Annotated in this window: 36 protein-coding genes; 28 read left to right on the top strand and 8 right to left on the bottom strand. The window is 71.5% G+C overall.

What is annotated here, in order from left to right; genetic code table 11:
* Nucleotides 1-132: 132 nt before the first annotated feature.
* Entirely contained in the window at nt 133-1,713 is a 1,581-nt protein-coding gene (locus ACFVWW_RS19145) for a ferredoxin (RefSeq protein ID WP_386877526.1), read from the bottom strand.
* Entirely contained in the window at nt 1,710-3,233 is a 1,524-nt protein-coding gene (locus tag ACFVWW_RS19140) for a hypothetical protein (protein WP_386877723.1), read from the bottom strand. The genes ACFVWW_RS19145 and ACFVWW_RS19140 overlap by 4 nt, the downstream gene beginning before the upstream one ends.
* 521 nt (nt 3,234-3,754) lie before the next feature.
* Between ACFVWW_RS19140 and leuS the strand changes: the two genes are divergently transcribed.
* The 7 genes from leuS to holA all read left to right on the top strand — a co-directional run bounded on the left by leuS (nt 3,755) and on the right by holA (nt 13,539).
* A complete protein-coding gene (gene leuS, locus ACFVWW_RS19135) occupies nt 3,755-6,631 on the top strand; it encodes a leucine--tRNA ligase (RefSeq protein WP_386877525.1) in 2,877 nt (958 codons plus the stop codon).
* 201 nt (nt 6,632-6,832) lie between these two features.
* A complete protein-coding gene (locus ACFVWW_RS19130) occupies nt 6,833-7,594 on the top strand; it encodes a hypothetical protein (protein WP_384191516.1) in 762 nt (253 codons plus the stop codon).
* A 198-nt stretch (nt 7,595-7,792) separates the two neighbouring features.
* Nucleotides 7,793-8,638, top strand: a complete 846-nt coding sequence (locus ACFVWW_RS19125; RefSeq protein WP_384191506.1) for a DegV family protein — start codon at nt 7,793-7,795, stop codon at nt 8,636-8,638.
* A gap of 438 nt (nt 8,639-9,076) precedes the next feature.
* Complete coding sequence (locus ACFVWW_RS19120) at nt 9,077-9,736, top strand: helix-hairpin-helix domain-containing protein (protein ID WP_386877524.1); 660 nt, start codon at nt 9,077-9,079, stop codon at nt 9,734-9,736.
* Nucleotides 9,733-12,210 carry a ComEC/Rec2 family competence protein gene (locus tag ACFVWW_RS19115; protein WP_386877523.1) on the top strand — a complete coding sequence of 826 codons (2,478 nt, stop codon included), beginning with the start codon at nt 9,733-9,735 and terminating at the stop codon, nt 12,208-12,210. Before ACFVWW_RS19120 ends, ACFVWW_RS19115 begins: the two co-directional genes overlap by 4 nt.
* A gap of 44 nt (nt 12,211-12,254) precedes the next feature.
* The gene (locus ACFVWW_RS19110) at nt 12,255-12,500 is read left to right on the top strand and encodes a hypothetical protein (protein WP_384191497.1); all 246 of its coding nucleotides are present in this window, start codon (nt 12,255-12,257) and stop codon (nt 12,498-12,500) included.
* Between the two features lie 52 nt (nt 12,501-12,552).
* Complete coding sequence (holA, locus tag ACFVWW_RS19105) at nt 12,553-13,539, top strand: DNA polymerase III subunit delta (protein WP_384191494.1); 987 nt, start codon at nt 12,553-12,555, stop codon at nt 13,537-13,539.
* A 216-nt stretch (nt 13,540-13,755) separates the two neighbouring features.
* Here holA and rpsT read toward each other — a convergent pair whose 3' ends face one another.
* The gene (rpsT, locus tag ACFVWW_RS19100; protein WP_384191491.1) at nt 13,756-14,022 is read right to left on the bottom strand and encodes a 30S ribosomal protein S20; all 267 of its coding nucleotides are present in this window, start codon (nt 14,020-14,022) and stop codon (nt 13,756-13,758) included.
* A 204-nt stretch (nt 14,023-14,226) separates the two neighbouring features.
* Here rpsT and lepA point away from each other — a divergent pair, with 204 nt between their 5' ends.
* Nucleotides 14,227-16,098, top strand: a complete 1,872-nt coding sequence (gene lepA, locus ACFVWW_RS19095; RefSeq protein ID WP_386877522.1) for a translation elongation factor 4 — start codon at nt 14,227-14,229, stop codon at nt 16,096-16,098.
* 226 nt (nt 16,099-16,324) lie between these two features.
* Entirely contained in the window at nt 16,325-18,214 is a 1,890-nt protein-coding gene (locus ACFVWW_RS19090) for an AMP-dependent synthetase/ligase (protein ID WP_384191485.1), read from the top strand.
* A gap of 56 nt (nt 18,215-18,270) precedes the next feature.
* Here ACFVWW_RS19090 and ACFVWW_RS19085 read toward each other — a convergent pair whose 3' ends face one another.
* Nucleotides 18,271-18,855, bottom strand: a complete 585-nt coding sequence (locus tag ACFVWW_RS19085) for a two-component system response regulator (protein ID WP_384191482.1) — start codon at nt 18,853-18,855, stop codon at nt 18,271-18,273.
* Between the two features lie 300 nt (nt 18,856-19,155).
* On the opposite strand from ACFVWW_RS19085, the gene ACFVWW_RS19080 reads away from it, so the two are divergent.
* Nucleotides 19,156-21,090 carry a SpoIIE family protein phosphatase gene (locus ACFVWW_RS19080; protein WP_386877521.1) on the top strand — a complete coding sequence of 645 codons (1,935 nt, stop codon included), beginning with the start codon at nt 19,156-19,158 and terminating at the stop codon, nt 21,088-21,090.
* A gap of 42 nt (nt 21,091-21,132) precedes the next feature.
* The gene (hemW, locus tag ACFVWW_RS19075) at nt 21,133-22,365 is read left to right on the top strand and encodes a radical SAM family heme chaperone HemW (RefSeq protein ID WP_386877520.1); all 1,233 of its coding nucleotides are present in this window, start codon (nt 21,133-21,135) and stop codon (nt 22,363-22,365) included.
* A gap of 14 nt (nt 22,366-22,379) precedes the next feature.
* On the opposite strand, the gene ACFVWW_RS19070 is transcribed toward hemW, so the two are convergent.
* Complete coding sequence (locus ACFVWW_RS19070) at nt 22,380-23,204, bottom strand: DUF3097 domain-containing protein (RefSeq protein ID WP_386877519.1); 825 nt, start codon at nt 23,202-23,204, stop codon at nt 22,380-22,382.
* Between the two features lie 33 nt (nt 23,205-23,237).
* Nucleotides 23,238-23,960, bottom strand: coding sequence for an MBL fold metallo-hydrolase (locus tag ACFVWW_RS19065; RefSeq protein WP_386877518.1), 723 nt, complete (start codon nt 23,958-23,960; stop codon nt 23,238-23,240).
* Nucleotides 23,961-24,117: 157 nt separating this feature from the next.
* On the opposite strand from ACFVWW_RS19065, the gene hrcA reads away from it, so the two are divergent.
* From hrcA to era, 13 genes are all read left to right on the top strand, one after another.
* Nucleotides 24,118-25,134, top strand: coding sequence for a heat-inducible transcriptional repressor HrcA (gene hrcA / locus ACFVWW_RS19060; protein WP_384329494.1), 1,017 nt, complete (start codon nt 24,118-24,120; stop codon nt 25,132-25,134).
* Nucleotides 25,135-26,271 carry a molecular chaperone DnaJ gene (gene dnaJ, locus ACFVWW_RS19055; protein WP_384191466.1) on the top strand — a complete coding sequence of 379 codons (1,137 nt, stop codon included), beginning with the start codon at nt 25,135-25,137 and terminating at the stop codon, nt 26,269-26,271.
* 232 nt (nt 26,272-26,503) lie between these two features.
* Nucleotides 26,504-27,577 (top strand): nitronate monooxygenase, encoded by a 1,074-nt coding sequence (locus ACFVWW_RS19050; RefSeq protein ID WP_384191465.1) that lies wholly within the window; start codon nt 26,504-26,506, stop codon nt 27,575-27,577.
* Nucleotides 27,574-28,311: a 16S rRNA (uracil(1498)-N(3))-methyltransferase gene (locus ACFVWW_RS19045; protein WP_384191462.1), complete on the top strand. Its 738-nt coding sequence runs from the start codon at nt 27,574-27,576 to the stop codon at nt 28,309-28,311. The genes ACFVWW_RS19050 and ACFVWW_RS19045 overlap by 4 nt, the downstream gene beginning before the upstream one ends.
* Before the next feature lie 139 nt (nt 28,312-28,450).
* Nucleotides 28,451-28,810, top strand: coding sequence for a histidine triad nucleotide-binding protein (locus ACFVWW_RS19040; RefSeq protein WP_384191460.1), 360 nt, complete (start codon nt 28,451-28,453; stop codon nt 28,808-28,810).
* A 5-nt stretch (nt 28,811-28,815) separates the two neighbouring features.
* Nucleotides 28,816-29,724, top strand: a complete 909-nt coding sequence (locus tag ACFVWW_RS19035; RefSeq protein ID WP_386877517.1) for a ribonuclease Z — start codon at nt 28,816-28,818, stop codon at nt 29,722-29,724.
* 157 nt (nt 29,725-29,881) lie between these two features.
* Entirely contained in the window at nt 29,882-30,994 is a 1,113-nt protein-coding gene (locus ACFVWW_RS19030) for a carbohydrate kinase family protein (protein ID WP_384191455.1), read from the top strand.
* A gap of 140 nt (nt 30,995-31,134) precedes the next feature.
* Nucleotides 31,135-32,154 carry a PhoH family protein gene (locus ACFVWW_RS19025; protein ID WP_384191452.1) on the top strand — a complete coding sequence of 340 codons (1,020 nt, stop codon included), beginning with the start codon at nt 31,135-31,137 and terminating at the stop codon, nt 32,152-32,154.
* 25 nt (nt 32,155-32,179) lie between these two features.
* A complete protein-coding gene (ybeY, locus tag ACFVWW_RS19020) occupies nt 32,180-32,677 on the top strand; it encodes an rRNA maturation RNase YbeY (RefSeq protein ID WP_384191449.1) in 498 nt (165 codons plus the stop codon).
* Nucleotides 32,674-33,960, top strand: a complete 1,287-nt coding sequence (locus ACFVWW_RS19015; protein WP_384191446.1) for a hemolysin family protein — start codon at nt 32,674-32,676, stop codon at nt 33,958-33,960. Before ybeY ends, ACFVWW_RS19015 begins: the two co-directional genes overlap by 4 nt.
* Nucleotides 33,960-34,319 carry an MmcQ/YjbR family DNA-binding protein gene (locus ACFVWW_RS19010; protein WP_384191443.1) on the top strand — a complete coding sequence of 120 codons (360 nt, stop codon included), beginning with the start codon at nt 33,960-33,962 and terminating at the stop codon, nt 34,317-34,319. The genes ACFVWW_RS19015 and ACFVWW_RS19010 overlap by 1 nt, the downstream gene beginning before the upstream one ends.
* Before the next feature lie 68 nt (nt 34,320-34,387).
* Entirely contained in the window at nt 34,388-34,741 is a 354-nt protein-coding gene (locus ACFVWW_RS19005) for a cytidine deaminase (protein WP_384191441.1), read from the top strand.
* Between the two features lie 50 nt (nt 34,742-34,791).
* Nucleotides 34,792-35,751 (top strand): GTPase Era, encoded by a 960-nt coding sequence (gene era, locus ACFVWW_RS19000; RefSeq protein WP_384191438.1) that lies wholly within the window; start codon nt 34,792-34,794, stop codon nt 35,749-35,751.
* 76 nt (nt 35,752-35,827) lie between these two features.
* On the opposite strand, the gene ACFVWW_RS18995 is transcribed toward era, so the two are convergent.
* Both ACFVWW_RS18995 and ACFVWW_RS18990 read right to left on the bottom strand, forming a co-directional pair.
* Nucleotides 35,828-36,094 (bottom strand): protealysin inhibitor emfourin, encoded by a 267-nt coding sequence (locus ACFVWW_RS18995; protein WP_384191435.1) that lies wholly within the window; start codon nt 36,092-36,094, stop codon nt 35,828-35,830.
* Between the two features lie 60 nt (nt 36,095-36,154).
* A complete protein-coding gene (locus ACFVWW_RS18990) occupies nt 36,155-37,219 on the bottom strand; it encodes a M4 family metallopeptidase (RefSeq protein ID WP_386877516.1) in 1,065 nt (354 codons plus the stop codon).
* A 294-nt stretch (nt 37,220-37,513) separates the two neighbouring features.
* Between ACFVWW_RS18990 and leuA the strand changes: the two genes are divergently transcribed.
* The 4 genes from leuA to ACFVWW_RS18970 all read left to right on the top strand — a co-directional run bounded on the left by leuA (nt 37,514) and on the right by ACFVWW_RS18970 (nt 41,902).
* On the top strand, nt 37,514-39,274 hold the full coding sequence (leuA, locus tag ACFVWW_RS18985) for a 2-isopropylmalate synthase (protein WP_386877515.1): 1,761 nt from the start codon (nt 37,514-37,516) through the stop codon (nt 39,272-39,274).
* Between the two features lie 154 nt (nt 39,275-39,428).
* Nucleotides 39,429-40,124: a TerB family tellurite resistance protein gene (locus ACFVWW_RS18980; RefSeq protein WP_384191429.1), complete on the top strand. Its 696-nt coding sequence runs from the start codon at nt 39,429-39,431 to the stop codon at nt 40,122-40,124.
* Nucleotides 40,125-40,286: 162 nt separating this feature from the next.
* Nucleotides 40,287-41,036 carry a DNA repair protein RecO gene (recO, locus tag ACFVWW_RS18975; protein ID WP_384191426.1) on the top strand — a complete coding sequence of 250 codons (750 nt, stop codon included), beginning with the start codon at nt 40,287-40,289 and terminating at the stop codon, nt 41,034-41,036.
* Between the two features lie 14 nt (nt 41,037-41,050).
* Nucleotides 41,051-41,902 carry an isoprenyl transferase gene (locus tag ACFVWW_RS18970; protein ID WP_384191423.1) on the top strand — a complete coding sequence of 284 codons (852 nt, stop codon included), beginning with the start codon at nt 41,051-41,053 and terminating at the stop codon, nt 41,900-41,902.
* Nucleotides 41,903-41,968: the final 66 nt, after the last annotated feature.

Genomic DNA, 41,968 nt, shown 5'->3' with positions numbered 1-41,968 from the left:
TTTTTTGCTCGCGCGCTGCCCTGGATGTCCGGTGTTCTGCTGAAAATTCCCCTTTCCCCCCACCGTTCCCCCCCCCCGACCCGGCCCCACCCCTACGCGCCGCCCCCGCTTCTCGTCGTGTGGGGTGACCGCTCAACCGCGGCCGGGGCCCAGGGCCTTGCGGCCGACGGACGGGAGCGCCGGCGCGGGCCTCTCGGGCGCCGGCTGCTCGATACGGAGCGCGAGCGCGGGACAGCGGCGCACGGCGCGCTGGGCGCGCCCCCGCAGATGCATCGGAACGGACGCGTCCGCGAGCGCCGGATAGCCGTCGGGGCCCAGCCGGATCAGCTCGGGCACGATGTCCGCGCAGAGGCCGTGCCCCTGGCAGAGCGTCCAGTCCACGGCCAGCTTCTCGCCGCTCGGGATGGACTCCTCCGCGTCCTGGTACCCGGGGCCCGGCAGCGGCAGCACACCGGTCGTCTCGCGCCCGCAGCCCCCGTCCAGCACATGCGCGGCGAGATCGTCCGTGAACGCCGACAGGGTGGAGGCGAAGAAGCGTGCGGAGCCGTCCGGGTGCTTGCAGGCGCCCCGGCCCTTGACCGCCTGGGTCACCGCGCGCAGCGCCTCCAGGGCGGCCGGGCCGCCGCCGTTGATGACATCCGACAGACCGCCCGCGGCGGCCGGCAGACCGAGCTTGCAGGGGCCGCACTGGCCGGCCGTCTCGGCGGCGAGCCAGTTGGCGACCCGGAGCGCCTCACCCAGCGGACAGGTCTCGGGACCGATCGGCAGGATCGCGCCCGCGCCCAGCGAACCGCCCACGGCCGCGAGGGAGTCGCGTGAGATGACGGCCTCATGGGCGGCCACCGCGTCGATCCAGTTGCCGTGGTAGCCGCCGGTCAGCACGCCCTGGGGGAGCGGCGGGGCGCCGGCCATCTGTAGGACGTACCGCAGCGGCACCCCCGTCGGCACCTCGACGACCATGGGACGGGCGACCGCGCCCGAGACGGTGAGCAGGACCGTGCCGGGCTCGCTGTCGAGGCCGGTGTGGCCGTAGCGGCGGGCGCCGATCCGGGCGCCGACGGCCAGCTGGGCGTAGGTCTCGGCGTTGGACAGCAGTGTCGGGGCGCCGCCGACACCGGACTCCGCGGCGCGCTCACGGCGGCCGGGGGGCAGCGCGGGGCCGCCGCCCGCGGCGCGGATCACGGCGGACGCCTCGCCCGACACCATGCGCTCGGGGGTACGGACCACCCGCGCCCGCAGCTGCTGGCCGCGCCGGTCGGTCAGACCGCGCTCGGCGAGCGCCGCACGGATCGAGATCTCCGTGGAGTTACGGGTGACGGCGACGATCAGGGTGCGGGCGCCGAGCGCCTCGGCGGCCAGCAGCGCGCCGTCGAGGATGAGATGCGGCGCGCGGTTGAGCAGCACGGTGTCCTTGCGGCAGGCGGGCTCGCCCTCACTGCCGTTGATCACGACGACGGGCCGTACCCCGCGGCGGATCGAGGCCGTGGCGACGGCCCGCAGTTTCTTGCCGAAGGGAAAGCCGGCGCCGCCGCGGCCGCGCAGGGATATGTTCTCGGCGAGCTGCGCCAGCCGTTCGCCGGTCATCGGCTCCAGCGGTCCGTGCACCTTGAGATGCATGGCGAGGTCGAGGCGCTCGACCAGGTCGAAGCCCTGCGTCAGCTGGGGGAGGCCGACGACGCGGACTTCGGGGACATCGGGGAGAGGGGCGTTCACGGTCGGTCTCCTGCGGGTGCGTGCCAGGGTTCCCCGGCCGGGGGCGGATAGAGGGGGCCGGGCGAGGACGGAGGCGGCGAGGCCGGCCCCCGGCCGTCGGGGGCGGGGGCGGCGCCGGGGTCGTAGGCGGGGAGGGAGCCCGTGTCGTACGGGGGGAGGGGGCCGGTGTCGTAGGCGGGGGCGGAGCCCGTGTCGTACGCGGAGTCGGCCTGGTACGCCGGCAGGGCGCCGGTGCCGTACGGGGCGGCTCCGGGGCCGTACGCGGGTGTGGCGCCGGTGTCGTACGGAGGGACCGCGCCGCTGTCGTACACGGGTGTGGCACCGGTGTCGTACGGGACCGACGCGGGCGGAGCGAACGCCTGCGTGGGCACCGGCGGCGACGGCGCGGGCCAGGAACCCGGCCTGCCCGCCGGCTCGTCAGGGACGACCGGGAGTTCCTCGGTCAGGGGGATGCGCTCGGCGAGCGGTATCTCCCCGGCCGGCGACCCCGGGGACGGGGGCGGCACCGGCATCCGCACGGTCGGGTCGCCGCCCAGTGTGACCGCGCGATAGCCGGCGGAGATCCCCGTACCGGGCCCTGACAGCGGATCGGCGCCGAGACCTGACAGCGGATCGGCACCGAGACCGGCGAAGGAGTCGGTGACGCGGTCGGCCGGACGGTCATGAGGGGGCCGCGCCGCCTCGTACAGCGGCGGGGCGGGGGCGGCGAGCCGCCGTCGCGCACGCGGGGCTCCCAGCGGCTGCGCCGACATCGCCGGCTCCCGCTGGAGCCGCTGCTCGTACACGGGCGGCGGTGCGGCACCCGTGGCGCCGGGGAGCGGCTGTGCCGAGGGATCGCGGCGGGCCTGCTCGGGCTCCGGGATCTCACGGACGGCGCCGGTCAGCGCCCCGATCCGGTCGGCGATCCGGCGCTGGAGCGGGCGGGACAGGAGCCGCAGCGACACGGCCGCGGCGACCCCGGCGAGGGACAGGCAGTACAGGGTGGTCACCCAGACCGCCGGAGCGCGGCCCGCGTAGAGCCCGTGCACCAGGGCGAAGCACCAGGCCGGATAGGCCAGCATGTGCATCGCCCGCCAGCGGCCCGCGATGCGTCCCGGGGTGGCGAAGGCGCTGCGCAGCGCGCCGGTCGTGGCGGCGACGATCATCAGGAGCCCGGCGAGCGAACCGAACCCGATGAGGCCGTCCGTACCCGTGACACCGAGGCCGAACGGCACCAGCGCGCCGAGCAGCGCCACATGCCCGAGCGTGACCTTGACGGTGACGTGCAGCAGCAGAAAGCCGAGCGAGGCGACCGCCGTCGCCCGGTGGACGCCCTGGGCGAGGAGGCGGTGGCGCGGGGAGAGCAGCAGCCGGTCGGTGGCTATCAGGCCCCAGGCGACGGCCGCGGTCAGGGAGAGCAGCGACAGCACACCGGTGGTGAAGTCGAGTGCGGCGCGGAAGGCGTCGCCGCCTGCGACGGCGAGCACGGGTACCAGTACCAGCGCGGCGATGGTGACTCCGCCCTGAATCTGCCGGCTCATCCCCGGGTTCTGGTTGGACGATGAGCTGAACATGCGATGAGGGTTCATAGGGGGGCAACTCCGAATGGCTCGGGAAAGCGGTCCCGTTGCGGCATGCTAAGTCGAGCCATACCAGGCAGTGCGCGGTTTGCAGGTTTAACCGGGGGAAGGTGAGGCAACCGACTCTGGGGTTGCCCCGGATAGGGTCGATACGCGGAGTAAGGCGTACGCCCGAGCCTTCGTCCGCCCCCGCCGGCTCATGGAGTACCCCTTGCCAAGCCCCGTGCCCGCCCCCGCGCCCTGCCCCGTGCGGGCCGTCCGGGCCCTGCGGTACCCTGACGCCATGCGTGCCGTACGCCTTCTGCTTAGCGGGCCGTGCTGATCAGTCCCGACGGATGAAAGATCCGGTCGGAATCAGCGCGGCGTCCCCTCCTGTGTGAGGGGCCTTTTTCGTTCACCGACAGGCACGGTCATTCACGTCATTCACTGAATGGCAGAGCCGAATCCGCTGGCAGAGACGATCGATGGAGCCTTTGAGGATCATGAGCGAGACGAATTCCGCTGCCGCCGAGCCGGCCGCGCCGCACCGCTACACGGCTGCCATGGCCGCCGACATCGAGGCACGCTGGCAGGACTTCTGGGACGCCGAGGGCACGTACGAGGCGCCCAACCCCACGGGCGATCTGGCCGGTGACCCGGTCCTGGCCGCGAAGCCCAAAAAGTTCATCATGGACATGTTCCCGTATCCGTCCGGCGCGGGTCTGCATGTCGGGCACCCGCTGGGCTACATCGCCACCGACGTGTTCGCCCGCCACCAGCGCATGACCGGGCACAACGTCCTGCACACGCTGGGCTTCGACGCCTTCGGCCTGCCCGCCGAGCAGTACGCGGTGCAGACCGGCACGCATCCTCGGATCTCCACCGAGGCCAATATGGAGAACATGAAGGTCCAGCTGCGCCGGCTGGGCCTGGGCCACGACAAGCGCCGCTCCTTCGCGACGATCGACCCGGACTACTACAAGTGGACCCAGTGGATCTTCGTACAGATCTTCAACTCCTGGTACGACAAGGACGCGGACAAGGCCCGTCCCATCGACGAGCTGGTGGCGCTCTTCGAGAGCGGGGAGCGCGCGACGCCGGACGGGCGCCCCTGGAGTGAGCTGAGCGCGGAAGAGCGCGCCGGCGTCCTGGGCGACCACCGGCTGGCGTACGCCTCCGACGCCCCCGTCAACTGGTGTCCCGGTCTGGGCACCGTCCTGGCCAATGAGGAAGTCACCGCGGACGGCCGCTCCGAGCGCGGCAACTTCCCGGTGTTCAAGGCGAAGCTGCGCCAGTGGAACATGCGCATCACCGCCTACGCCGACCGGCTGCTGAACGATCTGGACGCGCTGGACTGGCCCGAGGCCATCAAGCTGCAGCAGCGCAACTGGATCGGGCGCAGCGAGGGCGCGCGCGTCGACTTCCCGGTCGGGGACACGGACGCCATCACCGTGTTCACCACCCGTCAGGACACCCTGTTCGGCGCCACGTACATGGTGCTGGCGCCGGAACACGACCTGGTCGAGAAGATCGTCCCGACCGCCTGGCCCGAGGGCACGCACGACGTATGGACGGGTGGTCACGCGACCCCCGCCGAGGCCGTCGGCGCGTACCGCAAGCAGGCCGTGTCGAAGTCCGACGTGGAGCGGCAGGCCGAGGCCAAGGACAAGACCGGTGTCTTCACCGGCGCGTACGCGACCAACCCGGTCAGCGGCGAGCGGGTGCCCGTCTTCATCGCCGACTATGTGCTGATGGGGTACGGCACCGGCGCGATCATGGCCGTCCCGGCGCACGACAGCCGTGACTTCGCGTTCGCACGCGCCTTCGAGCTGCCGATGCGCTGTGTCGTCGAGCCCTCGGACGGCCGCTCCACGGACCCGGCGGAGTGGGAGGACGCGTTCGCCTCGTACGACGCGCGCATCGTCAACTCGACGGGCGAGGACATCTCGCTGGACGGCCTGGGGGTCGTCGAGGCCAAGGCGAAGATCACCGACTGGCTGGCCGAGCGCGGCATCGGCGAGGGCACGGTCAACTTCCGGCTGCGCGACTGGCTGTTCAGCCGGCAGCGCTACTGGGGCGAGCCCTTCCCGATCGTGTACGACGAGGACGGCACCGCGCACGCGCTGCCCGAGTCGATGCTGCCGCTGGAGCTGCCGGAGGTTGACGACTACTCGCCCCGTACGTTCGACCCGAATGACGCGGACACCCGGCCCGAGACGCCGCTGTCGCGGAACGAGGACTGGGTCGACGTGGAACTGGACCTGGGCCTGGGCGAGGGCGTCAAGCGCTACCGCCGGGAGACCAACACCATGCCGAACTGGGCCGGTTCGTGCTGGTACGAGCTGCGCTATCTGGACCCGCACAACAGCGAGAAGCTGGTCGACCCGGCCATCGAGCAGTACTGGATGGGCCCGCGCGAGGGTCAGCCGCACGGCGGTGTCGACCTGTACGTGGGCGGCGCCGAGCACGCCGTCCTGCATCTGCTGTACGCGCGCTTCTGGTCCAAGGTGCTGTTCGACCTGGGGCACATCTCCTCGGTCGAGCCGTTCCACAAGCTGTACAACCAGGGCATGATCCAGGCCTTCGTCTACCGCGACAGCCGCGGGATCGCGGTCCCGGCCGTCGAGGTCGAGGAGCGCGACGGCGGGTACTGGTACCAGGGCGAGAAGGTCAGCCGCGTCCTGGGCAAGATGGGCAAGTCCCTGAAGAACGCGGTCACGCCGGACGAGATCTGTACCGAGTACGGCGCGGACACGCTGCGGCTGTACGAGATGGCGATGGGACCGCTGGATGTCTCGCGGCCATGGGACACGCGCGCGGTGGTGGGCCAGTACCGGCTGCTGCAGCGGCTGTGGCGCAATGTCGTCGACGAGGCGACCGGCGAGGTCACCGTCGTGGACACCGAGCCCGACGAGGACACGCTGCGTGCGCTGCACAAGGCGATCGACGGGGTCACGCAGGACATGGCGGCGATGCGCTTCAACACGGCCATCGCCAAGGTCACCGAGCTGAACAACCACCTGACCAAGGTGGGCGGACCGCTCTCGCGCCCGGTCGCCGAGCGGCTGGTGCTGCTGATCGCGCCGCTGGCCCCGCACATCGCCGAGGAGCTGTGGCGCAGGCTGGGCCACGCGGAATCCGTCGTGCACCAGGACTTCCCGGTCGCCGACCCGGCGTATGTCGTCGACGAGACCGTGACCTGCGTGGTGCAGCTCAAGGGCAAGGTCAAGGCGCGGCTGGAGGTCTCGCCGTCCATCTCGGACGAGGAGCTGGAGGCGCTGGCGCTGGGTGACGCGGCCGTGGTCGCCGCGCTGGGCGGCGCCGGGATCCGGAAGGTGATCGTGCGGGCGCCGAAGCTGGTGAACATCGTTCCGGCGTAACGGCGGACGGGCGGTTCTGCGGGCCGCGTCACGCGGTCCGGCGGACATGGCTTTTTCCCCTGCGGGCAGGTTGAGGGTTCTTGCGGAACCCTTCGCCTGCCCGTTCCGTTTACGGTGGAGGAAGCACAACCGTACGACGCACCACTGTCCGAGCCATGGCCTGAAGCACAAGCTGGACATGGCCACTACGAAGGGGCGCCCATGGAGGTCGCGATCATCATCCTGGCGCTGCTCTTCGTCACCTTCGTGGCGCTGGGGATCTATGTGAGCGTCAAGGCGGTCGGCGCGGCCAGACGCGGCGTCGACCGTACGATCTCGCAGGCACGCCGCACCGTGGAGGACACGACGCTGCGGGCCAGGAGCATCGGGCAGCTGGGCGTACCGGGACAGCTGGCCCAGCTGCGGCTGAAGCTGCGCACCTCGATGCGGGCCACCCAGGACGCGCTGCAGGCGGGCGCGGCCGAGGACGCCTCGCTGTCGGAGTCGATCGCCCTCTTCCAGCGGCTGAGCGCGCACGGCCGTGAGCTGGACGACGAGCTGCGGCAGCTGGAGCGTGACCCGGACCGGGCGAGGATCGCCGACCGCCTCCAGGAGCTGCGGGAGCGCACGGAGCGGATCACGCATTCGGCGGATTCGCTGCGCTGGGCGGCGCGGGACCGGGCGCGGAAGTTCGCGGAGGACGATCTGTCCTCGCTGAGTGCGCAGATCGATGTGGAGTCGGGAGCGCTGCGGCACTGGTCGACGGCGGAGCCCGAGCAGGACACGGCGTGGCCGGAGCCCGGGGCGGAGCCGGTGGCCGGGCACGAGCCGGCCGGCACGCCGGAGCGTACGGTCACCGACCAGACCTGGCCCGAGCCGCCGCCCGCCGAGGGACCGCAGGCGATCGAGCCGCCCGATCCCCGGCGGACCACCTACCCCTGGCAGAAGCCGACCAGGCAGGCCAGGCCCGAGACCACGAACTGACCGCTCCGACCGCTCCGACCGTTCCGACCCGCCGCTCGGCTCGCGCCGCGCGTCTGTGGAGCGAGGTGCGGGCGAGCGGGGTGAACGGAGCAGGGAATGGGCGGAACGGACCGGGATGGGCGGCGCGCCGGGACGGAATCGATCATTGAGGCGGGGCCGGGCTGCCGACCGGCGGCGCCGACGGGTAACCTCCCGGTCATGTCCCGCCATGTCGCGATCATCACCGATTCCACGGCCTACCTGCCGCCGCAGGCGATGGAGCGGCACGGCATCACCGCGGTGCCGCTGACCGTTGTGCTCGGTGACCGCGCGCTGGAAGAGGGCACCGAGATCTCGGCGCGTTCGCTGGCCGTGGCACTCCAGAAGCGACGCTCCGTGACCACCTCGCGGCCCAGCCCCGAGGTCTTCGCCGCCGCGTACCGCGCGGCGGCGGAAGCCGGTGCGACCGGGATCATCTCACTGCATCTGTCGGCCGAGTTCTCCGGGACGTACGACGCCGCCGTGCTCGCGGCGAAGGACGCGCCGGTGCCGGTACGGGTGGTGGACACCGGAATGGTGGCGATGGCGCTCGGGTTCTGCGCGCTGGCGGCCGCCGAGGCCGCGGAGGCGGACGGCACGCTGGACGAGGCGGTGGCCGCCGCCGAGAAGCGCGCCGCGGGCACCTCCGCGTACTTCTACGTCGACACGCTGGACTACCTGCGCCGGGGCGGCCGTATCGGCGCGGCCCAGGCGCTGTTCGGCTCGGCGCTCGCGGTGAAACCGCTGCTGCAACTGGACGGCGGGCGTATCGAACTGATGGAGAAGGTGCGTACGGCGTCGAAGGCCATCGCCCGGCTGGAGGAGATCGTCGCCGACCGCGCGGGCACGAGTCAGGTGGATATCGCCGTGCACCATCTGGCGGCGCCGGAGCGGGCCGCGGCGCTCGCCGAGCGGCTGCGCGAGCGGGTGCCCGGCCTCGCGGATCTGCATGTCAGCGAAGTGGGCGCGGTGATCGGGGCGCACACGGGGCCGGGGCTGCTGGGGGCCGTGATCTCACCGCGCTGACGGTCCGACAGCTGCCGAACTCCCTCGTACGGGTGGCGGAGTTGTCCACAACCGGCTCGTTGTCCACGGAAATTCGGCCTGCTCGGCGGGGTCCGGCGGATGTGCCTACCGTCTTGTGTCATGGCTCTCCGAACACGCTCCGCAACCAGCGGCCCGGGCCGCGCTCCCGACTCCGACGGCCGCGCCCGCCATGGCCGGACCCGCCGCGGCCGGACCCTTCACGGCCGGACCCTTCACGGCGGGGTACGAAGTCGCCCGCGTAGGGCGCTCTCCGCTGCCGGGGGCGTGGGCGGTACGGCCCTGACGGCTCCGCGCAGTCGCGCGGACGCCCTCTTCGTCGCCGCGCCGGCGGTGACGGCGCCGCCGGATGCGGCGGAGGTGCTCGTCGGAGATGGCGGGCGAGCCGAGCCGGGTGGGCCCGGTCCGAGGCGCGAGCGGGTGGCTTCCGTGGTGCGGGAGCGGCTGCCGATGTGGGTGCAGCTGAGATGCGGTCTGGAGCCCAGGACGCTCGCCGCGCTCGCCGTGGTCCTGGTGGTCGCCGTGGTTCTCGCCGCTCAGCACTTCTGGGCCGCGCGGCCGCAATCCGTCAGCGCACCGGAGAAGGTCCGTGCGGAGCCCGTCGTTCCGAAGCCGTCGCTGTCGCCGCCCCCGTCCGCGCAGACGCCCCGTGTCGTCGTCGATGTGGGCGGCAAGGTGCGGCAGCCGGGTGTGCTGCGGCTGCCGGCCGGATCGCGGGTCGCCGACGCGCTGCGTGCGGCCGGGGGCGTCACGCCCGGCGCTGACCTCACCGGGCTCAACCGGGCCCGGGTGCTGATGGACGGCGAACAGGTGGTGGTCGGCGGGCCGTCACCACCGGGGCCAGGCACCGGCGGTGGCGTCGGCGGCGGTGGCGGCGCTCCGGCCACGGGGCCGGTGAGTCTCAACTCCGGCACGGCCGACCAGTTCGACACGCTGCCCGGAGTCGGTCCCGTGCTCGCCCGGCACATCATCGACTACCGCACCCAGCACGGAGGCTTCCGGTCCGTCGAGGAACTCCGCGAGGTGAACGGCATCGGCGAGCGCCGGTTCGCGGACCTCCAGCCTCTCGTCGGCCCATGACGCGCGCCGCGGTCCACTCGGAAGCCGCCCACCGCCTGGGAGCCGCCGACCCCCGCCAAGAGGCGCCGGCCGACCTCCGCCTGGTCCCGCCGGCCCTGGCGGCCTGGGCCGCGGCGGCCCTGGCGCTGGGCCTGCCGGGACGCTGGACCGCCGTCGGGGCGACGGCCTGCGTTCTGACGGCCGCGCTCCTCCTGGCGCGGACCGCGCGCGCCGGGAGGCGCCGTCGGCTTCACGGGGTGGCGGTCGCCGGCGTGCTGCTGTGCGCCGCCGCCGGGGCGGCGTCCGCCGGGCTGCACGGGGCCGACACACGCCGGGGGCCCGTGCCCGGACTCGCGGAGCGGTACGCCCGGGTCACCGTGGAGGTGACAGTTACCTCCGATCCCCGGCCGACGCGCGCGAAGGTCATCGGCGACCAGGTGTCCGGCGGGAGATTCCTCCTCGACGCGGACATCATTCGGATGACGGCGCTCGACGGTGAGGTCACCACGGGCCGGACGCCCGTCCTGGTGATCGCCACGCCCGGCGAGCACACCGGCCGGTGGCGACGGCTGCTGCCCTCCACCCGGCTGCGGGTCACCGCGAGGCTCTCGCCCCCGCTGCACGAGGACGACCGCTACGCGGCGGCGTTGCGGGTGGAGGGGACCGGACCGCCGCAGGTCATCGGGGCGCCGACCGTCGTGCAGCGCACGGCAGGACATCTCCGTGCCGGGCTGCGCGAGGCGACCGACGGGCTCGATCCCGATGCCCGCGCCCTGCTGCCAGGACTGGTCGTCGGCGACATCTCGCGGATTGCACCTGAGCTGCGCGACGCGTTCACCGCGACCGACCTCACGCATCTGCTCGCGGTGTCGGGAAGCAATCTGACCGTCGTGCTCGCCCTGCTGATCGGGCCGCCCGGGCTCGCCACGAGAGCCGAGCGGCGCGGACTCGCCCCGCGCCTGGGGATCTCGCTGCGGTCGACCGCGCTGCTCGGCGGGGCGCTCACGCTGGCCTTCGTGATCGTCTGCCGGCCGGAGCCCAGTGTGCTGCGGGCCGCCGCCTGCGGGCTGATCACCCTTCTCGCCATCGGCACGGGCCGGCGCAGGACACTGATTCCGGCGCTGGCCGCCGCCGTACTGCTCCTGGTGCTCTACGACCCCTGGCTGGCCCGGAGTTACGGCTTTCTCCTCTCCGTACTGGCCACCGGCGCGCTGCTCACCATCGGGCCGCGGTGGAGCGCGGCCCTGGCGCGGCGCGGGGTGCCGCCACGGCTCGCGGAGGCGCTGGCCGCGGCGGGTGCGGCGCAGGCCGTCTGCGCTCCCGTGGTGGCCGTGTTCGCGGCCAGGGTCAGCCTGGTCGCGATCCCGTGCAATCTCTTCGCCGAACTGGCGGTGGCCCCGGCCACGGTCCTCGGCTTCGCCGCGCTCGCCACGGCGCCCCTGGCGATGCCCGTGGCCGAGGCGCTGGCCAGATGCGCGGGATGGCCGGCGGGCTGGATCGCGTCCGTCGCCCGGGCCGGCGCGGCGCTGCCCGGCGCGGAGGCCGCCTGGCCCGGCGGCTGGTCGGGCGGTCTGCTGTTCGCCGCCCTGACGGTCCTCGCCCTGCTCGCCGCGCGGCGGATCGGGCACCATCCCTGGACGGCCTCGGCGTGTGCCGTGCTTCTTCTGCTCGCGGTCCTGCGGCCCCCGCCCTTCACCCGGATCGTCACCGGCTGGCCGCCGCCGGGTTGGGCGTTCGCACTGTGCGACGTCGGCCAGGGCGACACCATGGTGCTCGCGGCGGGCGACGGTGCGGGCGTGGTCGTGGACGCAGGGCCCGACCCCGAACTCGCCGACCGCTGTCTGCGCGATCTCGGCGTCACCCGTATCCCGCTACTGCTGCTCACCCACTTCCATGCCGACCATGTCACCGGGCTGCCCGGTGTGCTGCGGGGCAGGGCGGTCGGCGCGATCGAGACGACGGCCGCCGAGGATCCGCCGGCCCAAGGCGCGTTCGTAAGGAGAACGGCGGCCGCCGCCCGGGTGCCCGTCGTCCGCGCCCGGCCGGGGGAGCGGCGGCGGACCGGGCCGCTCACCTGGCGGGTGCTGTGGCCACGGGCGGGGCCGGGAGCGGCCGCCGGGGGGCCGAACGACTCCAGCGTCACCCTGTTCGTACGCATCACCCACGGCCCCACGCTGCTGCTCCTCGGTGACCTCGAACCACCCGCCCAACAGGGCCTGTTGCACGACCATCCGGCGCTGCCCCCGGTCGACGTGCTCAAGGTCGCGCACCACGGCTCGCCCTTCCAGCATCCGGGGCTGCTCCACGGCGTCCGCCCCCGGCTCGCCCTGATCTCCGCGGGGCGGGACAACCCGTACGGACACCCCGCGCCCCGGACCGTCGACGCACTGCGCGCCGGGGGAGCGAGGGTGCTGCGTACGGACATGGACGGGTCGATCGCGGTGACGGGCACGGGCGCCGGGCTGCGAGCGGTGGCGCTCCGGCGGGCGGACTGAGTGCCCGGACGGGGTGATGGAACGCGGGCTGGGAGAATGCCGCCGTGAGCGATGTGAGACATGTGCTGGTGCTGCCCGACCGCGACGCCGCCGAGGAGGTGGCGCAAGCGCTCGGTGAGCGGTTCGGGGTGGCCGACGAACCACGGCTCGTACGGGACGCGCTGGCCGGCGAGGACGACGCCGAGGACGCCCAGTGGCTGGTGGTCGTGGAGGACCCGGAGGCGCGGATGGACGGCGCGGCGCTGGACGCGTTCGTGGCCGACTGGGACGGCTGGCGGGAAGCGCCCTGAGCGTCGCGGCCGTAGCTCCGGCTGTCGGTGGCCCGTGCGATGCTGGACCGCGATGGCCACCAGGAAGACTTCCCCCGACGATCCGCTCGCCCCTCTGACGCTCGCCGTGGGCCAGGAGGACCTGCTGCTCGACCGCGCCGTGCAGCAGGTGGTGGCGGCCGCCCGCGCCGCCGACGCCGACACGGACGTACGCGACCTCACCTCCGACCAGCTCCAGCCCGGTACCCTCGCCGAGCTGACCAGCCCGTCGCTCTTCGCCGAGCGCAAGGTCGTCGTCGTGCGGAACGCGCACGATCTCTCCGCCGACACGATCAAGGACGTCAAGGCGTATCTCGACGCGCCCGCCGAGGAGATCACGCTCGTCCTGCTGCACGCCGGAGCGGCCAAGGGCAAGGCGCTGCTGGACGCCGCCCGCAAGGCGGGGGCCCGTGAGGTCGCCTGCCCCAAGACGACCAAGCCCGCCGAGCGGCTGACGTTCGTACGCTCCGAATTCCGCGTGCTGGGCCGCTCGGCCACGCCCGAGGCATGCCAGGCCCTGGTCGACTCGATCGGCAGCGATCTGCGGGAGCTGGCGAGCGCCGTCTCCCAGCTCGCCGCGGATGTCGAGGGCACGATCGACGAGGCGGTCGTCGGCCGGTACTACACGGGCCGCGCCGAGGCCTCCAGCTTCACCGTCGCCGACCGGGCCGTGGAGGGCCGGGCGGCCGACGCCCTCGAAGCGCTGCGCTGGTCGCTGTCGACCGGGGTGGCTCCCGTGCTGATCACCAGCGCCCTGGCCCAGGGCGTCCGGGCCATCGGCAAGCTCTCCTCCGCCCGGGGCGGGCGGCCCGCCGATCTCGCCCGCGAGCTGGGGATGCCGCCGTGGAAGATCGACCGGGTGCGCCAGCAGATGCGCGGCTGGACCCCGGACGGGGTGGCGACGGCGCTGCGGGCGGTCGCCGAGGCCGACGCGGGCGTCAAGGGCGGCGGCGACGATCCGGAGTACGCCCTGGAGAAGGCAGTCGTCACGATCGCCCGCGCGGCCCGCACCGGCCGTTAGGCCCTCTCCGGCAGGCACTTGTACCCCCCATCACTCATACCCCCATGACGAAGGCCCCGGTCCCGTCCTGGGGAGGACGGGGCCGGGGCCTCGACGTGAATCAGATGAACTCGCACCCGCGTGGCGAACGCAGTCGCGTGCGAGTTCGGAGGATGCCGTTCAGGAGCGGTAGAGAGGGCCCGCTGAGTCCTGTCCGGCGATCAAATCAGGAGCGGCTCAGCCCTGGAGGGAGGCAACCTTGGCAGCCAGCGCCGACTTCTTGTTGGCGGCGGCGTTCTTGTGGATGACACCCTTCGAGGCAGCCTTGTCGAGCTTGCGGGACGCCTCACGAGCGGCCACGGAGGCCTTCTCGACGTCGCCCGCGGCAGCGGCCTCACGGGCCTTGCGGATCGCGGTCTTGAGCGACGACTTGACAGCCTTGTTGCGCAGGCGTGCCTTCTCGTTCGTCTTGTTCCGCTTGATCTGGGACTTGATGTTCGCCACGAAAGAGCCTTTTCAGGTTCGATGAATCTTTGACCGAGCCGTCCCGCGCCGAGACGGCACGAGACACAGCTGCTCAGGTTAGCAGTGACCCTCCGACCGTCCCAAACCCGGCGCAGTCCCGCGCCCGTGGGACGATGGAGGCTACGTATCGATCCGAGTCGACCCGAGACGAGACGCCGCGCGTCTCAAGAATCAGGACCCTGCGTGCCCGCGACCCCTATCCACGTGCCCGAGCCCAGTCGTACGGACCCGGCGCTGCTCCGCAACTTCTGCATCATCGCGCACATCGACCACGGCAAGTCGACGCTCGCCGACCGGATGCTCCAGCTGACCGGAGTGGTCGATGTTCGGCAGATGCGTGCTCAGTACCTCGACCGGATGGATATCGAGCGCGAGCGCGGCATCACGATCAAGTCCCAGGCGGTCCGGCTGCCCTGGGCCCCCACCACGGGTGAGGGACAGGGCACGACCCATGTCCTCAACATGATCGACACGCCGGGCCACGTGGACTTCACCTATGAGGTGTCCCGTTCGCTGGCGGCCTGCGAGGGCACGGTCCTCCTGGTGGACGCCGCCCAGGGCATCGAGGCGCAGACCCTCGCCAACCTCTATCTCGCGATGGAGAACGACCTCACCATCGTGCCGGTCCTCAACAAGATCGACCTGCCGGCCGCCCAGCCGGAGAAGTTCTCCGAGGAGCTGGCGAACCTCATCGGCTGCCAGCCGGAGGACGTCCTCAAGGTCTCGGCGAAGACCGGCGTCGGCGTGGACGTCCTGCTCGACCGGGTGGTCAAGGACGTGCCGCCGCCGGTCGGCGTCAAGGACGCGCCCGCCCGCGCGATGATCTTCGACTCCGTCTATGACTCGTACCGCGGTGTCGTCACGTACGTCCGCGTCATCGACGGCCAGCTCAACAAGCGTGAGCGGATCCGGATGATGTCCACCGGGGCCACCCACGAGCTGCTGGAGATCGGCGTCTCCTCCCCGGAGATGACCTCGGCCGACGGCCTCGGCGTCGGTGAGGTCGGCTATCTGATCACGGGTGTGAAGGACGTCCGCCAGTCCAAGGTCGGTGACACGATCACCACGCTCAACAAGGGGGCGAGCGAGGCGCTCGGCGGCTACAAGGACCCCAAGCCGATGGTGTTCTCCGGCCTCTATCCGCTGGACGGCTCGGACTACCCCGAGCTGCGCGACGCCCTCGACAAGCTCCAGCTCAACGACGCGGCCCTGGTCTACGAGCCGGAGACCTCCGCGGCCCTCGGCTTCGGCTTCCGCGTCGGCTTCCTCGGACTGCTGCACCTCGACGTCATCCGGGAGCGCCTGGAGCGCGAGTTCGGCCTCGACCTGATCGCCACCGCGCCCAACGTGGTCTACCGGGTGGAGATGGAGGACGGCCGCGAGCACACGGTCACCAACCCGAGCGAGTTCCCCGAGGGCAAGATCGACTCGGTGCACGAGCCGGTCGTACGGGCCACGATCCTCGCCCCGAGCGAGTTCATCGGCTCGATCATGGAACTGTGCCAGACCCGCCGCGGCACGCTGCTCGGCATGGACTACCTCTCCGAGGACCGGGTCGAGATCCGCTACACGCTGCCGCTCGCGGAGATCGTCTTCGACTTCTTCGACCAGCTGAAGTCCAAGACCCGGGGCTACGCCTCGCTCGACTACGAGCCCACCGGCGAGCAGAGCGCCCATCTCGTCAAGGTCGACATCCTGCTGCACGGCGACAAGGTCGACGCCTTCTCGGCGATCACCCACCGGGACCAGGCGTACGCGTACGGCGTGCGGCTCGTCGCCAAGCTGCGCGAGCTGATCCCGCGCCAGGCCTTCGAGGTGCCCATCCAGGCCGCCATCGGCTCCCGGGTCATCGCCCGCGAGACGATCCGCGCCATCCGTAAGGACGTCCTCGCCAAGTGCTACGGCGGTGACATCTCCCGGAAGCGCAAGCTGCTGGAGAAGCAGAAGGAAGGCAAGAAGCGGATGAAGATGGTCGGCAGCGTCGAGGTCCCGCAGGAAGCCTTCATCGCGGTGCTGTCCAGCGACGAATCCGGCGGCGGCAAGTCGAAGAAGTAGGAGCGGCCGGCCGGCGGCAACCACGGACGGACCCTCACGCTGTGGCGCGGGGGTCCGTCCGTGGTTGATGGGGCGGGTTCGTTATGAAGCGACATCCCACTGCCTCTTACGCACCGGCCGGGGGGCCTCTAGTCTGATCACTGATCGATAGTTACTCGCCAGTTAGTTACTCGCCAGTCACACAATCAGTCAGTCACGCAGCGCTGCCGCGGGCCCGGAGGATGTCGTGAGCGACACACAGACCTTGATCGAGAACCGGCCGCCCTCCGTGGCGACCCTCTTCATTGAGCGCGTGGCGGCCACGCCGGACGCGGAGGCCTATCGCTATCCCGTGCCGCGCACGTCGGGGCAGGGCCCCGACGAGTGGCGCTCGCTGAGCTGGGGCCAGGCCGCCGAGCGGGTGTTCGCCATCGCCGCCGGCCTGATCGAGCTGGGCGTACGGCCCGAGGAGCGCGTCGCGCTCGCCGCCGCCACCCGCGTCGAGTGGATCCTCGCCGACCTCGGGGTGATGTGCGCGGGCGCCGCGACCACCACGGTCTACCCCTCGACCAACACCGAGGAGTCCGCGTACATCCTCGCCGACTCGGACAGCCGGGTACTGATCGCTGAGGACGCCGCCCAGCTCGCCAAGGCGCGCGAGCGCCGGGCCGAGCTGCCGCACCTCGCCCATGTCGTCGTGATCGACGCCGCCGACGCGCAGCCCGCCGAGGGCGACCCGGAGGGCTGGGTGCTCTCGCTCGCCGATCTGGAGGCGCGCGGGGCGGAGTATCTGACCAAGCACCCGGAGGCGGTCACGGAGCGGGTCGGGGCCATCACGGCCACGCAGCTCGCCACCCTGATCTACACCTCGGGCACCACCGGCCGCCCCAAGGGCGTACGGCTGCCGCACGACAACTGGTCGTACATGGCCAAGGCCATCGCCTCGACCGGACTGATCACGACCGACGACGTGCAGTACCTGTGGCTGCCGCTCGCCCATGTCTTCGGCAAGGTGCTGACCTCCGGCCAGATCGAGGTCGGGCATGTCACCGCCGTGGACGGGCGCGTGGACAAGATCATCGAGAACCTTCCGGTGGTCCAGCCGACGTACATGGCGGCCGTGCCGCGGATCTTCGAGAAGGTGTACAACGGGGTCGCGGCCAAGGCGCGGGCCGGCGGCGGCGCCAAGTACAAGATCTTCCAGTGGGCGGCCGGCGTCGCCCGTGAGTACGCCAAGGTCTCCCAGGACAACTTCCGCCGTACGGGCACGGCGTCCGTGCCGTTCGCCCTCGGCGCCAAGCACAAGGTCGCCGACGCGCTCGTCTACACCAAGCTGCGCGAGGCGTTCGGCGGCCGGCTGCGCGCCGCGATCTCCGGGTCCGCCGCGCTCGCCCCGGACATCGGCTACTTCTTCTCCGGCGCCGGGATCCACATCCTGGAGGGCTACGGCCTGACCGAGTCCAGCGCCGCGAGCTTCGTCAACCCGGGCGACGCGTACCGCACCGGTACGGTCGGCAAGCCGCTGCCCGGCACCGAGGTGCGCATCGCCGACGACGGCGAGATCCTGCTGCGCGGCCCGGGGATCATGGCCGGATATCACGGGCAGCCCGAGAAGACCGCGGAAGTCCTGGAGTCCGACGGCTGGTTCCACACCGGCGACATCGGTGAGCTGTCCGTCGACGGCTATCTGCGGATCACCGACCGCAAGAAGGACCTGATCAAGACGTCGGGCGGCAAGTACATCGCACCGGCGGAGGTCGAGGGCCAGTTCAAGGCGGTGTGCCCGTTCGTCTCCAACATCCTGGTGCACGGCGCGGACCGTAACTTCTGTACGGCCCTGATCGCGCTCGACGAGCCGACGATCCTCGGCTGGGCCGAGGAGAACGGCATGGGCGGCAAGCCGTACGCCGACGTGGTCGCCTCCGCCCAGGCCCAGCAACTGATCGACGGCTATGTGAAGCGGCTCAACGACGGGCTCCAGCGCTGGCAGACCATCAAGAAGTTCCGGCTGCTGCCCCGCGACCTGGATATCGAGCACGGCGAGCTGACGCCCAGCCTCAAGCTCAAGAGGCCGGTCGTGGAGCGCGAGTACAAGGACCTGATCGAGGAGATGTACGAGGGCTCCCGGGAGTCCTGAGCCGTATCCGCCCGTACGGCGCGCGACGGGGCCCGCCGGGCCCCGTCCGCGGACGGCTACCGGCCCCGCCCGCGCCGTAGTTCGCCGAGGGCGTCCTCTATCCGGGCGAGCTGATGCCCCAGTACGGTGAGATCGTTCGGGCCGTTCCGGCGCAGCTCCTCCTCGATCGAGGACAGCCGGTCCGTGATCTGCCCCAGCTGTTCCTGATCCTGCGCCAGCATCCGTTCCAGCTGGCGGTTCTTGCGGTGCAGATCCAGGAAGACACTGACCTTGGCGCGCAGCATCCAGGGGTCGAAGGGCTTGGTCAGAAAGTCCGCCGCTCCCGTCGCGTACCCACGGAAGGCGTAACCGCTGTCGGACTCAGGGCCGTTCAGGAAGATGATCGGGGTGTCCTTGGCCCCGTCCAGCCGCTTGATCCGGGAGGCGGTCTCGAAGCCGTCCATGCCCGGCATCCGGACATCCAGCAGGACCACCGCGAACGGCTGCCGCAGCAGCGCCGTCATCGCCTCCTCGCCCGAACGGGCGCGTACGAGCGGCTCGTCGAGGGATGCCAGCACCGCTTCGAGCGCTTCGAGATTGTCCTCCATGTCATCAACGAGAAGGATGCTCGCGCGATCCGTGATGGCTGTCTTCCCGCTCATGCGGTCTCCTTGTTCCGGCCCTCACGTTTCGGCCAGGGAGGCAAGAATGCTCTGCTCGGAGCGATTTCGCACGTCGTTCGGGTGGTTTGGCCTCATGTCGCCCCAGCCGTCGCCCCAGCCCCGCGCCGCGACCGCGGCCCCGGGTCAATCTCCGTCCACTTCGATAACTCGGCGCGTACGGGCGCGTTCTGTCTGTCACGCTGTCGGGATCGTAAGCGGCACAACGCCAGAACCGGATCAGGAGCCCCAGTGAGGCCCATTCCGATCCCGCGCGAGAGCCTTCACCGTCCGGTGCCCCAGGTGCCGTTACGGAAGGACGCGCGGTCCACGTCACGTACCAGCCTGCCCGGCAACCCGCTCGCTCCGGCCGCCGCCCGCCGCTTCACCCGCGCGGCGCTGGCCGACTGGACCAGCCTCGGGCTGCTCGCCACCTGCACCTTCTGCCGCGGGGACGAGGGCTGTTCGTCCGGGAGCCACAGCACCGATCTGCTCGCGGACGACGCCGTGGTGATCGTCAACGAACTCGTCACCAACGCCGTCGTGCACGCCGGTACCACCGTGGAGCTGCTCTGCCGTCTGGAGGAGCCCTCCGAAGACCCCACCGAGGCGGCCGACGAACCCGCCGCCCTGGTCATCGAGGTGTCCGACCACCACCCCGGCCGCGCGTTACAGAGCGAGGCACGGACCCAGGCTCCGCCCGGCACGCCCGAGTACGGCCGCGGCCTCCAGCTCGTCGCCGCCCTCGCCGAACGCTGGGGCATCACCTACCGCTCCGGGCTCAAGACCGTCTGGGCCCGCCTCTCGCTCGAAGGACGGGAGGCGGGCCCCGCACAGGGCACAGAACCGGTCCTGCGCCGCGGACTGCGCGCCGCCGAGATCCTCGCCCCCGCGACCCGGCGCACCGTGCGCGACGACCCGGAGTGGGCCGGCCGGGGCGCCCTCTCCTTCCTCGCCGAGGCCTCCGAACTGCTCGCGGGACAGCTCGACGAGGACCTGGTCGCCGCGCTCGCGGGTCAGCTGCTGGTGCCGCGGCTCGCCCAGTGGTGCGCGGTCTGGCTGGACAGCGAGGGCGGACCGGCGGGCGGAGCGCCCCGGCTCGCGCGGGTGTGGCACGCGGACGAGTCCAGGAGCGCCGAACTGCGGGCGCTGCTGGAGAAGGAGCCCCCGCGGCTGCCCGACCCGCCGCGCGGCGGACCGGTACGGGTGCCCTGGCCGGGTGCGGGTGCGCAGGCGCGTACGGGCGAGGGCATGGCTCTCGCCTGCCGGCTGCTCGCGAACGGACGCACCCTCGGCACGCTGCTGATCGGCCGGCCGGGCCAGAGCGAGATCCCCGACGAAGTGACCGCCCTCATCGAGGACTTCGCGCGCCGCATCGCCCTCGCGATCGGCGCCGCCCGCCGCTACACCCGGCAGGTCACCATCAGCCAGGTCCTCCAGCGCGGACTGCTGCCCAGCCAGGTCGCGCGGATCCCGGGCGTCGCCAGCGCCGTGGTGTACGAGCCGAGCGACGAGGGTCTCGCGGGCGGCGACTTCTACGACATCTTCCCGTGCCCGCCCGGCGACCGCTGGTGCTTCATGCTCGGCGACGTCCAGGGCAGCGGCCCCGAGGCCGCCGTCGTCACCGGCCTCGCCCGCCCCTGGCTGCGGCTGCTCGCCCGCGAGAACTACCGCGTCGGGGCGGTCCTCGACCGGCTCAACCGGCTGCTCCTCGACGACGCGACCGAGGCGGCAGAATCGGCGTCCCTGATGGCCGCGGCGGCCGCCGCCGGTGCCGGGCTGCCCGACGCCGCCCAGGCGCTGCCCGAGGGCGGCCAGGCCCGCTTCCTGTCGCTGCTGTACGGGGAGCTGAAGCCGCTGCCGGGCCCCTCCGGCGGCGTACGGTGCACCCTCGCCAGCGCCGGCCACCCGCTGCCGCTGCTGCTGAGACCCGACGGGACGGTACGGGCCGCCGCCGAGCCGCAGCTGCTGCTCGGGGTCGTGGAGAACGTCGCGTACGAGAGCAGCACCTTCGACCTGGAGCCCGGCGACACCCTGCTCTGCGTCACCGACGGCGTCACGGAACGGCGCTCGGGCCGGCAGCTCCTCGACGACGGCGACGGGCTCGCGCGGACCCTGGCGGCGTGCGCGGGGCTGACGGCGCAGGGCGTGGCGCAGCGGATACGCCGGGCCGTGCACGAGTTCGCCGACACCCCGCCCGGGGACGATCTCGCCCTGCTGGTGTTCCAGGCCGAATGACGGCCGGGACGGGTTACCCGCGGCGTACGGGACAATGGGGGCATGCCTTCCGCACTGCCCGACGGTGACCCCATGCCCGAGACCGGGACGCTGCCCCGGCACGCCCTCGACGGCGCGGCGGACCGGCCCCTCGGCTTCTACCTGCACGTTCCGTACTGCGCGACCCGCTGCGGCTACTGCGACTTCAATACGTACACGGCGACCGAGCTGCGCGGCTCGGGAGGCGTGCTGGCCTCCCGCGACAACTACGCGCAGACGCTGGCGGACGAGGTCCGGCTGGCCAGAAAGGTGCTGGGCGACGACCCCAGGCCGGTCCGTACCGTATTCGTCGGCGGCGGCACACCGACGCTGCTGGCCGCCGGGGATCTTGTCCGGATGCTGGGCGCGATCCGCGACGAGTTCGGCCTCGCGGACGACGCCGAGATCACCACGGAGGCGAATCCGGAATCGGTGGATCCGGCGTATCTGGCCACCCTGCGCGAGGGCGGCTTCAACCGGATCTCCTTCGGGATGCAGAGCGCGAAGCAGCATGTGCTGAAGGTCCTCGACCGTACGCACACCCCCGGCAGGCCCGAGGCGTGTGTCGCGGAGGCCCGCGCGGCCGGCTTCGACCATGTGAACCTCGACCTGATCTACGGCACGCCGGGGGAGAGCGACGACGACTGGCGCGCATCCCTCGCGGCGGCGGTGGGGGCGGGGCCCGACCATGTGTCGGCGTACGCGCTGATCGTGGAGGAGGGCACGCAGCTCGCCCGGCGCATCCGGCGCGGCGAGGTCCCCATGACGGACGACGACGAGCACGCGGACCGCTATCTGATCGCGGACTCCGTGCTCGCCGACGCGGGCTTCTCCTGGTACGAGGTCTCCAACTGGGCCACCTCGGAGGCGGCCCGCTGTCTGCACAACGAGCTGTACTGGCGCGGCGCCGACTGGTGGGGCGCGGGCCCCGGCGCCCACAGCCACATCGGCGGCGTCCGCTGGTGGAACGTCAAACACCCCGGCGCGTACGCGGCGGCGCTGGCGGAGGGGCGCTCGCCTGGCGCGGGCCGGGAGATCCTCTCGGCGGAGGACCGCCGGGTGGAACGCATCCTGCTGGAGCTGCGCCTGTCCGACGGCTGCGAGCTGTCGCTGCTGGCCCCGGCGGGCCTCGCGGCTGCGCACCGCGCGGTGGGGGACGGCCTGCTGGACCCGGGCCCGTTCGCGAGGGGCCGGGCGGTCCTGACGCTCCGGGGCCGCCTGCTGGCGGACGCGGTGGTGAGGGACCTGGTGGACTGACGGTTGCCCACCTCCTAAAGAGGCCGCGGGTCCGTGACGAAGTCGATCAGGTGCTCCACCGAGCCCAGCAGCGGCGGCTCCAGGTCCTTGTACGTGCGGACCCGCGACAGGATGTGCTGCCACGCCGCTCCCGTGTTCTCCGGCCAGCCCAGCGCGCGGCACACCCCCGTCTTCCAGTCCTCGCCCCTCGGCACCGACGGCCACGCCGGGATCCCCACCGACGAGGGCTTCACCGCCTCCCAGACGTCGATGTACGGGTGGCCCACCACCAGGACGTCCGCGCCCGTCACCTCCGCCGCGATCCGGGACTCCTTCGAGCCGGGCACCAGATGGTCGACCAGCACGCCGAGGCGGGCGTCCGGCGCGGGGCCGAACTCGGCGACGACTGCGGGCAGATCGTCGATGCCGCCCAGATACTCCACGACCACGCCCTCGACGCGCAGATCGTCGCCCCACACCTTCTCGACCAGTTCCGCGTCGTGCCGGCCCTCGACATAGATACGCCCGGCCCTGGCGACCCGCGCGCGGGCTCCGGGCACGGCGACCGATCCCGAGGCCGTACGGGACGGCCGGGCCGGGCCCGCCGCCGACGGGCGGACCAGGGTCACCACGCGGCCCTCCAGCAGAAAACCGCGCGGCACCAGCGGGAACACCCGGTGCTTGCCGAAGCGGTCCTCCAGGGTGACCGTCGGACCCTCGGCCGTCTTCTCGCAGCGGATGACCGCGCCGCAGAAGCCCGTCGACACCTCCTCGACCACCAGGTCCGGCTCGGCGGGGACCTCCGGCGCGGGCGAGGACTTCTTCCACGGAGGCGTCAGATCAGGGCTGTAGCGGCGCATTCGCACGACGATAAACGGACGGGGCCGACACGGCTAGGACACGCCGAATCGGGCCGCCAACGCGTCGCGCTGCGCCCGTACGAACGCCGCGTCCACCACCGCCCCGTGCCCGGGTACGTACACCGCGTCCGCACCGCCCAGCGTGAGCAGCCGGTCCAGCGCCGCCGGCCAGCGGGCGGGGATCGCGTCGGGGCCGGCCTGGGGCTCGCCCGACTCCTCCACCAGGTCGCCGCAGAACAGGACGGGAGGAGAGGCCGGGACGAGGAGGGCCAGGTCGTGGGCCGAGTGGCCGGGGCCGGCGTTCGCCAGCGTGACCTGACGGCCGCCCAGGTCGAGGGTGAGCGAGCCGGAGACGGCGTGCCCCGGCCGTACCAGCAGATCCACCGCCTCGGTGGCCTCCGCCTCGCTCACGCCGTGGTGCACGGCGCTCTCGTACAGGCCCGCCCCGCCGGCCAGCAGGTCCGCCAGACCCACCGCGCCGTACACCTCGGCCTCCGGGAACGCCGCCGTCCCCAGCACATGGTCGAAGTGCGCGTGGCTCAGTGCGATGTGTGTCACGCGCCTGTCCTCGCCGAGAAGGGCGGCCACCTGCGCCCGGATGGCCTCGCCCTCGCGGACCGTCGACCCCGTGTCGTACAGCAGGGCCGCGGCGGCGCCGGCCACCAGCCCGACCGTCGCGTCCCACCCCGGCAGCCGTCGCCGCCCCACCCCCGGGGCCAGCCGCTCCCACCCGCACTCTTCCCAACGGACGTCCATACGAGGACGCTATCCGCAAGAACCAGCGTGATCACGTGGTCGGCCACCCTTGCTAGGGGCCTACCCCACGGCCGTACACTGGCCGGGGGGATTGCTGGCACTCCCACGGAGCGAGTGCCAAGCCGGATCCGACGGACGACAGCTGGAGGTGTGCGCCATGCTCAGCGAACGCAGACTCGAGGTGCTGCGCGCCATCGTCCAGGACTATGTCGGCACCGAGGAGCCCGTCGGCTCCAAGGCGCTGACCGAGCGGCACAAGCTCGGCGTGTCCCCGGCCACCGTCCGCAACGACATGGCGGTGCTGGAGGACGAGGGCTTCATCGCCCAGCCGCACACCAGCGCGGGGCGTATCCCGACCGACAAGGGTTACCGGCTCTTCGTCGACCGGCTGGCCGGGGTCAAGCCCATGACCTCGCCGGAGCGCCGCGCCATCCAGAGCTTCCTGGACAAGGCCGTCGACCTCGACGACGTCGTGGGCCGTACGGTACGGCTGCTGGCGCAGCTGACCAGGCAGGTTGCCGTCGTCCAGTACCCCTCACTGACCCGCTCGACGGTGCGCCACGTGGAGCTGCTGTCGCTCGCTCCCGCCCGGCTGATGCTCGTGCTGATCACGGACACCGGACGGGTCGAGCAGCGCATGATCGACTGCGGCACGCCCTTCGGTGAGACCTCGCTGGCGGATCTGCGGGCCCGGCTCAACAGCCGGATCGTCGGACGCCGCTTCTCGGATGTCCCGCAGCTGGTGCAGGACCTTCCCGAGTCGTTCGAGGAGGGGGACCGCGGGACCGTGTCCACGGTGCTCGCGACCCTGCTCGAAACGCTGGTCGAGGAGACCGAGGAGCGGCTGATGATCGGCGGCACCGCCAATCTCACCCGCTTCGGGCATGATTTCCCGCTCACCATCCGGCCGGTGCTGGAGGCGCTGGAGGAGCATGTGGTGCTTCTCAAGCTGCTGGGTGAGGCGGAACACCCGGGCATGACCGTACGTATCGGGCACGAGAACGCCCATGAGGGCCTCAACTCCACGTCCGTCGTCGCGGTCGGCTACGGTTCGGGCGACGAGGCAGTAGCCAAACTCGGCGTGGTCGGACCGACCCGCATGGACTACCCCGGAACGATGGGAGCGGTACGCGCAGTGGCACGTTACGTCGGACAGATCCTGGCGGAGTCGTAAGTGGCCACGGACTACTACGCCGTACTCGGCGTGCGCCGCGACGCATCGCAGGACGAGATCAAGAAGGCATTCCGGCGGCTCGCACGCGAGCTGCACCCGGATGTCAATCCCGATCCCAAGACGCAAGAGCGCTTCAAGGAGATCAACGCCGCGTACGAGGTGTTGTCGGACCCGCAGAAGAAGCAGGTCTACGACCTCGGCGGAGACCCGCTCTCGGCGAGCGGCGGCGGGGGCGCGGGCGGCTTCGGAGCCGGTGGCTTCGGCAACTTCTCCGACATCATGGACGCCTTCTTCGGAACGGCGTCCCAGCGCGGTCCGCGCTCGCGGACGCGACGCGGCCAGGACGCCATGATCCGGCTGGAGATCGACCTCAACGAGGCGGCCTTCGGCACGACCAAGGACATCCAGGTCGACACGGCCGTGGTCTGTACGACCTGTTCGGGCGAGGGGGCGGCGCCGGGCACCTCGGCGCAGACCTGCGACATGTGCCGCGGCCGCGGCGAGGTCTCGCAGGTCACCCGGTCCTTCCTGGGCCAGGTCATGACCTCGCGGCCGTGCCCGCAGTGCCAGGGCTTCGGTACGGTCGTGCCGACGCCGTGCCCCGAGTGCGCGGGCGACGGGCGTATCCGGTCCCGCCGTACGCTCACGGTCAAGATCCCCGCCGGTGTCGACAACGGCACCCGCATCCAGCTCGCGGGCGAGGGAGAGGTCGGTCCCGGCGGTGGTCCCGCCGGCGATCTCTACGTGGAGATCCACGAGCTGCCGCACGCGGTGTTCCAGCGGCGCGGCGACGATCTGCACTGCACGGTCACCATCCCCATGACGGCGGCGTCGCTGGGCACGAAGTGCCCGCTGGAGACGCTGGACGGGGTGGAGGACATCGACGTCCGTCCCGGCACGCAGTCGGGCCAGTCGATCCCGCTGCACGGACGCGGCATCACGCATCTGCGCGGCGGCGGCCGGGGCGACCTGATCGTGCACGTCGAGGTGATGACCCCGTCGAAGCTGGACCCGGAGCAGGAGCGGTTGCTGCGGGAGCTGGCGAAGCTGCGCGGCGAGGAACGGCCCACGGGCCAGTTCCAGCCGGGGCAGCAAGGATTGTTCTCGCGGTTGAAGGACGCGTTCAACGGACGGTAGGCGTGTGGGGGCCGGGGGTCCGGGGGTTGGCCCCCGGGTAGGCGCGGTCAGCCGGGGCAGCAGGGCCTGTTCTCGCGGTTGAAGGATGCGTTCAACGGGCGGTAGGCGTGTGGGGGCCGGGGGTCCGGGGGTTGGCCCCCGGCCCGCGACCCCGCCCGCCCCGCGTTCCCGTGACCCCCGCCGAGCGTGGCTCGGATTCGTCGCTGTGCGGGGGACGTGGCACGATGCCTGCATGTCCTCCGCACTGACCGATCTCTGCCGGTATCCGATCGTGCAGGCCCCCATGGCGGGCGGCGCGTCCTGCCCGCAGCTGGCGGCGGCCGTTTCCGAGGCGGGTGGTCTCGGGTTCCTCGCCGCCGGGTACAAAACAGCGGACGGCATGTACGAAGAGGTCAAACAGCTGCGCGGGCTCACCAACCAGCCCTTCGGCATCAATCTCTTCATGCCGCAGATACACCACGCCGACCACGCGGTCATCGAGGTCTACCGCAACCAGCTCGCCGGTGAGGCGACCTGGTACGAGACCCCGCTCGGCGACCCCGAGGCCGGCCGGGACGACGGCTACGAGGCCAAGCTGGCCATACTGCTCGACGACCCGGTGCCGCTCGTCTCGTTCACCTTCGGCTGCCCGACCCGTACGACCCTCGACGCGTTCGCCCGCGCGGGCACCTACACCGTGGTCACGGTGACCACCCCCGAGGAGGCCCAGACCGCGCAGTGGTCCGGCGCCGACGCCGTCTGTGTCCAGGGCATCGAGGCCGGCGGCCACCAGGGCACGCACCGCGACGATCCGGCCACCGACGGCGCGGGCATCGGACTGCTCTCGCTCGTGCCGCAGGTCAGGGAGGCCGTGCAGCTGCCGATCATCGCCGCCGGAGGGCTGATGCGCGGCGGCCAGATCGCGGCGGTGCTCGCGGCGGGCGCGGACGCGGCGCAGCTCGGCACGGCGTTCCTGGTGTGCCCGGAGTCCGGGGCGAACGTGCTGCACAAGCAGGCCATGACCAACCCGCTGTTCGTCAGGACCGAGCTGACCCGGGCCTTCTCGGGCCGCCCGGCCCGTGGCCTCGTCAACCGCTTCATGCGCGAGCACGGCCCGTACGCGCCGCCCGCCTACCCCGAGGTCCACCACCTCACCTCCGGGCTGCGCAAGGCCGCGGCGCGGGTGGGCGACGCCCAGGGCATGGCGCTCTGGGCGGGACAGGGCCACCGGATGGCCCGCGAGCTGCCCGCGGGACAGCTGGTCGAGGTCCTCGCCGCCGAGCTCGAAGCGACCCGGGCGTCGCTGACGCCGGAGAGCGACTCGTGACCGCTCCTGTCTTCGTCGTCGAGGGCGGTGTACTGCGCACCGGTACGGTCACCCTCGACGGCTCCGAAGGGCGGCACGCCGTCTCCGTACGGAGGCTGCGCGTCGGCGAGGAGATCGTGCTGACGGACGGCGCGGGCACGGGCGCCTACGGGACGGTCGCGGCGGTCGAGGGCAAGGACCGTCTTGACGTCGCCGTCACGGAGGTACGGACGGAGGCGGAACCCTCGCCCCGGATCACCGTCGTCCAGGCTCTGCCCAAGGGGGACCGCGGGGAGCTGGCCGTCGAGACGATGACCGAGACCGGCGCCGACGCGATCGTGCCCTGGCAGGCCGCGCGCTGTGTCACGCAGTGGAAGGGCGAGCGGGGCGCCAAGTCCCTGGCCAAATGGCGGGCCACGGCCCGCGAGGCGGGCAAGCAGTCGCGCAGGCTCCGCTTCCCCGAGGTCACGGACGCGCTGTCGGCCCGGCAGGTCGCCGCGCTGCTGGCGGACGCCGACTTCGCCGCCGTACTGCACGAGGAGGGCAGCGAACCGCTGGCCACCGCGCCGCTGCCCGCCGAGGGCCGGATCGTGCTGGTCGTCGGCCCCGAAGGGGGCGTGTCCCCGGAGGAGTTGGCGACGTTCGCGGAAGCCGGCGCGAAGCCGTACCGGCTGGGCCGCAGCGTCCTGCGCACCTCCACCGCGGGAACGGCGGCCACGGCCCTCCTGCTCGGCCGCACCGGCCGCTGGTCCTAGCGGCCCTCCCAGGGCAGGGCCTGGACACCTCAGCCGACAGGCGGCGGCCGTCGGGCCGATAGCATGCGTCCGTACGGATCGTCACTGATCGTCAGCAGCGACCGCCGGTGCGCCCGGCGGATCCGAGGAGGCCCGGACCATGGCGGGAGAACCACAGGCCGACTGCCTGTTCTGCAAGATCGTCGCGGGGGACGTACCGGCCACCGTCGTGCGGGAGTCGGAGACCACGGTCGCGTTCCGGGACATCAACCCGCAGGCCCCGACCCATGTCCTGGTCATCCCCCGGGTGCACTACCCGGACGCCGCGACCCTCGCCGCCGCCGAGCCGGGGATCGCCGCCGATGTGCTGCGCGAGGCGGCCGCGGTCGCCGCCGACGACAAGGCCGACAGCACCGGCTACCGGATCGTGTTCAACACCGGCGCCGGCGCCGGACAGACCGTCTTCCACGCGCACGCCCATGTCCTGGGCGGTCGCGGTCTCAACTGGCCCCCCGGGTAGGCGTCTTGTCCGTACGAGAACTGGTGGTGCTGGGCACCGCCAGCCAGGTGCCCACCCGCCACCGCAACCACAACGGCTATTTGCTGCGCTGGGACGGCGAAGGCCTGCTCTTCGACCCGGGAGAGGGCACCCAGCGCCAGATGCTGCGCGCCGGGGTCGCCGCGCACGACATCAACCGCATCTGCGTCACGCACTTCCACGGCGACCACGCGCTCGGCCTGGCCGGGGTGATCCAGCGCATCAACCTGGACCAGGTGCCGCACCCGGTCACCGCGCACTACCCGGCGAGCGGACAGCACTTCTTCGACCGGCTGCGGTACGCGACGGCCTACCGCGAGTCCGTCGAGCTGACCGAGGCGCCGGTCGTGGGCGACGGCGTTCTCGCCCGGACGGCCGCGTACACCCTGGACGCGTACAAGCTCTCCCACCCCGTCGAGTCGTACGGCTACCGCCTCACCGAGCCCGACGGGCTCCGGATGCTCCCGGAGCGGCTGGCCGCGCACGGCATCGCGGGCCCGGACGTCGGCCGGCTGCGCCGCGAGGGCACGCTGAACGGCGTCAGCCTCGACGAGGTCAGCGAGACGCGCCGGGGCCAGCGGTTCGCCTTCGTCATGGACACCCGGCTCTGCGACGGGGCGTACGCGCTGGCCGAGGGGTGCGACATGCTGGTCATCGAGTCGACGTTCCTCGACGAGGACGAGCGGCTGGCGACCGATCACGGTCATCTCACCGCGGGCCAGGCCGGCCGGGTGGCGCGGGAGGCGGGCGTACGGCATCTGGTGCTGACGCACTTCTCGCAGCGCTACGGCGATCCGGACGAGTTCGAGCGGCAGTCCCGCGCCGCCGGCTTCGACGGGGAGCTGACCGTCGCCGCCGATCTGGTGCGGGTACCGCTGCCGAAACGGTCCGGCTGACCTGCCGCACGGTTCGGCTGACCCGCCGCGGTGGGTCAGTGGCGGCTGCCCCGGCGGCGGCCACGGTCACGGACCGGGCGCGGACACCCTGTGCGTGCGGCTCGGGCCCGGCGGATCGGGCACACTGTCCGGATCCGCACGCGATCGGGAGCCCACCGTGATCACATCCAACGGAGACCCGCAGGAACACACCGCCCATGTCGACCCGCTGAGCGCGCTGCGCGCCCCGGACGACCCGCCGTGCGATGTCTATCTCACCGGCACGGTCTTCCTCGACATCATCTTCACCGGCCTGGCCAGCGCCCCCGTGCGCGGCACGGAGTCCTGGGCCCGGGGGATGGGGTCCAGCCCCGGCGGGATCGCCAACATGGCCAGCGCCCTGGCCCGGCTCGGCCTGCGCACCTCGCTCGCCGCGGCCTTCGGCGACGACCACTACGGTGAGTACTGCTGGGACGCGCTGGAGCAGGGCGAGGGCATCGACCTCTCCCGGTCCCGTACGGTCCCCGGCTGGCACTCGCCCGTCACCGTCTCCATGGCGTACGAGGACGAGCGGACCATGGTCTCGCACGGCCACGAGGCCCCGCCGCCCGAAGGGGCCCTCCCCGAGTGCCCGCCCCGCGCGCGTGCCGCCGTCGCCGCGCTCGCGCCGGGCCGCCGCGAGGAGTGGATCGCCCGCGCCGCCGGCGCCGGGGCGCGGATCTTCGCCGATGTCGGCTGGGACGAGACCGGCCGCTGGGACCTCGGGGGCCTGGCCGACCTGGAGTACTGCGAGGCCTTCCTGCCCAATGCGGAGGAGGCGATGCGCTACACCCGTACCACCTGTCCCCGGGCCGCCGCGCGGGTGCTCGCCGAGCGGGTGCCGGTCGCCGTCGTCACGCTCGGCGCGGAGGGGGCGTACGCCGTGGACGGCGCCACCGGCGAGACCGCCGAGGTCCCCGCGATCGAGGTCGAGGCCCTGGATCCGACCGGCGCGGGCGATGTCTTCGTCGCCGGATTCGTCACCGGTACGCTCGCCGGCTGGCCGCTCGCGGACCGGCTGGCCTTCGCCGGGCTGACCGCCGCGCTCTCCGTCCAGGAGTTCGGCGGCTCGCTCTCCGCGCCGGGCTGGGCGGAGGTCGCGACCTGGTGGCAGTACGTCCAGGCCTCCCCCGAGCAGGACCCGGCGGCGCTTCGGCGCTACGCCTTCCTGGCGGAACTGCTGCCCGCGCCGAGCAGGCCGTGGCCGCTGCGCAGGGCCGTACCGACGATCGGTTTCGGCCGCTCCGGTTGACCGGGCCGGCTGACCGGGCCGACGGCGCAAGGAAAAGCCCTAGGGCCTTGTCAGTGCGGAGTCGTACGCTGGTAGCCCAGAGGTTGTCGAGCAGCGAGAACCCTGCAACGGGAGGTATGCGCAGGCCACAGAGCCGGCCCATGACTCAGACACCTACAGCCCAGACCCCCGCACCGGGGCAGGCACGTGCCCACTTCACCGTCCCCGCCAAACACCCCATGGTGACGGTCCTGGGCTCCAGGGATTCCCTGCTGCGTGTGATCGAGAAGGCGTTCCCCGACGCGGACATCCATGTCCGGGGAAATGAGATCAGTGCGGCCGGCAGCGCGGCGGATGTCGCGCTCGTCCAGCGCCTGTTCGACGAAATGATGCTGGTGCTCCGCACCGGTCAGCCGATGACGGAGGACGCAGTGGAACGTTCCATCGCCATGCTCAGGGCGAGCGAGAACGGCGGCGCGGACGGTCCCGAGACGCCCGCCGACGTGCTCACCCAGAACATCCTGTCCAGCCGCGGCCGGACCATCCGCCCCAAGACCCTCAACCAGAAGCGGTACGTCGACGCGATCGACAAGCACACGGTCGTCTTCGGCATCGGCCCCGCCGGTACCGGCAAGACCTATCTCGCCATGGCCAAGGCGGTCCAGGCCCTGCAGTCCAAGCAGGTCAACCGGATCATCCTGACCCGGCCCGCTGTCGAGGCGGGCGAGCGGCTCGGCTTCCTGCCCGGCACGCTCTACGAGAAGATCGACCCGTATCTGCGCCCGCTCTACGACGCGCTGCACGACATGCTCGACCCCGACTCGATCCCCCGGCTGATGGCGGCGGGCACGATCGAGGTCGCGCCCCTGGCGTACATGCGCGGCCGGACGCTCAACGACGCGTTCATCATTCTCGACGAGGCGCAGAACACCAGCCCCGAGCAGATGAAGATGTTCCTGACGAGGCTCGGCTTCGAATCGAAGATCGTCATTACGGGAGATGTCACCCAGGTCGACCTTCCGAACGGCACGAAGAGCGGTCTGCGCCAGGTCCAGGACATCCTGGAAGGCGTCGACGATGTGCACTTCTCCCGTCTCACCTCGCAGGATGTCGTACGGCACAGGCTCGTCGGCCGTATCGTCGACGCGTACGAGCAATACGACAGCCGCAATGGGCTGTGACTGAGCGAAAGAGCAACAGCGCACCATGTCGATCGACGTCAACAACGAGTCAGGCATCGAGGTCGACGAGCAGGCGATCCTCGACGTCGCCCGCTACGCGCTCGCCCGGATGCGCATCCACCCGCTCTCCGAGCTCTCGGTGATCGTCGTGGACGAAGCCGCCATGGAGCAGCTGCACCTCCAGTGGATGGACCTGCCGGGTCCGACGGATGTCATGTCCTTCCCGATGGACGAGCTGCGTCCGCCGGTCAAGGACGAGGAGGAGCCCCCGCAGGGGCTCCTCGGTGACATCGTGCTCTGCCCGGAGGTCGCGCGGAAGCAGGGCGAGGAAGCCCCGACGCAGCACTCCATGGACGAGGAGCTCCAGCTCCTGACCGTCCATGGGGTGCTGCATCTGCTCGGGTACGACCACGAGGTGCCGGACGAGAAGGCCGAGATGTTCGGTCTCCAGGCGGCGATCGTCGACGGGTGGAGGGGCGAGAAGGGGTTCACCGGCCCGTCTCCCGCGCCGACCGTCTCGTGACCGCGCAGCTGATCGTCGGCGCGGTCGCCCTGGTCGTCGTCGCCTGGCTGGCGGCGTCCGCCGAGGCGGGCCTCGCCCGCGTCTCCAGCTTCCGGGCGGCCGAGGCCGTCAGGTCGGGGCGCCGGGGCGCGGCCAAGCTGGCGCAGATCGCCTCCGATCCGACGCGCTATCTGAATGTGGCGCTGCTGGTCCGGGTCGCCTGCGAGATGGCCGCCGGGGTGCTGGTCACATATGTCTGTCTGAAGGAGTTCCAGGAGACCTGGGCGGCGCTGGTCACCGCGATCGGGGTCATGGTCCTCGTCTCCTATGTCGCGGTGGGCGTCTCGCCCCGCACCATCGGCCGCCAGCATCCGCTGAACACGGCGACGGCCTCGGCGTACGTCCTGCTGCCGCTCGCCAGGGTCATGGGCCCGATTCCGCAGCTGCTGATCCTCCTGGGCAATGCCCTCACCCCGGGCAAGGGCTTCCGCAAGGGACCGTTCGCCAGCGAGGCGGAGCTGCGGGCGATGGTCGACCTCGCCGAGCAGGAGTCCCTCATCGAGGACGACGAGCGCCGGATGGTGCACTCCGTCTTCGAGCTGGGCGACACGCTCGTACGGGAAGTCATGGTCCCGCGCACGGACCTGGTGTGCATCGAGCGCCACAAGACGATCCGGCAGGCGCTGACGCTGGCCCTGCGCTCCGGCTTCTCCCGTATCCCGGTGACCGGGGAGAACGAGGACGACATAGTGGGGATCGTCTACCTGAAGGACCTGGTCAGGAAGACGCACATCAACCGGGACTCCGAATCCGATCTGGTCTCCACGGCGATGCGCCCCGCCGCGTTCGTCCCCGACACGAAGAACGCCGGTGATCTGCTGCGCGAGATGCAGCAGGAGCGCAGCCATGTCGCGGTCGTCATCGACGAGTACGGCGGCACGGCCGGCATCGTCACGATCGAGGACATCCTGGAGGAGATCGTCGGCGAGATCACCGACGAGTACGACCGCGAGCTGCCGCCGGTCGAGGAGATCGGCGACGGCTCCTACCGGGTCACGGCCCGGCTGGACATCGGTGACCTGGGGGACCTGTTCGGGCTCGACGAGTACGACGACGAGGACGTGGAGACGGTCGGCGGCCTGCTGGCGAAGGCGCTGGGCCGGGTTCCGATCGCGGGCGCCAGCGCCAGGGTCGAGCTGCCGGACGGACGCACCCTGCGGCTGACGGCCGAGTCCCCGGCCGGCCGCCGCAACAAGATCGTCACGGTCCTCGCGGAGCCGCTCCGCGAGGACGAGCCCGCCTGATGACCCCGCAGGAGCTACGGGCCTGCTGCCTCGGCCAGAACGGGACGTCCGAGGACGTCCCGTTCCCCCGCAGCCCCGGTCTCACGGTCTTCCGGGTGGCGGAGAAGATCTTCGCGTTCTGCGCGCTGGAGGAGCACCCGCTGAAGGTCTCCCTCAAATGCGACCCGGAAGAGGCGATCCGCCTCCGCGAGACCCACCCGGCGATCACCCCCGGCTGGCACCTCAACAAACGCCACTGGAACACGATCACGGTCCCCGAACTCCCGCCCCGGATGGTGCGCGAACTGATCGAGGACTCCTACGACCTGGTAGTAGCCACCCTCCCCAAACCCACCCGCCTCCGCCTCGACCGCCCCTGACCCGCCGCGTACCGCGTTGGCTGTGACCCTGCGCTGGGAGGCCCTCGCGTGGTGCCTATGCTCGGCGTATGACACAGAGCACCGACCTCGGCGCCGAGGACCGCAAGATCATCACGTTGGCTCGGAGCGCGCGGGCGCGTAATGGGGTGGCCGAGGGGGCCGCGGTGCGGGACGAGACCGGGCGGACCTATGTCGCGGGGACCGTGGAGCTGGAGTCTCTCAAGCTGAGCGCGCTGCGGACCGCCGTCGCGATGGCCGTGGCCAGTGGGGCCACCTCGCTGGAGGCCGCCGCCGTCGTCACCGCCGCGGAGAGCGCCGCGGACGAGGACCGTGCCGCTGTGCGCGATCTGGGCGGCCCCGCGACCCCCGTCCTGGTCGCGGGCCCGGACGGCGTGCTGCGCGCGACCGTGACGGCCGGTTGACGACGGCCGTAGCGGGAATCTGGTCGGCGGCGGCCAAACGATCGGGGAGAATGGGCGCCATGAGCGCTCGTACCTCTTCTCCCGAGACAGCCGAAGCCCCCCACCGGGCCGGCTTCGCCTGCTTCGTCGGTCGCCCCAACGCGGGCAAGTCCACCCTCACGAACGCTCTGGTCGGTCAGAAGGTGGCCATCACCTCGAACCGGCCGCAGACCACGCGTCACACCGTCCGCGGCATCGTGCACCGGCCCGAGGCGCAGCTGATCCTGGTGGACACCCCCGGGCTCCACAAGCCGCGCACGCTGCTCGGTGAGCGTCTCAACGATATCGTGCGGACCACCTGGGCCGAGGTCGACGTGATCGGCTTCTGCCTGCCCGCCGACCAGAAGCTCGGCCCCGGCGACCGGTTCATCGTCAAGGAACTGGCCGCCATCAGGAAGACGCCGAAGGTCGCCGTCGTCACCAAGACGGACCTCGTCGACTCCAAGACGCTCGCCGAGCAGCTCATCGCGATCGACCAGCTCGGCAAGGAACTCGGCCTGGAGTGGGCGGAGATCGTGCCGGTCTCGGCCGTCGGCGGAGAGCAGGTCGGACTGCTGGCCGATCTGCTGGTGCCGCTGCTCCCGGAGAGCCCGCCGCTCTACCCGGAGGGCGACCTCACCGACGAGCCGGAGCAGGTCATGGTGGCCGAGCTGATCCGTGAGGCCGCGCTCGAAGGCGTACGGGACGAGCTGCCGCACTCGATCGCGGTCGTCGTCGAGGAGATGCTGCCGCGCGAGGACCGCCCGGCGGACAAGCCGCTCCTCGACATCCACGCCAATGTGTACATCGAGCGGCCCAGCCAGAAGGGCATCATCATCGGCCCCAAGGGCAAGCGGCTCAAGGAGGTCGGGACGAAGTCCCGCAAGCACATCGAGGCACTCCTGGGCACGCCGGTCTTCCTCGACCTCCACGTCAAGGTCGCCAAGGACTGGCAGCGCGACCCGAAGCAGCTGCGCAAGCTCGGCTTCTGAGCAAAAACGGGCCCCCGTCACCGCCGTCCGGCCGGCGTGACGGGAAGCCCGCTCAGGCACCCACTCATGCCCCCGCTCAGGCACCTTCCTTGAGCACGCGCGAGATCAGCGCGCGCTGCGCCTCGGACAGCCGTGGGTCGGCGCAGTGGACCGTACGGCCGTCGATGGAGATCACATAGCTGAAGCCGTCCGGCACGCCGGGGGACGGCGTCCCCCGGCCGTCGGCCACGGCCTGCTCGGCCAGCTCCCGCCATGCGTCGGCGTCGGGCAGAGCCGAGGTGTCGACCTCGGCCCTGCGCTCGATGCCCGCGAAACCGCCGGTGCGCCGTACTTGGATACGCATGGGTCCTGTTCTAGTACGTGTGGGCCGGCGGGGTAAGGGCGCGTTCCGTGCCGCCGCGCCTCATGCCGTGGGAACCCCGACCTGGGACCACGCCTTGGTCACGGCCTCGTGCTCCGCGCCGTCGCCGAAGCGGGACCGCGCCGCCGCGAGGGTCAGCCGGGCGAAGTCCGCGAAGCTCGCGTCGACCGCCAGCTCACCGCCGGTCAGCACGTCGAACCAGATCTGTCCCGCCCGCTCCCAGGACTTCCCGCCGAGCCGGTCGGCCAGCAGATAGAACGCGTGGTTGGGGATGCCGGAGTTGATGTGCACCCCGCCGTTGTCGCGTCCCGTGTGCACGAAGTCGTCCATGGTGGCCGGCTGCGGGTCCTTGCCGAGGACATCGTCGTCGTACGCCGTGCCCGGCGCCTTCATGGAGCGCAGGGCGACACCGGTGACGCGCGGCGCGAGCAGGCCCTGGCCGATCAGCCAGTCGGCCTGGTCGGCGGTCTGGTCCAGGGTGTACTGCTTGACCAGCGAGCCGAAGACGTCCGACACGGACTCGTTCAGGGCGCCCGGCTGGCCGTAGTAGCTGAGGTTGGCGGTGTACTGGGTGAGGCCGTGCGCCAGCTCATGGCCGATCACATCGACCGGGAGGGTGAAGTCGAGGAAGATCTCGCCGTCACCGTCGCCGAAGACCATCTGCTCGCCGTCCCAGAAGGCGTTCGCGTACCGCTCGTCGTAGTGGACGCTGGCGGTCAGCGGCAGCCCCGCGCCGTCGAGCGAGTCGCGTCCGTACGCCGTCAGCAGCAGCTCGAACGTGGCGCCGAGCCCGCCGTACGCGCGGTTGACGGTGGCGTCGGAGCCCGGTTCGTCGCCCTCGCCGCGTACCTTCCTGCCCGGCAGCGCGGTGCCGTGCTCGCAGTCGTGGATGGTGCGGTGCGGGCCGCCGGTCGCGCCGTCCCCGGCCGGCGCGGTGGCCGTGGGGACCACGCCGACCGCGGTCAGCCGGCGGCGGGTGCGCCGGGCGGAGTCCGCGACCAGCGTGCGGCGGGCGGGCCCGGAGAGCGCGGGGTCGTCGGCCTGGGCGAGCTTGTCGAGGACGTGGGGAGGGACGATGGTGCAGAAAACGGGGGTCGTGGCAGTCATGCGAGCAATGTGGCACTCCGTCATCGCGCTGTCACCCATTGCGACGGAAGTTGCTGAAATGGAGTGATCCGTCAGCCTTCGGCCGTTACTTTTTCGATCCCGCATGCTGATACGGACCCGCGCGGACGGCGCGGCTCCGTTAGGCTTCGAGACATCATGCGTTTCGGGCTGCTTCTCCTTAGCTGCCGCGGCGAGGGCCTGTAGTCGTAGGCCGACCCCCTCCCCGCGGAGTCTGGCGTTGCGGTGATCACGCCCCGTCGGCCGTCCCAGTGGACACACGAGGAGCCCTGCGCAATGTCTGACACTTCTGTCGGTCGCCCCACGCCCATCACCAACGCGACCCACACCCAGAAGCCCTCCCGGATGCCGATCCACAAGTACGGCCGGTACGAGGCCGTGGACCTCCCGGACCGCAGCTGGCCCGACAACCGGATCACCGTGGCCCCGCGCTGGCTCTCCACCGATCTGCGCGACGGCAACCAAGCACTGATCGATCCCATGTCGCCGGCCCGCAAGCGCGAGATGTTCGATCTGCTGGTCCGGCTGGGCTACAAGGAGATCGAGGTCGGCTTCCCGTCCTCCGGGGAGACCGACTTCGCGTTCGTACGCTCGATCATCGAAGAGGGCGCGATCCCCGAGGACGTGACGATCTCCGTCCTGACCCAGTCGCGCGAGGAGCTGATCGAGCGCACCGTCGAGTCGCTGCGCGGCGCCCACCGCGCGACCGTCCATCTCTACAACGCCACCGCCCCCACCTTCCGCCGGGTCGTCTTCCGGGGTACGAAGGAGCAGGTCAAGCAGATCGCGGTGGACGGTACGCGGCTGGTGATGGAGTACGCGGAGAAGATCCTCGGCCCCGAGACCACCTTCGGCTACCAGTACAGCCCGGAGATCTTCACCGACACCGAGCTGGACTTCGCCCTGGAGGTCTGCGAGGGCGTCATGGACGTCTGGCAGCCCGAGGCGGGCCGCGAGATCATCCTCAATCTGCCCGCCACCGTGGAGCGTTCGACGCCGTCCACGCACGCGGACCGCTTCGAGTGGATGTCGCGCCACCTCTCCCGCCGCGAGCACGTCTGTCTGTCGGTGCACCCGCACAACGACCGCGGCACCGCCGTCGCCGCCGCCGAGCTGGCGATCATGGCCGGCGCCGACCGGATCGAGGGCTGTCTGTTCGGGCAGGGTGAGCGCACCGGCAATGTCGACCTGGTGACGCTGGGCATGAACCTCTTCTCGCAGGGCGTCGACCCGCAGATCGACTTCTCGCAGATCGACGAGATCCGTCGTACCAGCGAGTACTGCAACCAGATGGAGATCCACCCGCGCCACCCCTACGCGGGCGACCTGGTCTACACCTCCTTCTCCGGCTCCCACCAGGACGCCATCAAGAAGGGCTTCGACGCGCGGGACGCTGACGCCGCCGCCCAGGGCAAGACGGTCGACGAGATCGAGTGGGCCGTGCCGTATCTGCCGATCGACCCCAAGGACGTGGGCCGTTCGTACGAGGCGGTCATCCGGGTCAACTCGCAGTCCGGCAAGGGCGGTATCGCGTACGTCCTGAAGAACGACCACAAGCTGGACCTGCCGCGCCGGATGCAGATCGAGTTCTCCAGGATCATCCAGGCCAAGACCGACGCCGAGGGCGGCGAGGTCACGCCCGGCCAGATCTGGGCGGTCTTCCAGGACGAGTACCTGCCCAACCCGGACAATGCCTGGGGCCGGGTCCAGCTGCGCTCCGGCCAGACCACGACCGATACGGACGGCCAGGACACACTGACCGTGCAGGCCGTCGTGGACGGCGCGGAGACGGTGCTGACCGGTACCGGCAACGGTCCGATTTCGGCCTTCTTCGAGGCCCTGGCCTCGGTCGGGGTGGACGCCCGGCTGCTGGACTACCAGGAGCACACCATGAGCGAGGGTGCGAGCGCGCAGGCCGCCTCGTACATCGAGTGCGCGATCGACGGAAAGGTGCTGTGGGGCATCGGAATCGACGCGAACACCACCCGGGCCTCGCTCAAGGCGGTCATCTCCGCCGTGAACCGCGCAACCCGCTGACCTGAGCTTTTAGGAACCCCGTCCACCGGCCACGGTGGGCGGGGTTCAGCCATGTCATGGCGATCTCACGCCGGGGTGCTGACGCCGACCGGGCAATGTGGCTAACATCACGTCAACGCGGCAATGTTGCCGGAGCGTTACGGAGGTGCGCGACGTGCTGCCAGTTCAAAGATCAAGCGGCCGAAAACTGCGCGTCTGCGGCATTCGTACCTCATGGAACACGGTCGGTGACGGGGAATTCTTCTGCGCCGACTGCGGGGGCGACCGCAACTACCGCCGTCGTACCGGCCGTCGTCGCTTCACCGTGCTCGGTGTCCCGCTGCTCTCGCGCGGACTCGCCGGGCCCGTCGTCGAATGCGCGGCCTGCCACTCCCACTTCGGTACGGACGTCCTCGACCACCCCACCACGGTCCGCTTCTCCGCGATGCTGCGCGACGCCATCCACACCGTCGCGCTCGCCGTCCTCGTGGCCGGTGGCATCTCCTCCCGTACGGTCAGGGAGACCGCGGTCTCCCTCGTCCGCACGGCCGGATTCGAGGACTGCACGGAGGACCGGCTGACGGAGCTGGTCGAGGCCCTCGCCGCCGACACCGGCCGGTTCGTCGTCGACCCGGGCCCGTGCGGCGCCGCGCTCGCCATCGAGCTGCACGAGGCGCTGGAGCCGCTCTCCCCGCACCTGGCCCCGGCGGGCCGGGAGTCGATCCTGCTGCAGGGCGCCAGGATCGCGCTGGCCGACGGGCCGTACAGCTCGGCGGAGCGCGAGGTGCTGAGCATCGTCGGCGGCGCGCTCAAGCTGTGCGCGGACGACACGGAGCGCCTGCTGCTCGCCGCCTCCGGCACGCCGTCCTGAACCCGTCCGCGGGCATACGCCCCGAGCCGTCCGGGGCCGCACGCCCCGAGCTGTCCCCGGACGTATGCCCTGAGCCGTCCCCGGACGCGCACGCACGCTCCTGGACGGCTCCCTCGCCGCCGCGCGGGGGGAGGGCCCGCGTGGATGCGGGAGAATGGCGCCATGAGTCTGTTCCGGGACGACGGCGTTGTGCTGCGCACCCAGAAGCTCGGTGAGGCCGACCGCATCATCACGCTTCTGACCCGCGGCCACGGCCGCGTCCGCGCCGTCGCCCGGGGAGTGCGCCGGACGAAGTCCAAATTCGGGGCGCGGCTGGAGCCGTTCTCGCATGTCGATGTGCAGTTCTTCGCGCGCGGCAGCGAACTCATCGGGCGCGGGCTGCCGCTGTGCACCCAGAGCGAGACCATCGCTCCGTACGGTGGCGGCATCGTCGCCGACTACGCCCGCTACACCGCGGGCACCGCCATGCTGGAGACCGCCGAGCGCTTCACCGACCACGAGGGTGAGCCGGCCGTCCAGCAGTATCTGCTCCTGGTCGGCGGGCTGCGCACGCTCGCCCGCGGGGAGCACGCCCCCCATCTGATCCTGGACGCCTTTCTGCTGCGCTCCCTCGCCGTCAACGGCTACGCGCCGAGCTTCGACGACTGCGCGAAATGCGGGCTGCACGGCCCGAACCGCTTCTTCTCCGTCGCGGCGGGCGGAGTCATCTGCGCCGACTGCCGGGTGCCCGGCAGCGTCGTACCCTCTGCGGAGGCCGTCGGACTGCTCAGCGCACTGCTGACCGGCGACTGGGAGACGGCTGACGCCTGCGAGGCGCGGCACGTCAGGGAGGGCAGCGGGCTGGTGTCCGCCTATCTGCACTGGCATCTGGAGCGCGGCCTGCGCTCGCTCAGATACGTAGAGAAGAACTAGGAGACGAGAGCCGCATGGCACGACGCGGAATCCTGGGACGTTCCCGCCGCGAGTACAAGACGCCGGAACCGCACCCCTCCGGTGCGCGCCCGCCGAAGATCCCCGCCGAGCTGGTGCCCAAGCACGTGGCGTGCGTGATGGACGGGAACGGCCGCTGGGCGAAGGAGCGCGGTCTGCCGCGCACCGAGGGACACAAGGTCGGCGAGGGCGTCGTCCTTGATGTGCTCAAGGGCTGTCTGGAGATGGGCGTCAAGAACCTCTCCCTGTACGCCTTCTCCACCGAGAACTGGAAGCGCACGCCCGACGAGGTGCGCTTCCTGATGAACTTCAACCGCGATGTCATCCGGCGCCGCCGCGACGAGATGAACGAACTGGGCATCCGGATCCGCTGGGTCGGCCGGATGCCGAAGATGTGGAAGTCGGTCGTCGAGGAGCTCCAGGTCGCGCAGGAGCAGACCCGGGACAACGACGCCATGACGCTCTACTTCTGCGTCAACTACGGCGGCCGCGCGGAGATCGCGGACGCGGCGCAGGCGCTCGCGGCCGATGTGGCCTCCGGCAAGCTCGACCCGGCCAAGGTCAACGAGAAGACCTTCGCCAAGTATCTGTACTACCCGGACATGCCGGACGTGGACCTCTTCCTGCGTCCCAGCGGGGAACAGCGCACGTCCAACTATCTGATCTGGCAGAGCAGTTACGCGGAGATGGTCTTCCAGGACGTGCTGTGGCCGGACTTCGACCGCCGGGATCTGTGGCGGGCCTGTCTGGAATACGCGTCCCGGGACCGGCGCTTCGGCGGGGCCCTGCCCAACCAGGCGACCGACGAGGACGGAAGCGGGAACGAGACCGGGGAAGAGCAGTCCTGACACAGGGGTGGGGGGGGCGCCCCCCCCCCCCGGGCCCCCCGGCGCCGGCGAGCGCGCGGGGGCCCC

The organism is Streptomyces sp. NPDC058198, from assembly GCF_042882605.1.
GTDB lineage: Bacteria > Actinomycetota > Actinomycetes > Streptomycetales > Streptomycetaceae > Streptomyces.
The sequence above is the reverse complement of the archived record's forward strand: the minus strand, read 5'-3'. Positions and strand labels throughout refer to the sequence as shown.

What these genes read in the sequence shown, in the direction of transcription:
- leuA (WP_386877515.1), top strand. Translation starts at nt 37,514, where the DNA reads ATGTCTGACACTTCTGTCGGTCGCCCCACGCCCATCACCAACGCGACC.
- ACFVWW_RS19050 (WP_384191465.1), top strand. Translation starts at nt 26,504, where the DNA reads ATGTCCTCCGCACTGACCGATCTCTGCCGGTATCCGATCGTGCAGGCC.
- ACFVWW_RS19065 (WP_386877518.1), bottom strand. Translation starts at nt 23,960, where the DNA reads ATGGACGTCCGTTGGGAAGAGTGCGGGTGGGAGCGGCTGGCCCCGGGG.
- ACFVWW_RS19115 (WP_386877523.1), top strand. Translation starts at nt 9,733, where the DNA reads ATGACGCGCGCCGCGGTCCACTCGGAAGCCGCCCACCGCCTGGGAGCC.
- ybeY (WP_384191449.1), top strand. Translation starts at nt 32,180, where the DNA reads ATGTCGATCGACGTCAACAACGAGTCAGGCATCGAGGTCGACGAGCAG.
- leuS (WP_386877525.1), top strand. Translation starts at nt 3,755, where the DNA reads ATGAGCGAGACGAATTCCGCTGCCGCCGAGCCGGCCGCGCCGCACCGC.
- ACFVWW_RS18995 (WP_384191435.1), bottom strand. Translation starts at nt 36,094, where the DNA reads ATGCGTATCCAAGTACGGCGCACCGGCGGTTTCGCGGGCATCGAGCGC.
- ACFVWW_RS18990 (WP_386877516.1), bottom strand. Translation starts at nt 37,219, where the DNA reads ATGACTGCCACGACCCCCGTTTTCTGCACCATCGTCCCTCCCCACGTC.
- ACFVWW_RS19040 (WP_384191460.1), top strand. Translation starts at nt 28,451, where the DNA reads ATGGCGGGAGAACCACAGGCCGACTGCCTGTTCTGCAAGATCGTCGCG.
- ACFVWW_RS19070 (WP_386877519.1), bottom strand. Translation starts at nt 23,204, where the DNA reads ATGCGCCGCTACAGCCCTGATCTGACGCCTCCGTGGAAGAAGTCCTCG.
- ACFVWW_RS19085 (WP_384191482.1), bottom strand. Translation starts at nt 18,855, where the DNA reads ATGAGCGGGAAGACAGCCATCACGGATCGCGCGAGCATCCTTCTCGTT.
- ACFVWW_RS18970 (WP_384191423.1), top strand. Translation starts at nt 41,051, where the DNA reads ATGGCACGACGCGGAATCCTGGGACGTTCCCGCCGCGAGTACAAGACG.
- recO (WP_384191426.1), top strand. Translation starts at nt 40,287, where the DNA reads ATGAGTCTGTTCCGGGACGACGGCGTTGTGCTGCGCACCCAGAAGCTC.
- holA (WP_384191494.1), top strand. Translation starts at nt 12,553, where the DNA reads ATGGCCACCAGGAAGACTTCCCCCGACGATCCGCTCGCCCCTCTGACG.
- ACFVWW_RS19140 (WP_386877723.1), bottom strand. Translation starts at nt 3,233, where the DNA reads ATGAGCCGGCAGATTCAGGGCGGAGTCACCATCGCCGCGCTGGTACTG.
- hemW (WP_386877520.1), top strand. Translation starts at nt 21,133, where the DNA reads ATGCCTTCCGCACTGCCCGACGGTGACCCCATGCCCGAGACCGGGACG.
- ACFVWW_RS19025 (WP_384191452.1), top strand. Translation starts at nt 31,135, where the DNA reads ATGACTCAGACACCTACAGCCCAGACCCCCGCACCGGGGCAGGCACGT.
- ACFVWW_RS19125 (WP_384191506.1), top strand. Translation starts at nt 7,793, where the DNA reads ATGTCCCGCCATGTCGCGATCATCACCGATTCCACGGCCTACCTGCCG.
- era (WP_384191438.1), top strand. Translation starts at nt 34,792, where the DNA reads ATGGGCGCCATGAGCGCTCGTACCTCTTCTCCCGAGACAGCCGAAGCC.
- hrcA (WP_384329494.1), top strand. Translation starts at nt 24,118, where the DNA reads ATGCTCAGCGAACGCAGACTCGAGGTGCTGCGCGCCATCGTCCAGGAC.
- ACFVWW_RS19010 (WP_384191443.1), top strand. Translation starts at nt 33,960, where the DNA reads ATGACCCCGCAGGAGCTACGGGCCTGCTGCCTCGGCCAGAACGGGACG.
- ACFVWW_RS19005 (WP_384191441.1), top strand. Translation starts at nt 34,388, where the DNA reads ATGACACAGAGCACCGACCTCGGCGCCGAGGACCGCAAGATCATCACG.
- ACFVWW_RS19130 (WP_384191516.1), top strand. Translation starts at nt 6,833, where the DNA reads ATGGAGGTCGCGATCATCATCCTGGCGCTGCTCTTCGTCACCTTCGTG.